This is a genomic window from Streptomyces sp. NPDC006655 (genome assembly GCF_040703965.1).
Classification (GTDB): domain Bacteria; phylum Actinomycetota; class Actinomycetes; order Streptomycetales; family Streptomycetaceae; genus Streptomyces.
The window spans coordinates 1-56,545 of the sequence record NZ_JBEYJU010000057.1 but is presented as its reverse complement, the minus strand read 5'-3'; the positions used below and the strand labels follow the sequence as shown (position 1 = coordinate 56,545).

The following is a 56,545-nucleotide window of genomic DNA, read 5'->3' as shown; positions in this document are numbered from 1 at the left end:
TCACCGTGAGCTGAGCGAGGGGGACGGTTCCGGCGCGCCCGCCGGAACCGTCCGCTCCACCGCGTTCCAACCGGAGACCCGCACCTGGGGGGCCGAGCCGTGCAGATCGGCGGTCCGGTAGGTGGCCGTCAGGGTCGCCGTCTCGCCCGGCCACAGGCTGACCTCGTTGTCCGACCACCGGACCGGCAGCACGGGCTTGCCGTTCGCGTCGACCAGATGGACGTCCGTCAGCAGGGACGGGGTGCTGCCCGTGCCCGCGTCGCGGATCGTGACCGTGGTGGTGGACGTGCCGTCCGCCTCGGTCGTCGACGCCGTCGCCGTGACCGGCACCTGGGGCATCGAGGACAGTCCGGTCAGGTCGGCGTCACCGGTCGTCGGCGTGTGCCACCAGTCGGTCTTCGCCCAGTCGAGGGTGTCGGGCTTGGTGGAGAGCCAGTAGACGTTGCGGCTGACCTCCTTGCCGTCGGCGTCCGTGAGGACCAGCCGTGCCAGATAGGTGGCGGACCGTCCGCTCACCGACGCCGGCAGGGTGAGCGCGGTGCTGTGCGCGCCGTCGCCCTGGACCGTGACACCGGTGACGGTCCGGTCGTACCTCTGGGTCCCGTCCGGATCGAACAGGGTCGCCCGTGCGGTGAGGCCCGACGCCGACGCGTGCCGGTTGTTCACCACGACCACCGAGCGGTCGTCGTAGGAGTACTGCACGTGCAGGGGTTCGTTGGCCTTCTTCGCACCGAAGTAGGCGCCGCCCTGGTCGAGGTAACGGTCCATCAGCTGCCAGTGCAGGGACGTCCAGCCGCTGTTGAACATCCAGTAGATCACGCCGGTCGACGGCTTGGAGGCGTCGGTCTGGTTGCGCTCGTAGGCCTCGTACTGGGCGCGGACGTTCTCGTACTGGGCTAGCTGGGCCTTGCGCACGTAGTCGGCGAGGCTCTTCGGGGCGCCGTAACGGCCGGTGAGGGCCGTGTCGTAGACCTTGAGGGTGCCGAAGGTCGCGGACGGCGAGCGGTGGTACTGCTTGGCGTCCGGGTTCTTCCAGAGGGTGTCGAGTTCGGCCGGGGTCATCATGCGGCGCAGCGTGTCCAGGGTCGGGATGTCCGGACCGGCGCTGGTCTCGGAGTTGAAGCCGGTGGCGCCGCCCTCCCGCTTGGCGTACCAGTAGGACGGCGGGACCCAGTCGTAGGGGCCGGTCATCTTCATGCCCGAACCGCCCAGCTGCGGTGCGGATTTGGCGGAGGCGGCGGGGACCACCGGGACGGGCCAGTCGGCGGCGGCCAAGGCGTCCAGATAGTTCTTCTCGATCTTCGCGTCGGGCGCGGCGTCGCTGCCGATCAGGAAGGAGATCACGCTCGGGTGGTCACGCAGCCGGGCGGCCTCGGCGGCCATCGAGGCCTGGGCGACCTGGTAGTCGGCGGCGGTCCACTTCTCGCCGCTCTCGCCGGGGTTGGTCTGCCCCTCCCACTTGTCGCAGCACTCCCAGCCGGGCAGGGTGAGGACGCCGAGGCGGTCGGCGAGGTCGAAGAACTCGTCGGGTTCGATGTGGCCCTCCAGCCGGATGGCGTTGAGGCCCAGGTCGAGGGCGTACCTGAGGCGGTCCTCGGTGTAGGTGTCGTCCCAGCGCAGGAACTCGTCCGGTGACCAGCCGCCGCCCTTGATCAGCAGCCGGCGGCCGTTGATCGAGTACTGGCGGGCGCCGTCGGGGTTCAGCGGGGCCCGCACGTCCCGGATGCCGAAGGTCTCGTGGGTGCTGTCCGAGACCGTGCCGGCGACCGAGGCGGTGAGAGCGAGGGCGTACAGCGGCTGGCCGCCCATCCCCGCGGGCCACCACACCTTGGGGGAGGCCAGGTGCAGTTCCGGGGTGTCCGCGGGGGTGAAGGTGACGGTCCTGGTCTCGTGCGCGGCGAGCGTGACCGACCTGGTGAGGGCCACACCGGCGACCGTGCCGGAGAGCTCGGCGGTGACCGGTGCGGCGGAGTCGTTGCGGGCCTGCGCCTGTACCGTCAGGTCGGCCGTCGCGAGGGACGGCACCGCAAGTTTCGTCACCACGTGGGCGTCCCGCAGCGCGACCGGGCCGCCGCGCCGGACCAGCACGTCACGGACGATGCCCATGTTCTGGTCGGGCGGCGGCTGGAGCCAGTCGAGCCAGCCCATGGTGAGGTTCTTGTTCGGGTCGTTGGGCTGGACGCGGAAGGCGACCGTGTTCGTGCCCGCCGTCACCAGGGAGGTGACGTCCAGTTCGTGGCGGGTGTAGGCACCGGTGACCTCGTCGGTCGTGGCGACCCGGTGGCCGTTGACGTACACGTCGGCCGCCGAGATCACTCCGCTGAAGTCCAGGTAGGTGCGGCGCGAGGGGTCCGTCACCGTGAAGTCGCTCCGGAACCACCAGGGGACCTGGAAGGGCGCCTTGGGGATCTTCTGGAGACGGGTGGAGACGAACGGGTCGTCGTAGACGCCGTCGGCGAGCAGCGCGGCCAGGACCGTGGAGCGCGGGCCCGCCGGGTACCAGCCCGTCGCCGGGTAGCCGGGGGAGGAGACCGCCGCCGCGGAGTCGCCCACGTCGGCCGTCGACCGGATCGCGTAGCCGGACAGCGGGGTCTCGGACCCGGCGGCGGACGGCACCCGGGTGATCCGCGGGTGGCCGTACGTGGGGGAGTGGGCGGTGGCACCGGCCGGGTTCCTGGCGCCGGCCCACGCGCTCGTGTTGAGTGAGCAGAGCAGACCCAGGGCCACGGCGGCGGTGGCGAGGCGATGGGTGGCGAGGCGGTGTCCGGGGGCGGGGCGAGGGAACACGGCGGTCTCCAGGCTCGTAAAGTTAGGAAACTTTACTAACCCGGCTCAAGCTAAGGTCCCGAGGAGGGGGTGTCAATCATCGGCGCCACCGCGCGCGTTGCCGCCGTCGGATTCAGGACGCCGCCGACCGGCGCTCGAAGACCAGGTCACGGGCGGTGCCCAGCGCGGTGGCCACGGCCCCGAGCAGCACCGCGTCCTCGCCGAGCCGGCCGGGCGCGAGCTTCGGGCGCAGCGGGGTGAGCGCGCGCAGGTGCTCGCGCACCGGACGCAGCAGCAGGTCGACGCTGTGTCCGACGCCGCCGCCCAGCACCACCAGATCGGGATCGAGCACGGCCGCGGCCGCCGCCACCGTGTGCGCGATCCGCTCGCCTTCGAGCCGTACCGCCCGCACGGCGGCCGGGTCGCCCTGCCGCGCCGCCTCGAACACGGACTTCGCGGTGAGCTGCCCGCTCATCCCGAACCGCCGCGCCGCGCCGACCACGGCCTCCCCCGACACCGCGTCCTCCAGCCGCTCCGGCTCGGGCCGGCCGGGCCAGGGCAGGAACCCTATCTCCCCGGCGAGCCCGTGCGCCCCGGTGAACAGCCGTCCCTCGCTGACCACCCCCATGCCCAGACCGGTGCCGATCATGATGTACGCGAACAGCCGGCTGCCCGCCCCGACGCCGTACGTGTACTCGCCGAGCGCCGCCAGGTTGGCGTCGTTGTGCACCTCCAGCGGGACGCCCAGCTCCTCGCGCATCCGGTCGAACAGCCCCACGCGGCCCCACCCGGGCAGATGCATCGCGTACCGCACCCGCCGCTGCCGCTCGTCGTACACGCCCGGGGTGCCCACCACCCCGTGCACCACCTCGGCCGGGTCGACCCCCGAGTCGGCCACGGCCCGTCGTGCCGCGGTGACCAGCAGGTCGGCCATGGCGGCCGAGCCGCGGGCCCGGTTGCGCACGTCCGAGCGGGCGACCAGGGTGCCGTCGAGGTCGGCGACCGCCACCCGCAGCCAGCCCCGGCCCACGTCTACGCCGAGGACGTGCCCCGCCGCCGGGTCGGGCGCGTACAGCACGGCGGTGCGGCCCCGCTCCGGGGCGTGGGTGCCGACCTCCCGGACCAGGCCCGCCGCCGCGAGGGCGGCCAGCGCGCTGGACACGGTCGGCTTCGACAGGCCGGTCTCGCGGGCGAGTTGGGCGCGGGAGGCGGACCCGAGCGTGCGCAGCCGGGCCAGCAGCAGCCGCTCGTTGGTGCTGCGCAGTCGCTGCCGGCTCCAGGGCTGGTCCTGCTGCTCTACGACGTCACGGACGGCCATCGCATCATTCTCACCGATTCCCGGCACATACTTGACGCATCTAGTAAGGCTCCTTAACTTTATCGGCCATCCCGCCTCCTCGGCCGACGTTCCCTCCTCCTCGTGTCAGGAGCCCCGCCATGTCCGGTAGTCCCGGCCGTCCCGCCCGTCCCGACGACCTCCCGAGCGCACCACCCGAAGGCGGCTTCGTGCGCCGCGTGGGCCTGTTCCAGGCCACCGCCATCAACATGAGCCAGATGTGCGGCATCGGCCCGTTCGTGACCATCCCGCTGATGGTCGCCGCGTTCGGCGGCCCGCAGGCCGTGATCGGCTTCGTCGCCGGCGCGCTGCTCGCGCTCTGCGACGGCCTGGTCTGGGCCGAGCTGGGCGCCGCGATGCCCGGCTCCGGCGGCAGCTACGTCTATCTGCGCCAGGCCTTCCAGTACCGCACCGGACGTCTCATGCCGTTCCTGTTCGTGTGGACGGCGATGCTCTTCATCCCGCTGATCATGTCCACCGGCGTGGTCGGCTTCGTCCAGTACCTGGGGTACCTCGCCCCCGGCCTGGGCCAGACCTCCGGCGACCTGATCGGGCTCGGTGTCATCGCCCTGGTGGTGCTCCTGCTCTGGCGGGGCATCGAGCACATCGCCCGGATCACGGCCGTGATGTGGACGGTGATGATCGCCTCGGTGCTGCTGGTGATCGTCGCCGCGGCCTCCGATTTCAGCCCGCACCTGGCCTTCACCTACCCGGCAGGCGCCTTCGACCTGACGAGCGACCACTTCTGGCTCGGCTTCGCCGCGGGCCTGACCATCGGCATCTACGACTACCTGGGCTACAACACCACCGCCTACATGGGCGCCGAGATCAAGGACCCCGGCCGGGTCCTGCCGCGCTCCATCCTCCTCTCGATCCTCGGCATCATGGCGATCTACCTGCTGCTCCAGATCGGCACCCTCGGCGTCATCGACTGGCGCCGCATGACGAACCCGGCCGACATCGCGTCGACCTCCGTGGCCTCGGCGGTCCTGGAGAAGACCTGGGGCAAGGGGGCCGCCGACACCGTGACCGTGCTGATCCTGGTCACGGCCTTCGCCTCGGTCTTCACCGGCCTGCTCGGCGGCTCCCGGGTGCCCTACGACGCGGCCCGCGACCGCGTCTTCTTCCGGCCGTACGAGAAGCTGCACCCCAGGCACCGCTTCCCGACGCTGGGCCTCGCGACCATGGGCGTGATCACCGCGATCGGCTTCCTGATCGGCCGCCACACCGACCTCGCCACGCTCATCCAGCTGCTCACCACGGTGATGGTGATCGTCCAGGCGCTGGCGCAGATCGTGGCGCTCTCGGTACTGCGCCGCAGGCAGCCGGCCCTGAAGCGGCCGTACCGCATGTGGCTCTATCCCGTGCCCGGCGTCGTCGCCTTCGCCGGCTGGTGCGTGATCTACGGCTACGCCGACAAGAACTCCCCGGGCCGCCACCCCATCGAGTGGTCCCTGGCCTGGCTCGCCCTCGGCTGTGTGGCGTTCGTGCTGTGGGCGCGCTTCGAGAAGGTGTGGCCCTTCGGCCCGCGGGAGGTGAGCGAGGAGTACCTGACACCCGAGGAACCGGCCGTGGTGTAGTCTCCGTCGTACGACGTCAGCCTCGCCCTGCGGTAGCAACTCCCGCCGGGTGAGGCTTTTTTCATGTCTGACACCGAGAACACCGAGAACACCGAGAGGGCGGACCTCGTCGTCCGCGACGCCCGCACCGAGGACCGCCCCGTCGTCGAGCGGCTGTGGCTGATGTTCCGCCACGACCTGTCCGAGTTCCGCGGGATCCTGCCCCGTCCCGACGGCACCTTCCGCAGCGAGCGCGTCGAGGACGCCTTCACCGCGCCCGGCTGGGCGCCCTACCTGTTCGTCCTGGACGGCCACCCCGTCGGCTTCGCGTTCGTCCGGGGAGCCGACGCGCTTCTGCGGGTGCTCAACAGCTTCTTCGTGGCGCGCGGCGTGCGCCGGTCGGGTATCGGGTCGCGTGCCGTCCGGGAGGTCCTCGCCCGGCACCCGGGCCGCTGGGAGATCGCGTTCCAGTACGAGAACCCCGGCGCGGTCGCCTTCTGGCGGCGGGTCGCGGCCGAGGCCGCGGGCGACGCCTGGACGGAGGAACGCCGCCCGGTGCCGGGGCGCCCGGAGCTGCCGCCGGACGTGTGGATCTCCTTCGCCACGACGGACCGGGCGGACACCGTGGGTACGTCACCCGCATAGCCGGGTGACGGGGCCGGTCCGAAGCGCCGGGCCGGCCCCGTGTCCTCCCTTCGGGGGGAGGCGCTCGGTGTGCTCAGGGCCTAGGTCATGGGCGTTCGCCTGGCCGTCGTCATGGCGCACAGCAGTCCGAGGCAGAGGGCGAGCCCGCCGATGACGATGTTGTTGATGATGACGCCCGTGTCCGGGCCGCTGCCGACGATCCAGGGCGCGATGATCATCCAGACGCCCATGGCGCACATGGCCCAACTGAGGCCGTACATGCGTTCCGGGGCCCGGGTGAAGCCGAGGGCCAGCAGGCCGATCGCTATGCCCATGATCAGGTTGTGGGTCATGAGCGCGGGCTGACTGGCCGCGTAGTGGACTATCCACGGGGACGCCGCGCAGTACAGACCGAGCAGGAACACCGGTCCGTCCACGAGCGCCACATCACGACCGCCGAGCATGCGGGCGTAGCGTTCCCGCATTTCGGAGACATCGGGGTGGCTGGTTATGTCACTTCTGCCGTGCGAGACGTTGGCCATGACTCGTCTCCTTTGACTTGCAGGCCTGACCGCGCCCGGTGCGCGCGGTATGCGCCGCTTAGGAGCATTCTGCTCTTATTTCTTCCTTATGTGTACCTCTGGGGATGCGCAGCTCTGGGGCGATGCGCGCGGCAGACGGCCCGCTCCGGCGGGTGTGTCGGCGCGGCGGTGAACGGTGTCCGGCGTTTTCGGGCATGTCCGCGTTGATGCGGGGCAGCCGAACGGTACGGCGGACAACGACTCAGGAGGTGACGGGCCGTCATGGGCGCGATGGTTTTGGAGCGATTTCCCGCGGGGTCTCCCCGGGGTTCGTGGCCGGCCGAGGAGTACGCGGCGAAGCGCCGGGCCGAGGGCGAACCGGCGACGGTGGTGATGGACCTGAAGACGGACGCGTTCCTGGTGGTGGTCCGCGCCCCGGACGAGGACTGACCGCCCGGCGAACGCCCGGCACGACTGCCGCCGGGTCACCGGCCCGGCCACCACGGCCGGGCCGGTGACCCGGCGGCAGTCGTTCTCGGGTCCGGGTGTCGCGACGGATTCTTGACCGGCGCCTCGGGCTCCGCGATGCTGTGTTGCAAATCGCGAGATGTGTGCCGTGATAGGCAACATGCGTCCGGTGGCGTCCCGCCAGCTCTGTGAGCCGAGGAGTGGCCATGTCCCAGCAGGTCCGTGGTGTCGTCGCGCGGGGCAAGGGCGCCCCTGTCAGCCTGGAGACCGTCGTCGTGCCCGACCCCGGCCCGGGGGAGGCGCTGGTCAGGGTCGAGGCGTGCGGCGTCTGTCATACCGATCTGCACTACCGCGAGGGCGGAATCGGCGACGACTTCCCGTTCCTGCTGGGACACGAGGCCGCGGGGGTCGTGGAGGCGGTCGGCGACGGCGTCACCGACGTCGCGCCCGGTGACTTCGTCATCCTCAACTGGCGCGCGGTGTGCGGCCAGTGCCGGGCCTGTCTGCGCGGGCGGCCGTGGTACTGCTTCGACACCCACAACGCGAAGCAGAAGATGACGCTCGCCGACGGCACCGAACTGGCGCCCGCCCTCGGCATCGGTGCCTTCGCCGAGAAGACGCTGGTGGCGGCCGGACAGTGCACCAAGGTCGACCGCGCCGCCTCCCCGGCGGTCGCCGGGCTGCTGGGCTGCGGGGTGATGGCGGGCATCGGCGCCGCCCTCAACACCGGCCGCGTCGGACGCGGGGACAGCGTCGCGGTGATCGGCTGCGGCGGAGTGGGCGCGGCAGCGGTGCTCGGCTCGCACCTGGCCGGCGCGGCGAGGGTGATCGCGGTGGACGTCGACGACCGCAAGCTGGAGACGGCGCGGGGACTCGGCGCGACCCACACGGTCAACTCCAAGGAGGCCGACGCGGTCGCGGCGGTGCGCGAACTGACCGGCGGCTTCGGCGCGGACGTCGTGATCGAGGCGGTGGGCCGACCGGAGACCTATCGGCAGGCCTTCTACGCCCGCGACCTCGCCGGAACCGTGGTGCTCGTCGGTGTGCCCACCCCGGAGATGAAGCTGGAGCTGCCCCTGCTGGACGTCTTCGGCCGGGGTGGCGCGCTGAAGTCGTCCTGGTACGGGGACTGCCTGCCCTCCCGTGACTTCCCGATGCTCATCGACCTCCATCTCCAGGGCCGTCTCGATCTGGACGCCTTCGTCACCGAGACCATCGCCCTGGACGAGGTGGAGAAGGCCTTCGCGCGCATGCGCCACGGTGACGTCCTGCGCTCGGTGGTCCTCCTGTGACGGACGGCGCCGGCTGACCGCTCCCGTCACACCACGGCCCTGCCCCGGCGACGGTCCCCTCGGACGGCACCGGGCGGGGCCGTCGCCGTATCCGAGGTGCCCTCGTCTGCCCAGCTCAGCACCGGTTTTCGGGCACTTCCGCATACCCTGGGGAACGTCCTGGCGGCCCGCAGGGACCGGCGCGTGAACTCCTTGACAACGCTTCCGGGCCGCCCCCACACTGGCGTTGCGCTCATCGCAATCCGTTTCGCTATACGCACCGAGGTGTCATGATGATTCCCGCGTGCCGTCTCGAGGATCTGCCGCGAGGCGAGGCCCACCGGCTCGACATCGACCCGCCCGTGTCGGTGTTCCACACCGACGACGGCGAGCTCTTCGCCATCGACGACACCTGCACCCACCAGGACGCCTCGCTCGCCGACGGCTGGCTGGAGGGCTGCGAGGTGGAATGCCCCCTGCACGCCTCGACGTTCGACCTGCGCACCGGTGCCGTGGACGCGCCCCCGGCCAAACTCCCGGTCCGCACCCACCAGATCGTGGTCGAGGACGGAATGATCCACGTCCGGCTGTCCACCGACGCGCCCAACCTGCCGCCCTGCGTCAGCGCCCGCCTGGCCGGAGGAGCCGCGTGAGGACCGTGGCCGTGGTCGGCGCCTCGCTGGCCGGACTGTCGGCCGCGCGCTCGCTGCGGCAGCGGGGGTACGACGGCCGGCTGGTCATGATCGGCGACGAACCCCACCGCCCTTACGACCGGCCGCCGTTGTCCAAGGAGTTCCTGGCCGGCACCGTCGGCGAGGCGGACCTGGCGCTGGAGCGGGACGACGAGGAACTGCACGCCGAGTGGCTGCTCGGGGCCCGCGCCACCGGACTCGACCGCACCACCCGGACGATCGGGCTCGCCGACGGCCGGGAGGTCCGCGCCGACGGCGTGGTCGTCGCGACCGGAGCGAGCGCCCGCACCCTGCCGGGCACCGACGGCCTCGCCGGGGTCCATGCGCTGCGTACCCTCGACGACGCCCGCGCCCTGCGGGCCGACCTCGCCCGGGGCGGCCGGCTCGTGGTGATCGGCGGCGGCTTCGTCGGCGCCGAGGTCGCCTCCACCGCGTACGCCCTCGGCCTCGACGTCACCGTGGTCGAGGCGGCACCGACCGCGCTGGCCGGACCGCTCGGCCCGGCCATGGGCGCCGTCGTCTCCGCCCTGCACGCGGACCACGGCGTGCGGCTGCTGTGCGGGGTGGGCGTCAAAGGGCTCGGCGGCGAGCACCGGGTGGAGTCCGTCCTGCTGGAGGACGGGCGCAGCGTGCCCGCCGACACCGTCGTCGTCGGAGTGGGCGCACGCCCCTGCGTCGACTGGCTCGAAGGCTCCGGCATCACCCTCGACAACGGCGTGAAGTGCGGCGCCGACGGGCGCACCAGCCTGGCCGGGGTGGTCGCGGTCGGCGACTGCGCCAACTGGTACGACCCGGGCGCCGGCGGCCACCGCAGGGTCGAGCACTGGACCGGCGCACTCGAACGGCCGGCCGCCGCCGTCGCCGCGCTGCTGACCCACGGCGCGACGGAACCGGGCGTGCCCAGGCCCCCGTACTTCTGGTCCGACCAGTACGGCGTGAAGATCCAGTTCGTCGGACACGCCGCCGGAGCCGACAGCGTGACGGTGGAGGAGGGCTCCACCGACGACCGCAGCTTCCTCGCCGTCTACCGGCGGGCGGGCCGCCCGGTCGCCGTGCTCGGCATGAACCAGCCGCGACTCTTCACCCGCGCCCGCAAGCAGTTCGGCACCGCCGCGTCCTGACCCGGCGACCGCGCCACCCCATCGATCCGCGACGTTCTCCGAGGAGTGCACCGTGACCTCGACCAGCCTGCCGGACAGCCTGATCGCCACCCTCCCCGGTTCCGCCTACACGGATCCCGGGATCTTCGCCCAGGAGCAGGAGCGCATCTTCGAGGCGATGTGGTTCTGCGTCGCCCGCGCCGCCGACCTGCCGAAGCCCGGCGCCTTCCGCACCGTCGACGTGGGCCGCGAGTCCATCCTCGTCACCCGCGCCCGGGACCGGTCGATCCGCGCGTACTTCAACGTCTGCCGGCACCGCGGGGCCAGACTCTGCACCGAGGAGACCGGCGAGGTCAGGCGTGCCTTCCAGTGCCCCTACCACGCCTGGACCTACGACCTGGACGGCAAGCTGGTCGCCGCCCCCAACCTCACCAAGATGCCCGACGTCGGCCGCACCGAGTACGGCCTGGCCCCGGTGGCGGTGCGGGAATGGCTCGGCTACGTGTGGGTGTGCCTCGCGGAGGATCCGCCCGCCTTCGAGGAGGACGTGATCGGGGCCGTCGTCGAGCGCCTCGGTGACGTCGCGTCGATCGAGCGCTACGACATCGACAACCTGTCGGTGGGCCGGCGGATCGTCTACGACGTGCGGGCCAACTGGAAGCTCATCATCGAGAACTTCATGGAGTGCTACCACTGCGCCACCATCCACCCCGAACTCACCGAGGTGCTGCCCGAGTTCGCCGACGGCTACGCGGCGCAGTACTACGTCGGCCACGGCGCCGAGTTCGGCACGGACGTCCAGGGGTTCACCGTGGACGGCTCCGAGGGACTGGACCGCATCCCCGGCGTCTCCGAGGACCAGGACCGGCGCTACTACGCGATCACCGTCAAACCGCAGGTGTTCATCAACCTGGTGCCGGACCACGTGATCTTCCACCGGATGTACCCGGTCGCCGTCGACCGGACGGTCGTGGAGTGCGACTGGCTCTATCTCCCGCACGTGGTGGCGAGCGGCAAGGACGTCAGCCGGTCGGTGGAGCTCTTCGACCGGGTGAACCGCCAGGACTTCGAGGCCTGCGAACGGACCCAGCCCGGGATGGGTTCACGGCTGTACGCCAAGGGAGGTGTGCTGGTCCCCAGCGAGCACCACATCGGCGCGTTCCACGACTGGGTGCACGAGCGGCTCGGCACGGCGCCGCGGTGACGTCCGCGGCCCGCGCGAGGAGCTGAACGCGGGCCCTTCGGCGGTCGTCCTGCGGCGGTCGTCCCGCGGGCGTTCAGCCCAGGTACCCCATGCGGTGGCTGATCTCCTCCGCGCCCTTGACCAGCACCGGAGCCAGCTCGTGCATCCGCTCCTCGGTGAACCGGTAGGACGGCCCGGAGGCGCTGATGGACGCGATGACCCGGCCTTCACGGTCCCGGATCGGTGCGGCCATGGCGTGCAGCCCGATCTCCAGCTCCTCCAGCGTCCAGGCGTAACCGCGTTCCCGGGCGTCGGCGAGGTTCTTCTCCAGCTTCGCCTTCGAGGAGATGGTGTGCGGGGTCACCTTCTTCAGTCCGGCGTCCGAGACCAGCGCGGCCCGCTCCTTGGCGGGCAGGTGGGCCAGCATGATCTTGCCGCTGGAGGTGGCGTGCAGCGGGGTGAGCTGACCGACCCAGTTGTGCGCGCTGACCGCGGCCGTACCGCGCACCTGGTACAGGTTGATCGCGTAGTGCTCCTGCATCACCGCGAGGTTGACCGTCTCGCCGATCTCCTCGGCCAGCCGCTCACACACCTGCCGGCCCTGCTGGGTGACGTCGATACGGCCCGTGACGGCCCCCGCCAGGCGTACGATGCCGAAGCCGAGCGCGTACTTGCCGCGCTCGCCCGCCTGCTCCACCAGGCCGCGCGCCTCCAGGGCGCCGAGCAGACGGAACGCGGTCGACTTGTGAACATCGATCTCGGCGGCCACCTCGCTCACGCCCGCCTCGCCACGCTGAGCCAGGATCTCCAGGACGCTGATGGCGCGGTCCACGGACTGCACGCCGCCAGAAGATGAGCCGTTCGTTTCGGTATCCGGACTGTAGTTGCTCATGGCGAAACTATACGCGCAGTAAACAACACGCTCCAAGTAACGCGATGTGAACAAAGATCTTACAAGTTGCGTTGTTCGCAACCTAGTGCGTATAGCGCTACCCGTACTAGCATGCCGCGCACATCGACGGCGCGAGCGAGACGAGGCACCATGGCTCCCTTGCAGTACGACTTCGTCATCGTCGGCGGCGGCTCGGCCGGCAGCGCGCTGGCCAACCGGCTCTCGGCCGACCCCGGCAACCGGGTGCTCGTCCTCGAGGCGGGCCGCCCCGACTACCCGTGGGACGTGTTCATCCACATGCCCGCCGCGCTGACCTACCCCATCGGCAGTCGCTTCTACGACTGGAAGTACGAGTCCGAGCCCGAGCCCCACATGGGCGGCCGCCGGATCTACCACGCCCGCGGCAAGGTGCTGGGCGGCTCCAGCAGCATCAACGGCATGATCTTCCAGCGCGGCAACCCCATGGACTACGAGCGCTGGGCCGCCGACCCCGGCATGGAGACCTGGGACTACGCCCACTGCCTGCCGTACTTCCGCCGGATGGAGAACTGCCTGGCCGCCGACCCGGACGACGAGTTCCGCGGCCACGACGGCCCCCTGGTGCTGGAGCGCGGTCCGGCCACCAACCCGCTCTTCACCGCCTTCCTCGAGGCGACCGAGGAGGCGGGGTACGCGCCCACCGACGATGTCAACGGCTACCGGCAGGAGGGCTTCGCCAAGTTCGACCGCAACGTCCACCGCGGCCGGCGCCTGTCGGCGTCCAAGGCGTACCTCAAGCCCGCCAGGAAGCGCCCCAACCTCACCGTGAAAACACGCGCCCTGGTCACCCGCGTCCTCTTCGAGGGCAAGAAGGCCGTCGGCGTCGAGTACCGGCGCGGCAGGGGCGCCCTCCAGCAGGTCCACGCCAAGGAGGTGGTCCTGTGCGGCGGCGCGATCAACTCCCCGCAGCTGCTCCAGCTCTCCGGCATCGGCGACGCGCGGGAGCTGCGCGCCCTCGGCATCGACGTCGTGCACGACCTGCCGGGCGTCGGCGAGAACCTCCAGGACCACCTGGAGGTGTACATCCAGTACGCCTGCAAGCAGCCCGTCTCCGTCCAGCCGTACCTGGCGAAGTGGCGCGCCCCCCTCATCGGCCTGCAGTGGCTCTTCCGCAAGGGGCCGGCCGCGACCAACCACTTCGAGGCCGGCGGCTTCTGCCGCAGCAACGACGACGTGGACTACCCCAACCTGATGTTCCACTTCCTGCCCATCGCGGTCCGCTACGACGGCTCGGTGCCGGCCGGCGGCCACGGCTACCAGGTCCATGTCGGACCCATGTACTCCGACGCCCGCGGCTCGGTGAAGATCAGGAGCAGGGACCCGCGCGAACACCCGGCCCTGCGCTTCAACTACCTCTCCACGGAGCAGGACCGCCGCGAGTGGGTCGAGGCGGTCCGGGTCGCCCGCCACCTCCTCGACCAGCCCGCCCTCGCCCCCTACAACGACGGCGAGATCTCACCCGGCCCGTCCGTGGCGACCGACGAGGAGATCCTCGCCTGGGTCGCCGAGGACGGCGAGACTGCGCTGCATCCGTCCTGCACCTGCAAGATGGGCACCGACGAGATGTCCGTCGTCGACCCGACGAGCATGCGGGTGCACGGCGTGGACGGACTGCGGGTGGTGGACGCCTCGGTGATGCCGTACGTCACCAACGGCAACATCTACGCCCCGGTGATGATGATCGCCGAGAAGGCGGCCGACCTGATCCTCGGCAAGGAGCCGCTCGCGCCGTCGAAGGCCGCGTACTACCGGCTTCGCGACGCCCAGAAGCAGCAGGCCGGGTAGCCGCCGGGCGCCGCCGTGCGGCCGTGCGGCGGCGCGCTCTTTCCGCGGCCGAATCGGGATACGCGGACCCCTTGACGTTCGTCAGCCTGTTCGGCCAGGGTGTTCCACCACAAGCAATCCAATGCGCAATACGCAACGCGAAGTTCGGGCTCGAAGGGCGCGGCCGTGGCAGATCTGTACGTGGACGGTGAATGGCGCGACGCGGTGGCCGGCGGCCTCCGGGAGATCCGCTGCCCGGCGGACGGCACTCTCGTCGCCACGGTCTCGGAGGCCACCCGCACCGACACCGAGGCCGCGATCACCGCCGCCCGGCGCGCGTTCGACGAGGGACCCTGGCCGCGCACCGCCGAGCGGGACCGCGGCGCCCTGCTGCTGCGCGCCGCGGGCATCATCGAGCGCGACGCGAAGGAGTTCGCCCGCGCCGAGTCCCTGGACACCGGCAAGCGCCTGGTGGAGAGCGAGTACGACATCGCCGACGTCGTCTCCTGCTTCCGCTACTACGGCGGCATCGCCGGGACGGACGCGGGCCGGGTGGTCGACACCGGCCGGGACGACGCGCTCAGCCGGGTCACCTACGAACCCGTCGGCGTCTGCGCACTGATCACCCCTTGGAACTACCCGCTGTTGCAGGCCTCCTGGAAGGTCGCCCCGGCCCTGCTCGCGGGCAACACGGTCGTCCTCAAGCCGAGCGAGCTCACCCCCTCCACCTCGATCCTGCTGATGAAGGCACTGGCGGAGGCGGGCCTGCCGGCCGGCGCCGCCAATCTCGTCCTGGGCGCCGGGCCCGAGGCCGGCGCACCCCTGGCCGAACACCCCGGCGTCGACATGGTGTCCTTCACCGGCGGACTGGACACCGGCCGGCACCTCATGGCCACCGCCGCCGCCACCGTGAAGAAGGTCGCCCTCGAACTCGGCGGCAAGAACCCCAACGTGGTCTTCGCCGACGCCGACTTCGACACCGCCGTGGACTTCGCGCTCACCGCCGTCTTCCTGCACTCCGGGCAGGTCTGCTCGGCCGGCGCCCGGCTGGTCGTTGAGGACTCGATCCACGACGTCTTCGTCGACGAGGTCGTGCGCAGGGCCCGGCTGATCCGCCTCGGCGGCCCCTTCGATCCCGAGGCCGAGACCGGGGCGCTGATCTCCGCGCAGCACCGCGAGAAGGTCGAGGCGTACGTGGCCGCCGGTCTCGCCGAGGGCGCCGTACTGCGCTGCGGGGGTGCCCGGCCCGACGACCCCGCGCTCGCGGGCGGCCACTACTACCCGCCCACCGTCCTCGACGAGTGCCGGCAGGACATGCGGGTGGTGCACGAGGAGTCCTTCGGGCCGGTGCTCACGGTCGAGCGCTTCCGCGACGAGGACGACGCCGTCCGCATCGCCAACGACACGGAGTACGGCCTCGCCGGAGCCGTCTGGACCCAGGACGCGGGCAAGGCCCAGCGGGTCGCCCGGCGACTGCGCCACGGCACCGTGTGGATCAACGACTACCACCCCTACGTGCCGCAGGCGGAATGGGGTGGGTTCGGGCATTCGGGCGTGGGCCGTGAGCTGGGACCGACCGGCCTGGACGAGTACCGGGAGCCCAAGCACGTCTGGCAGAACATCCAACCCCGGCCGCAGCACTGGTTCCGCGGCTGACGCCGAAAAGAGGCCGATCATGACCCCAGCCCAGACCGAGGTGTCGCAGCGGCGCGGCACGTCCCAGGACCCCCGGGATCGTACCCCGGTCATCTCCGTGCGCCGGCTGTGGAAGGTGTTCGGTCCGAAGGCCGACGAGGTACCGGGCTCCGAGGAGTTGTGCGGCCTCACCCGTCGCGAACTCATGGACCGCACCGGCTGCACCGCCGCCGTCCGGGACGTGAACTTCGAGGTGTCGAACGGCGAGGTCTTCGTCGTGATGGGCCTGTCCGGGTCCGGCAAGTCCACCCTCGTGCGATGTCTGACCCGGCTGATCGAACCCACCGCGGGCGAGGTCGTCTTCGAGGGCGAGGACATCCGGGGCGCCGACGCCCGGCGCCTGCGCGAGCTGCGGCGCAGCAAGTTCTCCATGGTCTTCCAGCACTTCGGCCTGCTGCCGCACCGCAAGGTCGTGGACAACGTGGCCTTCGGCCTGGAGATCCGGGGCATGGGCAGGGCAGAACGGATGAAGCGGGCCCTGGAGACGGTCGAACTCGTGGGCCTGGCGGGTTATGAGAACTCCTACCCCGATCAGCTCTCCGGCGGTATGCAGCAGCGCGTCGGCCTCGCCCGCGCCCTGGCCGGCGACCCGGACGTGCTCTTCTTCGACGAGCCGTTCTCCGCGCTCGACCCGCTCATCCGCCGTGACATGCAGAGCGAGGTCATCCGCCTGCACCACGAGGTCGGCAAGACCATGGTGTTCATCACCCACGACCTCGCCGAGGCCCTCAAGCTGGGCGACCGCATCCTGATCATGCGGGACGGCAAGATGGTCCAGTGCGGCACCGGTGACGAACTGGTGGGTGCACCGGCCGACGACTACGTGCGGGACTTCGTGAAGGACGTGCCGCGCGGTGACGTCCTCACCCTGCGCTGGATCATGCGGCCCGCCGAGCCCGGCGACGCGCTGGACGGCCCCGAGCTGGGACCGGACGTCGTGGTGCGCGAGGCCACCCGGGCGGTGCTCGCCGCCGAGAAACCGGTCAAGGTCGTCGAGCACGGCAAGCTGCTCGGCATCGTCGGCGACGAGGAGATCCTGTCCGTCGTCGCCGGACAGGACGGCGGCGCCTGATGGCCGCCGTCGCCGACGCGACCGCACCGGTCGCCCCGATGCGGCGGAAGGCCGGCCGCCCCCTGGTGGTGGCGGCGATCCTCGTGGTGTGGCTGCTGCTCTTCGCCGTGTTCCGCGGCCGGGGGACCCTGACCCTGGCCGCCGCGGACCTCACCGGTCTGCACCGCTGGCTCAACGACGTCAACGACAGCATCGGCGCCAACCGCAACTCCAGCCCGGTCTTCCTCTACTTCTTCAACGAGATCCGCCTGGTCATCGACAACCTGGTCACCTTCGTCCAGTCCCTGATCTCCCAGCCCACCGGCTCCCGTCCGGTCCCGCAGGTCGGCTGGCTCGGGGTGGTCGGACTCGTCGGTTACGTCTCCTGGGCCGTCGGGAACTGGCGGGTCGCGCTGCTGGCCGTGGCCGGGTTCACCTTCTTCGGGCTGCAGGGCCTGTGGCAGGAGAGCATGGACACCCTGGCGCTGACCCTGTCCGCGGTGCTCGTCGCCCTGCTCATCGGCATCCCGCTGGGCGTCTGGGCCGGGCTCTCCGACCGGTTCAACCGGGTCATGACGCCGTTCCTGGACTTCATGCAGACGATGCCGACCTTCGTCTACCTCGCCCCGCTGACCCTGATCTTCCTCATCGGCGGGGCGTCCGCCGTGATCACCACCGTGATCTACGCGGCACCGCCCGCCATCCGCATCACCGCACACGCCATCCGGTCCGTCCCCGAGACCACCGTCGAGGCGGCCGACTCGCTCGGCACCACCCGCACCCAGCAACTGGTGAAGGTGCTGCTGCCGATGTCGAAGCGCACCGTGGTGATGGGCGTCAACCAGACCATCATGGCCGCCCTGGCCATGGTGACCATCGCGGCCCTGATCGACGCGCCCGGCCTCGGCAAGACCGTCGTCCAGGCCCTGCAGTCACTCGACGTCGGCACCGCCTTCAACGCCGGGCTCGCCATCGTCGTCATGGCGATCGTGCTGGACCGGGTCACCACGGCCGCCGCCGCGCGTACCGAGGCCCGGCGCACCGGAGGCGACCGCTTCCTCAGGTGGCGCCGCCCGCTGCTGGGGGCGGGCGGGATCGCGGCCCTCGTCCTGGTCTACCTCTCCCACACATACGTCTGGGCGGCCGAGTTCCCCGGTGACGGCACCGTGGGCAGCCACATCGCGAGCGCCGCCGACACCACGACCGGCTGGCTCCAGGACCATGTCTCCGGCCTGACCAACGCGCTGCGCGACACCCTCACCAACGGTCTGCTCAACCCGTTCCAGACGCTGCTCACCGACTCCCCGTGGTGGCTGGTCGGTGCCGTCCTCGTCGCACTGGGGGCGCTGCTCGGCGGCCGGTGGGCGGCGGTGACGGCCGCGGTGTGCGTGGGGCTGCTGGTCGGCACGGGGCTGTGGTCGGACAGCATGACCACCCTCGCCTCGACCGCCGTGGCCACCGCCTTGGTGATGCTGCTCGGCGCGGTCTTCGGCGTGTGGATGGGACGCAGCGAACTGGTCGACCGGCTGATCCGGCCCACCCTGGACGCCGCCCAGGTCATGCCGCCGTTCGTCTACCTGGTGCCGTTCCTGGCGCTCTTCGGCGCCACCCGCTTCACGGCGATCGTCGCGGCCGTCGTCTACGCGGCACCCGTCGCCATCAAGATCATCGCGGACGGCGTGCGGAACGTCCCGGAGTCCACGGTGGAGGCGGCCACCTCGGCCGGGTGCAGCACCTGGCAGATCATCACCAAGGTCCAGCTGCCGATGGCACGCGGCGCCCTGACCCTCGCGACCAACCAGGGCCTCATCTACGTGCTGTCGATGGTTGTGGTGGGCGGCCTGGTGGGGGCGGGCGCCCTCGGCTACGACGTCGTGGCCGGTTTCTCGCAGGGTGAGCTGTACGGCAAGGGGCTGGCGGCAGGGCTCGCCATCGTACTGCTCGGAGTCATGTTCGACCGGATCACTCAGGCTGCGGCACGACGCACCCGGGCATAAGGAGCACTACACCATGGCACAACACTGGCGAGCCGGCGCGGCCGGCCTGGCCGTCCTCGGACTCACCCTCACGGCCTGCGGCGGCGCGAAGGTCGGCGACAGCGGCTCGGCCGGCTCGACGTCCTCGGGCGGCAAGTGCGGCACCTTCAACCTCGCCGTCAACCCCTGGGTCGGCTACGAGGCGGACGCGGCGGTCGTCGCCTACGTCGCGCGGCACGACCTCGGCTGCACCGTCAACAAGAAGGACCTCAAGGAGGAGATCGCCTGGCAGGGCTTCGGGACCGGTGAGGTCGACGCGGTCCTGGAGAACTGGGGCCACGACGACCTGAAGAAGAAGTACATCACCGGGCAGAAGACGGCCGTGGAGGCCGGCTCCACCGGCAACAAGGGCATCATCGGCTGGTACGTCCCGCCGTGGCTGGCCAAGGCGCACCCCGACATCACCGACTGGAAGAACCTGAACAAGTACGCCGCGAACTTCAAGACGTCGGAGTCGGGCGGCAAGGGCCAGCTCCTCGACGGCGACCCGTCGTACGTGACCAACGACGCCGCCCTGGTGACGAATCTGAAGCTGGACTTCAAGGTGGTGTACGCGGGCAGCGAGACCGCGCTCATCCAGGCCTACCGCACGGCCGAGAAGAACAAGCAGTGGCTGATCGGCTACTTCTACGAACCGCAGTGGTTCCTGTCCGAGGTGCCGCTGGTGAAGGTGAACCTGCCGAAGTACACGACGGGTTGCGACGCCGACGCGGCGAAGGTCGCCTGCGACTACCCCGTCTACGACCTGGACAAGATCGTCAGCGCCGGCTTCGCCAAGTCGGGCAGCCCTGCCTACAAGCTCGTGAAGAACTTCCACTGGACCAACGAAGACCAGAACACCGTGGCCAAGTACATCGCCGTGGACAAGCTGTCGGACGACGCGGCGGCGAAGAAGTGGGTCGACGCCAACCCCGACAAGGTCAAGGCCTGGCTGAAGTAGCCCCGGTCGCGAAGGAGCTGGTCCCGAGACGCCCGGCGGGCGGTGCGCGGCTGTGCGCGCCGCCCGCCGGGCGTTCCCTTTTCCGGCCGGCACCGGGGCCGTGGCCGGGGCCGTCGCCGGGCGTCACCGCCCCCTTGACACCCCTCCTCGGCGACGGGCACATTGAGTTGCGCAGCCTGAATCATGTTGCGTAAAGAGCAACTGCACCGGTCTCAAGTTCGGAGGTTGGGCGATGGCGGGACCCCGAGTGGTCATCATCGGAGCGGGCGTCGTGGGGGCGGCCCTCGCGGACGAGATCTCCGCACGCGGCTGGACCGAGGTGACCGTGGTCGACCAGGGCCCCCTGCCGGCGACCGGGGGTTCCTCCTCGCACGCCCCGGGCCTGGTCTTCCAGACGAACCCCTCGAAGACCATGACGGAACTGGCGCGCTACACCGTCGAGAAGTTCTGCTCTCTCGACGTCGACGGCGAGCCCTGCTTCCTCCAGGTCGGCGGCCTCGAAGTGGCCACCACCCCCGAGCGCCTCGCCGAACTCCACCGCCGGCACGGCTGGATCACCGCCTGGGGCATCGAGGCCCGCCTGCTCGACCCGGACGAGTGCGTGGCACGGCACCCGCTCGTCGACCGCGACCGGGTCCTCGGCGGCCTCCTCGTCCCCACCGACGGCCTCGCCAAGGCCGTCCTCGCCGTCGAGGCCCAGATCCGCCGGGCCGCCGGACGCGGGGTGCGCTTCCTGGCCCACCACGAGGTCCTCGACGTCCGGCAGAGCGACGGCGCCGTCACCGCCGTGGTGACCGACCGGGGCGAGCTCCCCGCCGACGTCGTCGTCTGCTGCGCCGGCATCTGGGGCCCCCGGATCGCCCGCATGGTCGGCATGAACCTGCCGCTCACGCCGCTCGCCCACCAGCTCGCCTGGACCGGCCCGGTCCCCGCCCTCGCCGGCCAGACCGAGGAGGCCGTCCGCCCCATCCTGCGCCACCAGGACGCCGACCTCTACTACCGCGACCGCTTCGACCGCATCGGCATCGGCTTCTACGGCCACCGCCCCATGCCCATCTCCGCCGACGACATCCGCCCCGTCGACGAGGCCGGACCGATGCCCTCGGTCCTGAAGTTCACCGAGGACGACTTCGAGGACGCCTGGACCGAGACGCAGTCCCTCCTGCCCGCCACCCGCGAGGCCAAGGTCGAGGAGGGCATCAACGGCCTGTTCTCCTTCACCACCGACGGCTACCCCCTGCTCGGCGAGTCCCCGGACGTCAAGGGCTTCTGGGTCGCCGAGGCCGTCTGGGTCACCCACTCCGCGGGCGTCGGACGCGCGGTCGCCGAATGGCTGGTCGACGGCCACTGCTCCTCGTTCGACCTGCACGAGTGCGACGTCAACCGCTTCGAGCCGCACCAACTGGCCCCCGAGTACGTCCTGGCCCGCGACTGCCAGAACTTCGCCGAGGTGTACGACATCCTCCACCCCCTCCAGCCGAGCGGGAAGCCGCGCCCGATCCGCACCAGCCCCTTCCACGCCCGCCAGCAGGAACACGGCGCGTTCTTCCTGGAGGCGAACGGCTGGGAGCGCCCCCAGTGGTACGAGGCCAATGCGCCGCTCCTCGACGGCCGCGAGATCCCCACCCCGAACGACTGGGCCGCCCGCTACTGGTCACCGATCGTCGGCGCCGAGGCCCAGGTCACCCGCGAGACCGTCGCGATGTACGACATGACGGCCCTCAAACGCCTGGAGGTCACCGGTCCGGGCGCCGCCGACTTCCTGGAGGGCCTGGTCACCGGCAAGGTCGCCAAGTCCGTCGGCTCGGTCACGTACACCCTGCTGCTCGACCACGACGGCGGCATCCGCAGCGACATCACCGTGGCCCGCCTCGGCCGCGACCTCTTCCAGGTGGGCGCCAACGGCAACCTCGACCTCGACTGGTTCACCCGCCACCTCCCCGGCTGGGGGCACCTCCCAGCGGTAGCTGGGGGAGGCCGGGTCCAGGTCCGCGACATCACCCCCGGCACCTGCTGCATCGGCCTGTGGGGCCCGCTCGCCCGCGAGGTCCTCCAGCCCCTCACCGACGAGGACTTCTCGGGCGACGGCCTCAAGTACTTCCGCGCCAAGCGCGCCTACATCGGCTCGGTGCCGGTCACCGCGATGCGCCTGTCGTACGTCGGCGAACTCGGCTGGGAGCTGTACACCACCGCCGACCAGGGACGGAAACTCTGGGACACCCTGTGGGCCGCCGCCCAGCCGCTCGGCGGGATCATCGCCGGGCGCGGCGCCTTCAACAGCCTCCGCCTGGAGAAGGGTTACCGCTCCTTCGGCACCGACATGACCTTCGAGCACGACCCCTACGAGGCCGGCGTCGGTTTCGCCGTCCGGCTCGACAAGGGCGACTTCGTCGGCAAGGCCGCGCTGGAGCGGCGCGCGGCGGACGTACGGCGGCGGCTGACCTGCCTCACCGTCGACGACCCGCGGGCCGTGGTCATGGGCAAGGAACCGGTGTACGACGGGGATCGCGCCGTCGGCTACGTGACCAGCGCCGCCTACGGCTACACGGTCGGCAAGGGGATCGCCTACGCGTGGCTGCCGGCGGAGCTGGCGGTACCCGGGACGGCGGTGCGGATCGGCTACTTCGACCAGCGCGTGGCGGCGGTGGTGGCCGAGGAGCCGTTGTTCGACCCGGCGATGTCCCGGCTCCGGGGCTGAGGGAGGAACCGCACGCAGGCGCGGGCGGACGACCGCGGTGCCGGAGGTCAGCCGGGTTGCTCCGCCAGCTTCCCCAGGTGGGCCGCGCGCGACTCTGCCGTCTGGCCCTGGACCAGCAGGAACAGCGCCTCCCGCGCCAGCCGTTGGGCGCGGCTGTCCAGGGCCGTCGCCCGGCCGCCGCCCGCCACCACGGCCGCCGCCGTCGCCGCGCGCATCAGCGTGAACGCCTCCGCCCGCAGGGCGAGACGTTCGCCGGTGTGCTCCCGCGGCACCGGATGGTCGGCGAGCGCGTAGGCCCGGCGGCGAACCTCGTCGAGGCGGACCCGCAAGGGAGCGGCGTACGCGTCCTCGACCAGCGCGAGGGCCGCCCGAGTGATCCCGAAGACCGCCGGGTTGGCGTTGCGGGTCTTCGGGCGGTCCGCCGCCGCCCAGTCCCCGTACGGCGTCCGCAGCGCCACCGCCTCCTCCGGCACCCACAGGCCGTCCAGCTCCAGGGACACCGTCCGGGCCGCGGTGAGCGCCGCCAGCCGCATCGGCTCCGACGCCCGCAGCCCCGGCTGCTCCCGCGCCTCGACGAACGCGAACAACGCCTCGTCGTCCTCGGTCACGCCGGCGAGCAGCAGCACGTCGTTCAGGCCCCAGCCGGTGTACCAGGGCACGGTGCCGTGGAAGCGCCGGCCGCCCGCCTCCGCCCGGACCCGCACCGGGACCCGCGGGTACGAGCGAAGGTGCGCGTACGCCACCCCGGACAGCAGCTCACCGCGCGCCAGCGGACCCAACAGCCGCTCCCGCACCGGAAGTCGGGACGTGACCAGGGTCTGCACCGGCGTGTGGTGCTGCGTCTGCACGAACCAGGTCGAGCAGCACGCCCCGGCCAGGATCTCGGCCGTCTCGCGTACGACCGCCGCGGGCGCCGCCGCGCCGCCGTAGGCCACCGGCGCGCCCACTCCGAGCAGCCCCGAGCGCTTGATCGCCTCGATGTGGCCGAGGGGGACACCCTCCTGGTCGACCCGCTCGGCGGCGGGCGCCAGGAGGCCGTCGGCGAGTTCGCGGGCGCGGGCGACGAGCGGATGCACGGCAACGGTCATGACCAGCATTCTTCCGCTTCCGCGCTCGCCGCTCCCGGCACCGGCAACCCGGACCGCCTGGCCGAGAACGTCGCGGCGGGCGCCGTCCGGCTCACCGACGAGGAGCCGGCCCGCATGGACGCCCTGCACACCCGGCCCGTGACGACGGCCCCCCGCGACGAATCGTGGGCGTGACCGGGCCCGGCTGACTACACTGGCGTAGACGATCTGCCGGACCGAGGACGAAGAGCCGGACCGAGCACGAAGAAGGGGTGAGGAGCCTTCCATGGCCGACGGGAAGGACGAACGCCGGCCCGCCGGCGAACTCGAGGCGAGCGTCATGGCGGCCCTGTGGGCGGCCGGTGCCCCCCAGACCCCCGGCGAGGTGCAGCGCAGCCTCGGCACGGACCTGGCCCGCACCACCGTGACGACCATCCTCACCCGGCTGCACGACAAGGGCGTGGTCGACCGGCACCGCCGGGGCCGCGGCTACGCCTACGTCCCCGTCCAGGACGCCCAGGGTCTCACCGCGCGACGGATGCACAGCGAACTCGACCGCGACGGCGACCGCAAGACCGTGCTCGCCCGCTTCGTCGCCCAGCTCAGCCCCGACGACGAGCGCGTCCTGCGCACGCTCCTCGAAGCCGACGAGCAGTCCGGTGCGACGTGATCGGCCTGCTGATCCTCCCCCTGCTGGTGCCGTTCGCCCTGCCGGCGCTGTCCCGGCGGGCCCTCGAAAGGCTGGCGCCCGCCGCAGCGCTGTGGGCGGTCGCCGTCTCGGCCGTCGCCGCCGCGGGCTGCGCGCTCGCCGCGCTCGGCGCATTCGTCCTCACCGGGCTGCTCAGACTGCCGTTCTTCGCCTCGCTGGGCGAGCTGATCCGGCCGCTGCACACCGCCTCCGACCGCTTCGTCCTGCCGCTGGCCGCGCTGTCGGTCGGCGGTCTCGCCGTCTCCGCCTGGACCCTCGTGCGGTCGGCGCTCCGGCAGACGCGTGCCTTCCGCGCGGCCCGCACCGAGGCGGGGGCGGGACCGGCCGCGGGTGACCTGTGCGTGGTGGACTCGCCGTGTCCCGACGCGTACGCGCTGCCCGGCCGGCCGCACCGGATCGTCGTCACCACGGGGATGCTGCGCACCCTCGACGGGGGCGAGCGGGAGGCGCTGTTCGCGCACGAGCGGGCGCACAACGCGGGCGGGCACCACTACTTCCTCGCCGCGGCCGAGTTCGCCGCGCACTGTCACCCCGCGCTGCGCCGGGTCCGGGACGTCATCCGGCTGGCCGTGGAGCGGGTGGCCGACGAGGCCGCGGCCCGTGCGGTGGGGGACCGGCGGCTGACGGCGCGCGCGATCGCCCGGGCCGCGCTGGCGGGGCAGGGCGAGGGCGGCGTCGAGCGGCCGGCGTTCGTCCCCGGGGCCGCCTCGGGGCCGGTGCCGCGCCGGGTGCACGCGCTGCTGGCGGCGCCGCGCCGGGAGCGCCGGGCCGGGGCATGGATCGCGCTGCTTCTGGCGGCCAGTGCCGGCCTGTCGTGCGTGGCGTCGGTGACCGGGATGGCCGACTTCCACCATCGCGTCGAGGTCGCGCAGGGAGAAGCGGGCAAGTAGTCCGTCGGGAAGCGGGCCCGCAGAGGCGGCGGCTGGCGTCCCTGACGTTTTACGTATAACCTCTCCCGCTAACCGCCCCACCCGAAAGGCCCCCATGCGACGCGTCGCCCTGGTCACCCTCGTCGTCGGCGACTACGACGAGGCGATCAGCTTCTACACCGAGGCCCTGGGATTCCGGCTCGTCGAGGACGCGCCCCGCCCGGACGGCTCCCGCTGGGTCGTCGTCGAACCCGGTGCGGAGGGCGGGGGCACCGGACTGCTGCTCGCCCGCGCCAAGGGCGACGGCCAGCGGGCCCGGGTCGGCGACCAGACCGGCGGGCGCGTCGGGTTCTTCCTGCACACCGACGACTTCGCCCGCGACCACGCCCGGATGGCCGCCGCCGGTGTGACCTTCCTGGAGCAGCCGCGGCACGAGCCGTACGGCACCGTCGCCGTCTTCCAGGACCTCTACGGAAACCGCTGGGACCTGCTCCAGCCCGCTGCCTGACCGATCACTTCGAACCACCTGCCGAGGACAGCCCACCATGACCGCTACGCGCGTAGACGCAGATGTGATCCGCCGCCTCCCGAAGGCCGTCCTGCACGACCACCTCGACGGCGGCCTGCGCCCCGCCACCCTCGTCGAGCTCGCCGCCGAGGTCGGCCACACCCTGCCCACCACCGACCCGGACGAGCTGGCGGCCTGGTACGTCGAGGCCGCCGACTCCGGTGACCTGGTCCGCTACATAGCCACCTTCGAGCACACCCTCGCCGTGCTGCAGACCCGAGAGGGGCTGCGGCGCGTCGCCGAGGAGTACGTCCTCGACCTCGCCGCCGACGGCGTCGTGTACGGCGAGGTGCGCTACGCCCCCGAGCTGAACGTCCGGGGCGGTCTCGCGATGGGCGAGGTGGTGGCGGCCGTGCAGGAGGGGCTCGCCGCGGGCATGGCCAAGGCGGCCGCCGCCGGCACGCCGGTGCGCGTCGGCACCCTGCTCTGCGGCATGCGGATGTTCGACCGGGTCCGGGAGGCGGCCGAGCTGGCCGTCGCCTACCGGGACGCCGGTGTCGTCGGCTTCGACATCGCCGGTGCCGAGGACGGCTTCCCGGCCGCCGACCACCTGGATGCCTTCGAACTGCTGCGCGACGAGAGCGTGCCGTTCACCATCCACGCCGGTGAGGCCTTCGGACTGCCCAGCATCCACCAGGCGGTCCAGGCCTGCGGTGCCCAGCGCATCGGGCACGGGGTGCGGATCACCGAGGACATCGTGGACGGCAAGCTCGGCCGCCTCGCGAGCTGGGTGCGCGACCGCCGGATCGCCCTGGAGATGTGCCCCACCTCCAACCTCCAGACCGGCTGCGCCACCTCCATCGCCGAGCACCCGATCAGCGCGCTGAAGGAGCTGGGCTTCCGGGTCACCCTCAACACCGACAACCGGCTGGTCTCGGGGACGACGATGACCCGCGAGATGACCCTGCTGGTCGAGCAGGCCGGCTGGACCGTCGAGGACCTGCGCGCGGTCACCCTGAACGCCGTGAAGAGCGCGTTCATCCCGTTCGACGAGCGCAGGGCCCTCATCGAGGACGTCGTGCTGCCGGGTTACGCCTCCGCGCTCTGAAGCAGTCCCCGCAGGTAGGCGGCCTGCCCGACGTGCTGAAGGTCGTCGGCCAGGACGCTCACCAGCCGGACGCCCAGCGTGACCGGCGGATCCCAGCGCTCGTCCACGACGCGTTCGAGATCCTTCGCGGCAAGCCCGCGCAGGGCCCCGAGGGTCTGCTCGTGCACCGCGTCGTAGTAGCCGGTCAGCAGGTCGCCGGAGTCCACGGTGACCTTCGCGACCTGCGCGGCGGTGTGGCCGTAGCCGTGGTCCCGGACCGGCAGGTCGAGGCCGAAGCGCTTCGCCCAGCCCTGGGCCGGCCACACCTGCTCCAGTCCGAAGGCGTCGGCCACATGGTCGTCCTGCACCCGCGTGAGGTGCCAGACCAGCCAGGTGACGGAGTTGGCGCCGGCGGCCGGGCGCCTGTTGAGCAGGTCGGGATCGAGGCCGTCGAGGGCGGCATGGACTTCTTCCTGGATGCGGCCGAAGCCGTCGATGAGGATGTCCCTTGCATGCATACGACCACGATCGCGCATCGCCGGTCGTCGTGCGTCCGGAATCGGTCAACCGGTTTCGAGGAGGGTGATCAGGGCCCGGGCCGCCGGACTGGTGGCGGTCCGCGGCGGCAGCAGGGCGACCGTCTCGTACGCCGTCTCGTCCGTGTCCTTGAGCGCGAGCGCGGTGAGCGCCGGCCGCTTGTGCCGGAAGTGGCGGGGTACGACGGCGATACCGAGGTTCTCGTCGACCAGGTCGAGCAGGCTGTGCACGTCGTTGACCTCCAGGGCGACCGTGCGCCGCACGCCCGCCGCGGCGAAGGCGGCGTCGGTGGTGCGGCGCGGGCCCCAGTCGGGGTGGAAGTCGACGAACACCTCCCCGTCGAGGTCCTGAGGGGCCACCGCGACGCCCGCGGTGGCCAGCCGGTGGCTGGGATGGCACAGCACGGTCATCGGCTCGCCGGTGAGGGACACCGAGCGCAACTGGTCGGTGTCGTCCTGGGTGCGGTAGGCGAAGGCCAGGTCGAGCCGGCCGGCCGCCACCTCCTCGGTCAGCGCGCCGGAGCCCGCCTGCCGCAGCCGGATCTCGACGTCCGGGTGCCGGCGCCGGAACGCGGCGAGCAGCCCCGCCACGTGCACGCCGGCGATGCACTGCTCGGTGCCCAGTGCCAGCGTCCCGCGCAGCACGCCCTGGACGGCCGCCACCGCCTCGCGCGCGGACCGCACCTGGGCGAGGACGCGCTCCGCCTCGCCCAGCAGCGCACGTCCCGCCTCCGTCAGGGTCACCCGGCGGGTCGTCCGCACGAAGAGCGGCGCCCGCAGTTCCCGCTCCAGGGCCCGGATGGACGCGGACAGTCCCGACTGCGACACCATCAGCCGCTCCGCGGCCCGGGTGAAGTGCTGGTCCTCGGCGACCGCGACGAAGTGCTGGAGGTGGCGCAGTTCCATGATTGAGAAGCCTAACCGCACAATTCCATCGGATTCTTCTGTTGGACCACTGCCCGCGGCTCGGGAAAGAGTGGGATCGGTAGATCGTGTGCCAACCCCCTGGAGTCGCGTTGTACACCCCGCACCCCGACCGCTACGCCGACATGCCGTACCGCCGCAGCGGCCGCAGCGGCCTCAAGCTTCCCGCGCTGTCGCTCGGCCTGTGGCACAACTTCGGGCCCGACCGGCCCGTGACGACCCAGCGCGCCATCCTGCGCCGTGCCTTCGACCTCGGTGTCACCCACTTCGACCTGGCCAACAACTACGGTCCGCCGCCCGGCGCCGCCGAGGCGGCCTTCGGCGAGGCGCTCCGGGCGGACTTCGCCGGGTACCGCGACGAGCTGGTCATCTCCACCAAGGCCGGCTACCTGATGTGGCCGGGACCGTACGGCGAGTGGGGTTCGCGCAAGTACCTGCTCTCCTCGCTGGACCAGTCGCTGACCCGGATGGGCCTGGACTACGTCGACATCTTCTACTCGCACCGCCCGGACCCGGAGACTCCCCTGGAGGAGACGATGGGCGCGCTGCACTCGGCGGTCCAGCAGGGCAAGGCGCTGTACGTCGGCATCTCCAACTACTCGGCGGAGCAGACCCGGGAGGCCGCCCGGATCCTCGGCGAGCTCGGCACCCCGCTCCTCATCCACCAGCCGCGCTACTCGATGCTCGACCGGCGCCCGGAGACCGAGGGCGTCCTCGACGCGCTCGACGAGCTCCAGGTCGGCTCCATCGTCTTCTCCCCGCTGGAGCAGGGGCTGCTCACCGGCCGCTACCTGGACGGCATCCCGGAGGGCTCCCGGGCCGCGAGCGACAGCCCGTTCCTGAACTCGGACGCGGTCACCGAGGACCTGGTGGGCCGGCTGCGCGCCCTCGACGAGCTCGCCAAGGGCCGCGGCCAGACCCTGGCCCAGCTCGCCCTGTCCTGGGTGCTGCGCGGCGGCCGGGTCACCTCGGCGCTGATCGGTGCGAGCAGCCCGCGGCAGGTCGAGGACTGCGTCGGAGCCATCGGCAACCTCGACTTCGACACGGAGGAACTGGCCCGGATCGACGCGATCGTCAACCGGTGACGGACGTGGCCGCCGGCCGGTGAGAAGTCGCCGAGGGGGACGCGCCCGCGTCGCCCTCGGCTTTCGGGCGCGGACACGTCAGAACCGGCCACGCAGGCGGAACCTTTCCCCTCCAGGGCCGCCATCCTTCAGGTCTCGCAGGCGACGTGGTACAGCACGTGCATTTCGGCCAATTCGCAGGGCGAATATGCCAAGAGACTGGCCAAAAAGGCATGGTGACAGTGTTTCGAAAGTGAACATACTCGAATCTCAGGAGCACTTCACCGCACAGGAGCCGCACGGAACCGGCCCGCGACGGCACACCGGGCGAGCTACGGGGGAGTGATCGTGCACGACGAATTCCTGTGCCATGTCACGGCATACGGCGTCTGCGGCGGGCAGCGCATCGGCGTTCCCCTCGGCACCTACCGTGCGCCGACCCTGGCCCTGGCGCTGTGGTGGTTACGGGACCGGGCCTCCTGGATCGCGGAGCGGCTGGATCCGTTACCCGAGAACCCCCGGTACCCGCACGGTTCGCTGGTCCCGGTCGCCGGGACCGTCCCCGACGTGCCCGGCCTGCTCCGGGCCTGGTGCGCCGACGTCGTCCGGCAGGAACTCGTCGCCGACGAACTGGCCGACGGCCGGCTGGTGCGGATCGCCGTCCAGGACGAGACCACCGAGTACGAACTGCTCGCCGAATCCGTCGACGCCCTCCGTATGCAGCGCACCATCCCCGCACTCGTCGTCCCCGTCGCCTGACGCCCGAAAGCCCCCGCCCGGCGGCCACGAGCGGGCGTGCACGGGGCCGGATCGGTAGAATTCTGGCCATGGCGGAGTGGCCGGTCGCCTCGACCGCGCCCGAACTCGTGCTGGAGACCGACGCGGGCTCCACGGTGATGAGCCCGAGCCGTGACTACCACGTCGGGCGCGACCCGTTGAGCGACATCTGCATCGACGACACCCGGGTCTCCTGGCACCACGCGGTGCTGCGACCCGCGGACGGCCACTGGACGCTGGCGGACGAGAACAGCACGAACGGCACCTACGCCGACGGCCGCCGCATCCGGGAATGGGAGGTCGGCCCCGGCACGGTCATCGGCTTCGGCAGCCCCGCCGACGGCCCGGGCGGCGTCCTCGTCGGCCGCGCCCCGCCCGCACCGGACCGCCCCTTCGCCGTCTCGATGCCCAGCCGTACCGGCACCTTCCGGCAGCCCTCCTCGGTACGGCCGCTGCGCGCCCGCACCGTCCGAATCGGCCGCGCCCCCGACAACGACGTCGTCGTGGACGACCTCGTCGTCTCCCGCCACCACGCCGAACTGCGCGCCCACCCGGACGGCAGCTACGAGATCGTCGATCTCGACAGCCACAACGGCACCTACCTCAACGGCCGCTCGGTCACCCGCGCGCCGCTCGGCCCCCGCGACGTCGTCGGCGTCGGCCACTCGGCCTTCTGCCTGGTCGACGGTCAGCTCCAGGAGTACGTCGACACCGGCGAGGTCTCCCTGGACGTCCAGGAACTCACCGTCGCCGTCGACCGCGGCCGCAAGGTCCTGCTGGACCACGTCTCCTTCCCGGTGGGGGAGAAGTGCCTGCTCGCCGTGGTCGGACCCAGCGGCGCCGGCAAGTCCACCCTGCTCGGCGCCCTCACCGGCCAGCGCCCCGCCGAACACGGCACCGTCCTCTACGACGGCCGCGACCTCTACCGCGACTACGCCGAGCTGCGCCAGCGCATCGGCCTGGTCCCGCAGGACGACATCCTGCACGTCCAGCTGACCGTGCGCGGTGCCCTCGGCTACGCCGCCGAACTGCGGTTCCCCGAGGACACCGCGAAGACCGAGCGCCGGCGCCGGGTCGACGAGGTCATCCGGGAACTCGGCCTCGAACAGCGCGCCGACCAGCCCGTGCACAGCCTCTCCGGCGGGCAGCGCAAGCGGGTCAGCGTAGCCCTGGAACTGCTCACGAAACCGTCCCTGCTCTTCCTCGACGAACCGACCTCCGGACTCGACCCCGGCATGGACCGCTCGGTGATGAACACGCTGCGCGGCCTCGCCGACGACGGCCGTACCGTCATCGTGGTCACCCACAGCGTGCTCAGCCTCGACGTCTGCGACCGGCTGCTGGTCCTCGCGCCGGGCGGCCGGACCGCCTACTTCGGGCCGCCGGGCGAGGCCCTTGGCTTCTTCGCGTTCGACGAGTGGCCCGAGGCCTTCGAGGCCTTCGAACACGACACCGGCCGGGACTGGGCGCAGGAGTACCGCGCCTCGTCGTACCACCGCAAGTACATCGTGAACTCCAGCGCCCAGCCGGTGGTGCCGCGCACCGGGCCGACGGTCACGGCCCCGCCGCCCCGGCCGCGCAGCTGGAGCGCCCAGTTCTCCACCCTGGTGCGGCGGTACACGGCCGCGCTCCTCGCCGACCGGACCTTCCTCGCCATCATGATCGGGCTGCCGTTCGTGATGGGCGCGATGGCCCGGGCCGTCGCCGGGAACAGGCTCACCTTCGACACCGCCACCAACGCGCTGCTCACCCTGTGCGTGGGCGGAGTGCTGACCGGCGCCGCCAACGCGGTGCGCGAGCTGGTCAAGGAGCGGGTCATCTACCAGCGGGAGAGAGCCGTCGGCCTGCCCAGGTCCGCGTACGTGATGTCGAAGGTCGTCGTCCTCGGCACGATCACCGTGCTCCAGGCGATCGTGCTCACCCAGGTGGGCCTGGCCGGCGTCGACCTGAACGCGCCCGGCGACGGCGTGCTGATGCCGCCCCTGCTGGAGCTCACCGTCGCCGTGGCGGTGCTCTCCTTCACGGCGATGATGCTCGGCCTGCTGGTCTCCGCCCTGGTCCGCAAGGAGGAGGTGACGATGCCGCTGCTGGTGCTGCTCACCGTCGTCCAGGTGGTCTTCTGCGGCACCCTGCTGAGACTCCACGGTGTGCCCGGCCTCGAACAGCTGGCCTGGCTGGTGCCCTCGCGGTGGGCGCTGGGCGCCATGGCCGGCACCGTCGAACTGCACCGCATCATGCCGGGCACCCTCACCGCCGATCCGTACTTCCGGCACTCGGCGCACGTCTGGCTGCGCAACATGGTCATGCTGCTGGTGCTGTCGGCCGTCTTCGGCTGGGTGCTGTCCCGGCTGCTGCGCCGGCACGAACCCGCCGTGATGCGGAAGTAGGCGACGCGATGACCACCGCTCCGGCGTTCCGGCCCACCCACGTGGTGCCGGCCGACGGCATGGCCGCCTGGGAGGCCCCCGACCCGGGCCGGCCGACCGTCCCCCTCGACCCGCTGCTACCGGTCCGGCTCGTGGAACGGCGCGGCGACTGGGCCCACATCAGCTGTGCCAACGGCTGGGCCGCCTGGGTCGACGGCCGCTACCTGGTCGCCGTGCCCCAGGACCCGCCGCTGCCCGGCGGCCCGCCCGACGCGGCCGCCGATCCGCGCCCCCTGCTGGACCGCGCGGCACGGGCCCTCGCCGACTACCGTGCCGCCGTCGAGGCGCTGGCCGACGGCCTCGACGGGGAGTCGTTCCGCGGCCGCACCCAGGGGGTGCGCATCGGGGTGGTGGTCGACGGCGAGTCCATGTGGCTGTACGACCCGGGGGAGGGGCGCTGGCTGTACGGCGACGGACGGCGGCTCGCCACGTACGTCACCGACCGGTCCGTGCCGGGCGAGGCCGTCCCACGGCACGACGCGACCCGGGTGGTCCGCCGCGACGGCGACCGCTGACCGCGGCCGACCCGCCTCAGGGCGGCCTCGGAGCCGCTGCCTCAGGGCCTGCGGGCCGCCACCTCGCCCCGCCGGGGCACCGCGCGGGCCGGCCAGGCGCCCAGGTAACCGGCGATCAGCCCCCACAGCGCGCCCAGGCCCACCGCCGACCACAGCCTCGGCCGCAGCAGCAGCTCGCCGGACAGATTGCCGCCCACGTCGCCGCTGCCGAGCAGGGAGAGACCGTAGTGGGCCCGCACCCGTCCGGCCAGGCAGAGCGCCGGCAACGTCAGGGCCAGGGCGACCGCCAGGTGCACGGCGTGCTGCCGGGCGCGGATCCGGGCGGGGGAGCGGGCCGCCATCAGGAAGGCCACCGCGAGCAGCAGCACTGCGGCGAGCCCGGCCAGCCACCACCAGCGGCCGTCGTGTGCGGCGATGCCACGCAGGTTGAGGGTCGAGACGTCCGGGGTACGCAGCACCTCCGCGAGCACCCGCGGCACCGGCAGCCCGAACGGGCCTTCGACCCTGCCGTCCCAGGTGACGCCGAGACCCAGGGTGAGGGCCGGCCAGGCCAGGTTGGGCAGCCCGAGCAGGATCACCGCGAACGTCCCCCTGGCGTGCCCGCGCGTGACCATCGCGACCACCGCGACCAGCAGAGCCAGCGCCACGTACGCCAGCACCAGCACGACCATGGCGTACGCGGCGGGGCGCACCGACGCCTGGAAGCGCAGCAGCCGTCCGGGCAGCGGCGCCCCGGGTGCGACCAGCAGCGCCAGCACGAGGATCCCGGCGAGCCACAGCAGTCCGTACCCGGCCGTCAGCGGCACGTCCGTCGTGAACCCCACCCTCGGTGCGGCGTCGAGCAGTCCGGTGAGGTCACTGAGCGTGCCGTCGCCCACGTCGACCGCGAAGGTGTGGCGGGCCCCGAGGGCGAGGCCGACGAGCCCGAGCAGCCACAGCACCCCGATCCGGGCCGCCCACCCGGCCAGCTCTCCGGCCGCGGCCACGGCGCGGTGCCGCAGCGGTCGCAGGAAACCCCCGGCGACGAACAGCGCCCCGACCAGCGTCACGGACAGCGGTACGACGGTCAGCCCGGCGTCGGCCCGGACCGGCGCGCCCGCGTTCCCGGTCAGCTCCACGGTGCCGCCGACGGCCGACACCACGGTCGCGCACACCACCGGCGCGAACGCGCCCCCGGGCAGCTCCGTCGCGCCGGCCGCCCACAGCCCCCCGGCGGCCACCACGGCCATGGCGAGCAGGGTGGCCAGCACCACGGCCAGGGCCGGCGGCCAGCCGTGCCGAACCGCGCCGCGGCGGGCCGGCGCGGCCACCGGCCGCTCGGGGGCGATGCGGGGGCTCACGCCGTCACGCTAGGCAACACGCGGTTGCCCCGCCCGCCGGGTGGGCCGTTCGCGTCGGCTTGCGGACGGCACGGGACCGGCGCACATTGGGCACGTTGCGCCTCGGATGAGGCATTTTTTGTGAATGCCGCGTGATGCGGTGCGCTTTGATTCGGTTCACTTCCACGGGAGATGAGCGCGTGAGTGTCGAACCGCCGTCGTCCGGCCGCCCCACAGGACCACCCTCCGGCCCGCTGTCCGGGCCCTCCAGGCCACCCGCCGGACCCCCGCCAGAGCCCCCGGGGGGCGACGCGGGCCACGGCGGCGGTCACGACGGTGGGTGGGGCGACAGCCATGGCGGCGGTCCCGGCGACAGTCGCGGCGGCGGTCCGGGCGACGGCCGGGGCGGTGGTCCGGGCGACGGCCGGGGCGGTGGTCCGGGCGACGGCCGGGGCGGCGAGCCGCACGAGGCGTGGTGGCGGTCCGCGCCCCGGATCGCGATGCTCACCACCGCCGTCGTGGTCGTCGCGGCCCTGGCCGTGGTCCTCACCCGCATGGGTGCGGGGTCCGGCAAGCCGGGTGAGGTGTTCCTGCAGTCCGCCAACAGCTCCGGCCAGGACCCGTTCACCAGGTCCACCGCCACGAAGACCGTCGCCGCCTCCGCGGCCCCGGCCACGTCGGCCCCGGCGACGGCCCCCGCGAACGAGGTGCGCGGGGTGGACGGCGGTGCCCCCGGCCTCTACAGCGGCACCAGGAACAGCAGCAGCTGCGACGTCGAGCAGCAGATCAGGTACCTCCAGGACTCGCCCCCGCGCAACAAGGCGTTCGCCGCGCAGGTCGGCGTCCAGCCGTCCGGCGTCCCGGCCTATCTGCGCTCCCTCACCCCCGTGCAACTGCGCGCGGACACCCGCGTCACCGGCCACGGTTACCGCGACGGCGGCGCGACCACCTACCAGGCCGTCCTGGAGGCGGGCACCGCGGTCCTGGTCGACGGGCACGGTGTGCCCCGGGTGCGCTGCGCCTGCGGCAACCCGCTGACCCCGCCGGTCGCGCAGCGGACCGCACCCCGGACCATCGGCGCCGCCTGGCCCGCGTACCGGCCGGGGAACGTGGTCGCCGTCGCTCCCGCCGCCCAGGTCATCGACGTCTTCGTGCTCTTCGACCACGAGCACCACGAGTGGTTCGACCGCCACCGGGGCGACCACACCGGACAGCACGACCGCCCGGCGAAGCCACCGGCGCACCCGAACCCCATGAACCCGCCGGCCTCCCCCGGTCCCTCGACCCCGGCCAGCCCGGGTGGCGGCTCCAGGCCGCCGGCGTCGAACCAGTCCTCGCCGAACGCCCCGTCGTCGAAGCCGCCCGGGTCGAAGCCGCCGTCCTCCTCGCACTCCGGCACGTCGGAGTCGCCGAAGACCGAGTCCCCCAAGAGCGAGTCGCCGTCGTCGAAGTCGCAGGAGCCGCAGTCCCCGCAGTCCGGACCGCCGTCACCGCAGTCCCCGCAGTCCGAGGCACCGGCCTCCGAGCCACCGGCCTCGCCGCCGTCCCCCGGCCCCGAGTCCGCGGTGTCCCCCGGGGCCCCGGCGTCCCCCGCGGCCCCGGCGTCCTGACTCGCCGGTGCCCGCCCGTGTGACCAGCGTGACGCCCTTTGTGCGCGGTCGGCGAACGTTCCGGGGGACTGCGGGGGCACACTCGGGGTACGAGCATGGTGGCACCAGCGACCGGCGGGGGCCGGCCTCCGAGAGAGAAACGCATGATCGAACACCTGGGCGGGGCAGTGATATCGACTGGCTTCGACGTACCCGTGGAACCGCTGCGGCGGTCCGCGCACTACACCGGTGAGCCTGGCTGCATCGCCGAGGCGCGGGACTTCGCGGCCCGTTTCCTGGAGCAGCTCAGGACGGAGTGGTGCGCGGCGATCGATCCCAGAGCCGACGGCGAGCTGCTCCTCGTGGTCAGCGAGCTGATCACCAACGCGGACCGGCACAGCAACGGCCCCTACATCCTGGAACTGGAGGGCACGGACAGCGCGGTCCAGGTCTGCGTCTACGACAGCAGCGACGCCCTGCCCCGGCGCTTCCCCAAGGATCCCGAGCGGATCGGCCGCCACGGCCTGGAGATCGTGCACGCCGTGGCCAGCGAGGTCACCGCCGAGCTGGTGCCGGTCGGCAAGCGAGTGCGTGCCGTGGTGCGTTTCCCTCGCTGACCGCCGCCCTTGCACGCCGTCGACCGGCCCGGACACCGCCGCCCGGTCACGCGTACCGCGGGCGCCGCCCCACACGCCGAGGCGGGGCAGCGTCCGCGAACCCCGCCCTCAGGCGCAGCCGAGTTCGCCCAGCATTCCCTGGCGCAGGCGGGTGATGATCCGCTTGATCAGGCGGGAGACATGCATCTGGGAGCAGCCGAGCCGCTCGCCGATCTCCGCCTGCGTGGCCTCCTCGACGAACCGCAGGTGGATGATCTCGCGGTCCCGGTCGCTCAGCTCGGCCATGAGCGGGGCCAGCGACTGGAAGTCCTCGACGAGCCGCAGCCCGTGCTCCTCGACACCGATGAAGTCGGCCAGCACCGCCTCGCCGTCCTCAGGCCCGTCCCCGGTGAGAGCCGCGTCCAGGGAGGAGGAGTTGTAGCCGTTGGAGGCCAGCTGGCCCTCGACCACCTCTTCCTCGGACAGGTTCATCAGCGTGGCCAGCTCGGCGACCGTCGGGTCCCGGTCCAGCCGGCTGGAGAGTTCCTCACGGGCCTTGGCCAGCTCCACGCGCAGTTCCTGGAGCCGCCGCGGTACGTGCACCGCCCAGGTGGTGTCACGGAAGAACCGCTTGATCTCGCCCACGATGTACGGCAGCGCGAAGGAGGTGAACTCGACCTCGCGCGCCAGCTCGAACCGGTCGATGGCCTTGATCAGGCCGATCATCCCGGTCTGGACGATGTCCTCCATGTCGTCGCCCCGGTTGCGGAACCGGCCGGCCGCGAACCTGACGAGCGACATGTTCATCTCGATGAGCGTGTTGCGGGCGTACTGGTACTCGGGAGTGCCCTCCTCCAGCTCACCGAGCCGCTGGAAGAACTGGCGGGAAAGCCCCCGCGCGTCGCGGGGCGCGACACTCTTCGGGTCCTCGATTCCCGGCAGGGCTGCGTCCGTCCACGCCTCGACGGGCTGAGCGGTGTCCACTGCGTCCGACCGGATCCCGGCGGTGTTCATTCCCTCTCCCACGTGAGTCAAGATGCCGCGGCTGCCGGTTCGACTGCGTCGCACCGGCCCTGACCTGGCTTGCGTCCTCGCCCGGATACCCGGAACCGGACGCGCCATGCGTCTCTCGGTGATCGGGTACCCGCGGTGACGCGACGCATGCACCCTGTTCCCACGGGTGGCGGAAAACAGCCGGTGACCCCCGGCGGGGAGGCTTCACCCCGCGACGCGCACCGCGGTGATCAGCTCGTGCCAGTAGCGCTTGGTGACGGCTCCGCCGTACCGCGACTCGATCAGCTCCCGGATGTCCGCCAGCAGTCCGTACCGGGCGGCCTCGGGAAGCGCGCGGTGGTTCGAGTAGGTGAGGAGCACGTCCAGGTACCGGTCGGCGGTGTACGTGATCTCCTGGGCGTGACCGTGCACGGTGACGTCGGTGAAGTACGGGGAGCCGGTGAACTCTTCCGTGTCGGTCGCGAGGTCGGACTCTCGGGGCTGGCGCAGCCCGGCCGGAGTGGCCGGATCCCAGCGTTCGTAACATTCCTGGACCTCGGCGAAGAAGTCCTCGGTGCCGCCCGCCACGTGGTGGGTGCCGATGACGGCGAGCAGTCCGCCAGGGCGCAGCACCCCGGCCGTCTTCGGCAGCCGTACGACCGGGTCGATCCAGTGGAAGGCGGTCGCGCAGACCACCGCGTCGAAGGGCTCCGCCGGCGGCTCCCACTGCTCGAAGGGGGCGACCACCACCTCCACGCACGCGAAGGCGGCCAGCCGCCGGCGGGCCACCGCTGCCATGCGCGGGCCGATCTCCACGGCGGTGATCGCACATCCGGAGCCGGCCAGATCGACGGTGAGCTGCCCGGTGCCCGGGGCGATCTCCAGCACCCGCACCCCCGGCGCGGCTCCCGTCACCCGGATCAGCCGCTCGGTCAAGGAGGCGGGGTAGCGGGGCCGCGCCCGGTCGTACCGCTCGGCGTCCTGGTCGAAGATGTTCCGCAACCGCGGGTCACCCGTGTGCGATTCCCGTGCGTCCACGCAGAGCAGAATGCCGATCCCTGCCTTCCACGCGCCACTGCTTCTAGGGTGAGGGGGTGACCAGCCCATCGCAGAACCACGCCCGTGTCATCCCGCTGCGCCCGCAGGAGCCGGAGCCGGCCCCCGAGCCCAGGGAGCCGCTCTGGCGCGACCTCCTCGGAGACGTGCTGCGCCAGGAGCGGCTGGCCCAGGAACGCACCCTCAAGGAGGTCGCCGAGACGGCCCGGATCTCCTTGCCGTACCTGTCCGAGATCGAGCGCGGCCGCAAGGAGGCCTCCTCGGAGGTGCTCGGGGCCGCCGCCCGGGCGCTCGGCCTCGGCCTGGGCGGTCTGCTCACCCGGGTCCAGACGGAGTACACCCGGCGGCAGGCCGCGCCGAACACCCACCGGGGCATGTGCCTGGCCGCCTGACGGTGGTTCGGCCTCCGCCCCGCGCGCGGACGGCGGCACGACCGATGAGTTTTCCGGCGTGCGACGGTCGGTACACATGACCGCGTTCCACGCTCGAGGAGGTGCCCATGACCACCGACGGATTCACCACGTGTCTCTGGTTCGACGGCCAGGCCGAGGAAGCCGCCCACTACTACGTGTCGATCTTCAAGAACTCCAGCATCGGCCGGGTCGGCCGCTACACCGAGGCCGGGCCGGGGCCCGCGGGCTCGGTGATCGCCGTCGACTTCACGGCCAACGGGCACCGGTTCGTCGCGCTCAACGGCGGCCCCCAGTTCACGTTCAACGAGGCGATCTCCTTCCAGATCTACTGCGACGGTCAGGAGGAGGTCGACCACTACTGGGCGAAGCTCACGGAGAACGGCGGCGAGCCCGGCCCGTGCGGCTGGCTCAAGGACAGGTACGGAGTGTCCTGGCAGGTCGTCCCGGAGGGGCTGATCGAGATGATCGGCGACCCGGACCCGGAGAAGGCGGCGCGCACCACCCGGGCCATGTACGCCATGGGCAAGCTCGACATCGCCGCGCTGCGGAAGGCGTACGCGGGGGAGTGACCCGCACGGGACGGGGCGGTGCCCGCGGACACCGCCCCCGTCGGCACTGCGGTCAGACCCGGTCGGCCGCGATCAGCAGGTACTGGAAGCTGCCGTTCTTGTACGCGTCGAGGAACGCGTCCTCGACGCCCGTCACCAGGTGATCGGCCTGCTTGCGCAGTTCCCAGTACGGGATCGTCGCCTGGGTGAGGTCCTCCACGTGGACGGGGACCAGCCGGTTCCTGGCCATCGCCCGGAAGTACTCCGACCTCGGGTGGATGTCGCAGATGTAGTGCGCGTTGATCAGGGACACCTCACGGGACGCCCGGCCGTAGGTGTCGTTGTAGCAGCCGGTGATCGTCACGTAGCGTCCGCCGCGGCGCAGCAACCGGGCGTGCTCGGCGAACAGCAGCTCCAGCTCGACGTACATCGTGGACTCGTTGTTCCACGACGCCGCGTACGCGCCCGTCTCGAAGCCGGTGTCCAGCATGTTCCGGTGGTGGTAGCGGACCTTGTCGGCGACCCCCCGCTTGCGGGCCATCGCGTTGGCGAAGTCCGCCTGCTTCGCGGAGATGGTGACGCCGTCGGAGTGGCAGCCGTAGCGGAGGTTCGCCACGATGCTGCCGCCGCCCCGGCCGCAGCCGGCGTCGAAGACCCGGTCGGCGGGGGTGAGGGCGCCGAGATGGCCGGCCAGCAGCTCGGCCTGGGCGTGCTCCAGGCGGTGCAGCTCGCTGGTGACACGCTCCTTGCGCAACTCGGGGTCGGGCTCGTCGAGCACCGACCAGTCGGCCTCACCGATGCCGTAGTGGTGGTGGTACAGGTCGTCGATCTTTCCGAGTTCGAGGTTGACCTGGTTCTCCTCGGCGTTCCAGTACTCCGCGACGCTGTTCTGGTACCTGGACTGCGTCGGCACCGGGGCTGACGTGGTGGTCTTCCGAGCGACAGGGGCGGTGGTCAACAGGTTCTCCTCGACGTGTCTCTGACGGTGCATCGGTTCTTCGCAGGTGGTTCGGTGCTACCAGTAGTCGGGCAGGTGGTAGCGGTTGGTGTTGGTGGCGTGCCACTCGTGGTTGCCGGAGACCCAGGCGGCCAGCCCTTCGGCGTACCGAGCGACCAGCGGCGATCCCGCGGACAGGGCGGCCGACTCCGCCTCGAAGGCCTCCATGATCCGGTTGTGGATGCCGACGGACTTCAGATAGGCCGCCTTCAGCCCGCACCGGTCGTTGGCCGCCACCACCTGGGGCAGATTGAGGTGGTCCGGGTCGCTCGCCAACTCCTTGGTGAAGGAGTACAGGTCGTTGACGATCGTGGTGGCGTTGCAGGCCAGCGCCGTGATCCGCTGGATCTCCGGGCGGGCGTAGAGCTGCTCGGGCAGTTCGTAGCCGTCCACCGCGTCGACGATCGACAGGCAGGGCCGGAAGTTGTTGAACTGCCGCATCACCAGGTACTCCCAGACCCGCGGCACGTACCCGGTCTCCATCCACGCGGCCTCACCGAGGTACCCGAGGTGCAGCCGGGCGATGTCGTGGACGAACCGGTCGGTCTGGCTCGGGGTGGCGAAGGCGGCGAAGTCCGCGAGGGCGAAGTGGTAGGAGCGCAGCGGGCCGTCGGCCGCGATGCCCGCGCGCCACTCCTCCTCCAGCTCGGGGACGCCGTGGTAGGGGTCGAGCGCCGACTGGGCGATGATCAGCGGACCGCCGAGCCCGCGCCTGGATCCGCCGCGCCCTTCGTCCTCCTCGCAGTAGCAGGAGTCCACGATGTTCTCGGCCAGCAGCAGCTTGCCGGCAGCGGTCAACCGGTCCAGGTCGAGACCGCCCGGATGCTGGAGGACGACGGCCCGTCCGAACTGGAAGCCGGTGAAGTCCCCTTTCCAGGCCTCGGGGAACAGGTCGAGTTCCCGGGCCCAGGCCTCCAGGCGCCGGTCCAGCTCGGCGGCCTTCTCCGGGTCGGCGGGCACGGCGGGCCGGTAGTGGAGTCCGGGGACCGCCCCGGTGCGCCGGCCCGGGCGCAGACTCTGTGCGAGGTTCGGCGGGCCGGGCAGGGCGTAGGACGTGGTGGCTGTGCTCATGGCTGTGCTCCGGGCCGTCAGTCGGCGGTGCGGCCGAGCTGGACGTTCTCCAGGATCCCGGCCGCGTCGGGGACGAGGATGGCCATCGAGTAGTAGGCGGTGACCAGGTAGTTGACGACGGCCTGCTCGTTGATGCCCATGAAGCGGACGTTCAGGCCTGGCTGGAACTCCTCGGGGATACCGGTCTGGTAGAGGCCGACGACCCCCTGGTCGGCCTCGCCGGTGCGCAGCGCGATGATGCTGCTGGTGTGGTCGTCGCTGATCGGGATCTTGCTGCACGGGTAGATCGGGACCCCGCGCCAGGCCGGGATCTCGTGCCCGTCGACGTTCACGCCGGCCGGTACCAGGCCGCGCCGGTTGCACTGCCGGAAGAAGGCCGCGATCGCCTTCGGATGCGCCAGGATCACCTTGGTCTTGCGGCGCATGGAGATCAGCTCGTCCATGTCGTCCGGGGTCGGCGGGCCGGTGAAGGAGCTGATCCGCTGTCCGTAGTCGATGTTGTGCAGCAGCCCGAACTCGCGGTTGTTGACCAGCTCCCACTCCTGGCGCTCGCGGATCTCCTCGACCGTCAGGCGCAGCTGCTGCTGGGTCTGGTCCATCGGGTGGTTGTAGAGGTCGGCCACTCGCGAGTGCACCCTCAGCACCGTCTGGGTCAGCGACAGTTCGTACTCGCGCGGCGTCAGGTCGTAGTCCACGAAGCCGCCGCGCAGGGTCTCCTCACCGACGTGGCCGGCCTGCACCGGCACCTCGGCCTCGCCCTTGCGGTTCATCGGCAGCCGCTGCCGGTCGACGAACGCCTGGAGGTGGGCGCCCAGCGACGGCTCCCGGGCCATGATCTCCTCGGCGACCGCCCAGGGCAGCGCCAGCACCACCCCCGCGGTCTCCGCGCGGACCGAGGTGAGCCAGAGCGGGTCCGTCTGGCCGACCGCCTCGTCGCCCATCTGGTCGCCGTCGGTGACGACCCCGACGACCTCCTCGTCACCGTACTTGCCGGCCGCGTACCTGGTGAACCGCCCGTGCACCACCAGGTAGGTCTCGGTGACCGGCTGTCCCGCCTCGAACAGCAGCTGCCCGGCGCGCACTTCGCGGGGCTGGAAGCGGGCGGCGAGCTCGGCCAGCACGTCGGGGTTGTCGTAGCCCCGCAGGATGGGCAGTTCGGTGAGGGTCCCCGGGATGACCCGGATGTCGTCCCCGCCGTTCTGCTCGAAGCTCACCCGGCCGCGCCCGGTGCGCAGTTGCAGGCGCCGGTTCACCCGGTAGGTGCCGCCCTTGACGTCCACCCACGGCAGTGTCTTCAGCAGCCACCGCGAGGTGATGGCCTGCATCTGCGGCTCTGACTTGGTGGTCGTGGCGAGCTGGCGTGCCGCCCGGGTGCTCAGACTGGTGAGCCGCCCGTCGGTGGTCGGATCCGGCTCGGGCTCGTCGACGGCGGAACCGATGACGCTGTCCGGTGTGGACACATTCCCTCCAGCAGAGAGCTGAACGACGGTGACCCGAAGGGTCGGTGGTGTGCGAGGTGGTGGTGCGCACGGCCTAGCCAAACAGCCGTGGTGATCTACGGGTACGGCGTGAAGGGGGCGGCTGCGGGCTGTGGTTGCGCAAACCTGGAGGTCGGGGCGGAAAAGGTTGCGTTCGCCGGTCACGCGCCGGGGGCTCGCTCTCGTGCCCTGGCCGGGCGGGGGTTGGAGTCAGGAAAGGTCGTCCACCAGCACCGCGGCCCCGTCGAAGCGTCCTGCCTTCAGGTCCCGTAGCGCCCGAGGAGCCTCGGACAGCGGGTAGGCGTGCGTGGTCGCGCGGATTCGGTGCCGCTCGGCGAGGGCCAGGAACTCCCGCCCGTCGGCACGGGTGTTGGAGGTGACGCTGCGCAGCTCCCGCTCGTAGAACAGCTCACGCTCGTAGTTCAGCGGCGGCACGTCGCTGAGGTGGATGCCCGCGACCGCCAGCACGCCGCCCCGGTCCAGGGCGCGCAGCGCGACCGGCACCAGATCGCCGACCGGGGCGAACAGGACGGCGCTGTCCAGCGGCTCGGGCGGCGGCTCGGCGAGGTCCCGGGCCGAGGCCGCGCCCAGCGCCAGGGCCAGTCGCCGGGCCTCGGCACCCCGGGTGACCACATGCACCCGCGCGCCCTGCGCCACCGCCAGCTGGGCGCACAGATGGGCGCTGCCGCCGAAGCCGTAGAGGCCGAGCCGGCCGCCCGGGGGGAGCGCGGCCCGGCGCAGCGCGCGGTAGCCGATGATCCCGGCGCACAGCAGCGGGGCGAGCGCCACGTCGTCCAGGGTCCCGGGCAGCCGGTACGCGAACCCCGCCGGTACCGTCGTGTACTGCGCGTACCCCCCGTCGGCGTCCCAGCCGGTGTACCGCGAGCGCGGGCACAGGTTCTCGGCGCCCCGCAGGCAGTACGCGCACTCCCCGTCCGTGCGCCGCAGCCAGGCCACCCCGACCCGGTCGCCGACGGTGAAGTCCGCCACCCCGGCGCCCAGGGCCGCCACCTCGCCCACCACCTCGTGCCCCGGCGTCACCCCGGGCCTGCGCACCGGCAGATCGCCCTCCGTGACGTGCAGGTCGGTGCGGCACACCCCGCAGGCCCGCACCCGGACCAGCAGCTCGTCCGGTCCGGGCACCGGCACCGGCCGTGCGACGAGCCGCAGCGGATCCGCCTCGACCGGCCCGGGCCGCACCACCGACCACGCCCGCATCATGTCCGTCATACCGCGCCCCGTCCGCCGAAGCCCGCCGCCCTTCCTGATCCGGCCCTTCTCCCTCCGCGCCGACCGTCCTTCCTGATCCGGCCCTTCTCCCTCCGCGCCGACCGTCCTTCCTGATCCGGCCCTTCTCCCTCCGCGCCGACCGTCCTTCCTGATCCGGCCCCTCTCCCTCCGCGCCGACCGTCCTTCCTGAGCCGGCCCCTCTCCCTCCGCGCCGACCCTCCTTCCCGCGCCGGCCCCTCTCCCTCCCTGTCCGCCCTCCCTCGTGCCCGCTGCCCTTCCCGTGCGGGCCGGGCTTCCCGTGCCCGCCCGCACCCGCCGTCCCTCCCAGTGTCCGCCGGAGCCCGCCGTTCGGCGCGCGGGCGGACTGCCGGATGGCTAGCGTGAGGAACCGGGACAATCCCGCGCGATCGGAAGGGCCGTGGCCATGGCGGTACAAGCGGAAGGCACCCCTTGTTGGGCCGACGCGATGTTCGGCGACCTGGAGGGGGCCAAGCGTTTCTACGGCGCCGTCCTCGGCTGGACCTTCGGCGAGTCGTCGTCGGAGTACGGCGGCTACACCCAGGCCTACGCGGACGGCAGGGCCGTCGCCGCCGTCGTACCGCCCATGCCCGGTCAGGAGGGGCAGCCGCAGTGGTGCCTGTACTTCGCCTCGCCCGACGCCGCGGCCGCCGCGGCGCGGATCCGGGAGCACGGCGGCGAGGTGCTGATGGAGCCGATGCGGGTCGGCGAGGCGGGCACGATGTGCCTGGCCCGAGAACCCGGCGGCGCGGTGTTCGGCATCTGGCAGGGCGGTGCCCACGAGGGCTTCGAGGCCACGGCCGTGCCCGGCGCCTACTGCTGGGCGGAGGTCTTCACCCGTGAGCCGGAGAGGACCGACCCCTTCCTCACCGGCGTCTTCCCTTACACGGCCAGGCGGATCGAGGACGAGAAGGTCGACTTCCGGATGTTCGACGTGGACGGGAACACCGTCCTCGGCCGGATGCGGATGGGCGACGAGTTCCCGCCCGAGGTGCCGTCGTACGTGAACGTGTACTTCACCGTCGCCGACTGCGACGCGGCCGTCGCCAGGGCCACCGAGCTCGGCGGGGTGCTCCGCTTCGGTCCGCTGAGCATGCCCTTCGGCCGGTTCGCGGCGCTCAGCGATCCGCAGGGCGCCGCCTTCTCGGTGATCGACATCAATACCACCGAGGGCGAACTGCCCTCGCTCAAGGACGACTGAGCAGCGCGTACCGGGCCACGGCCGACCGGTCCGGCGGCCCGTGGCATGATCGGGTCCATGCGTGAACGAGTGGTGGCCGCGTGCGACGGGGCTTCTAAGGGAAACCCAGGACCGGCCGGCTGGGCCTGGGTGGTGTCCGACGACGCGGCGACCCCGGCCCGCTGGGAGGCGGGACCGCTCGGCAGGGCCACCAACAACGTCGCCGAACTGACCGCCCTGGAACGGCTGCTCACGGCCGTCGAACCGGACGTGCCGCTGGAGGTCCGGATGGACTCGCAGTACGCCATGAAGGCGGTCACCACCTGGCTGCCCGGCTGGAAGCGCAACGGCTGGAAGACCTCCGCCGGCAAGCCGGTCGCCAACCAGGACCTGGTCGTCCGCATCGACGAACTCCTCGACGGCCGCACGGTCGACTTCCGCTACGTCCCCGCCCACCAGGTCGACGGCGACCCGCTCAACGACTTCGCCGACCGCGCGGCCAGCCAGGCGGCCACGGTCCAGGAGGCCGCGGGCAGCGCCCTCGGCTCCCCGGTGCCGCCGCCGTCCCCGACGCCCGCCGCCTCCGCCGCGGCACCTCGCCGCAAGGCGGCCCCGCGCAAGAAGACGGCCGGGTCCGCCGCCGGCGCCCGCACGATCAAGGCGAAGTTCCCCGGCCGCTGCCTGTGCGGGCGTTCCTACGCGGCCGGCGAGCCCATCGCCAAGAACGCGCAGGGCTGGGGCCACCCGGAGTGCCGTACCGCGGAGGCCTGACCGGAACGCCGGGTCAGGCCGCGGCGGTGTCGAACGTGTAGAACTTCGTGTGGTCGAGCAGATCGGCCGGCCGCACGTCGTTCCACGGCTTCATCGTCTCGTCCAGGTCCACCACGTCCGGTGTGCCGCCACCCGGCACGTACGCCGCCTGCGGATGCCGGCGCCGCCACTCGGCCCACAGCTTGTCGATGAAGGCGTGGTGCAGCCAGAACACCGGGTCGTTGGGGGAGACACCGGTGGCCATCTGGCCGCCGACCCAGACGTGGACCCGGTTGTGCAGGTTGACCCCGCGCCAGCCCTCCAGGTGGTTGCGGAAGCCGTCCGAGGCGCTGTTCCAGGGCGCCATGTCGTAGGTCGCGATGGACAGCACCGAGTCGACCTCGGCCCGGGTGGGCAGCTCACGCACGCCGGACCCGAGCGACCTGCGCAGATAAGTACGGCCGTCCACACGCACGTTGACCGGCCAGTTGCCGGTGGACGCGGCGAACGGGCCGTCCGTCACCCGCCCGTCCGAGGCGCGTCCGGTGCCGCCCAGGAAGTCCGGCGCCCACAGCGAGGAGCGGACGGTCCGGTCGGTGGTCCAGTCCCAGTAGGGGAGCGCCACCGAGGGGTCCACCGACTGGAGGGCCCGTTCGAAGTCGAGCAGGAATCTGCGGTGCCAGGGCAGGAACGACGGCGAACGGTGGCCCGTACGCTCGGAGTCGTCGGTGTCGGACATGATGAAGGCGTTGTGCGTGCGCACGAAGTCGTCGTAACGCCCGCTGCGCTTCAGTTCGATGACGGCGGCGACGAACCGCCGCTTCTCGTCGGCGGTCAGGGTGGCCTGGTCCTTGCGTACGGTCATGTGGCTCGGGGCTCCGGGATTCTCTGCGGGGGGCGGTCAGTTGGCGGGGAAGGGCAGCAGCGCGGCGCCCTGCAGCTCGTCGACCGCCGCGCGGGCGGCGGCGCGCGGGGTGGCGACCGGGTCGTAATGGCTGACCACGCTGATCCAGCTACCGTCGGCGTTCCGCATCACGTGCAGCTCCACCCCGTCCACGAACACCGCGTATCCGCCGCCGTGACCGTGGTGACGACCGGCCGTGCCGCCCATGCCGCCCATACCGCCCATGTCGTCGTCCGTGGTGCCCGGACGGCCTTGTATGCGGCGGCCCTTGTAGATCTCGTCGAAGGGTTCGAGGGGTCCCCCGTGCGGGTGGGATGCGGCCGGTGCGCCGGGTGCGAGGAGTGTCTGGGCACCGGCGGCGGTGGCCAGCACGGCCCCTGCGGTGAGTGCGCGACGGCGGGTGAGTCCGGGCATGCGGATGCCTCCTGTGGTGGGTGCGGGGGATGACTCCGTATGCCTATCCGCCGGTTTCCCGGTGGGGGAAATCGCCCGGATCGGGTTGGCTGTGATCAGGACAATTGACTACATGTCGTACAAGATTTAACGAAGATGATCTTGCCGGGTGGGGGGATCGCGTGGCCCCGGAACGGGTAATTCCTTGCTCGGGCGGGGCGGTTCCCGTCGATCTTTGGCGGCGGTCCGCCGTCCGGGTGGCGTGGCTCACGGCGTCGATCTGGCGCGATTCGCAAACCCGGCCCGACGCCGGGCGCGCTGCTACCCTGCGGTGCCAATTGGCCACGTTCGGTGAATCCCAGGGGTGTGTGCGTGAAGGTCGACTGCGTCGGAGGCGGGCCTGCGGGCCTGTATCTCGCGATCCTGCTCAAGCGGCAAAACCCGGCCCATGACGTCACCGTCCACGAACGGAACCCCGAGGGCTCGACCTACGGCTGGGGAGTCACGTACTGGCGCGCCCTGCTCGACCGGCTGCACGCGCACGACCCCGAGTCGGCGCGCGCGATCGAGGAGAGCTCGGTGCGCTGGAACCAGGGCGTCGCCCACGTCGGCGACCGGATCGCCCGGCAGCCCGGCGACCCGGGCCACGGCATCGGCCGCCACCGCATGCTGGAGATCCTCGCCGACCGCGCCCGCGCGCTCGGAGTGCGGCTGGAGTTCGAGGCGGAGATCACGCCCGAGAACCTCCCCGACGCCGACCTGGTGGTCGCCGCCGACGGCATCCACAGCGCCCTGCGCACCCGGCACGCCGACCACTTCGGCACCCGGGCCACCGAGGGCCGCAACCCCTACGTCTGGCTCGGCACCACCCGGGTCTTCGACTCCTTCACCTTCGCCTTCGCCGAGACCGCCCACGGCTGGATCTGGTGCTACGGCTACCCGTACGACGCCGAGCACAGCACCTGCGTCATCGAGTGCGCCCCCGAGACCCTGGCCGGCCTGGGACTGGACGCGATGGACGAGACCGGTCAACTGGCCCTCCTGGAGGAGCTGTTCGCCGACGTCCTGGACGGCCGTCCGCTGATCGGCGGCTCCGCCGCCGCCTGGCCCGCCTTCCGCACCGTCACCAACCGCAGCTGGTACCACGGCAACCTGGTCCTGCTCGGCGACGCCGCCCACACCACCCACTACTCCATCGGCGCCGGCACCACCCTCGCCCTGGAGGACGCCATGTGCCTCGCCGCCGCCCTGCGCGACCACGGCGCCGCACCACAGGCCCTCGCCGCCTACGAGCGGCAGCGCCGTTCCGACCTGCTCTCCGCCCAGAGCGCCGCCCGGCTGAGCGCCCAGTGGTACGAGAACCTGCCCCGCTACATCGGCCTGCCCCCGCACCGCATGTTCGCCCTGCTCGGCCAGCGCCACTCACCGCTGCTGCCCTACGTGCCCCCGCAGCTCTACTACGGCCTCGACAGGGCGGCCGGGCGGCTGGAGGTGCTGCGCCGGTTCAAGCGGTGGCTCGGACCTCGGGCCGCGCGCGCCCTGCACGCGCGGTCGTAGCAGCCGTACGGCCCGCGCCTGCGTTGGTGAAAAGCCATTCACCCGATAGGGTGAATTCATATTCACCCGTCACGTCGCATCGCCCGCAGGAGTGCCGATGGACCAGCCCGTCCCCCCAGCCGGTCCGTCGGAGTCGTCCGCCGCACCGCCCCCGGTGCGGCAGCGGCTGACGATCCCGGTCCTGGCCTTCGGCGGCATCCTCATGGCCGTCATGCAGACGGTGGTCGTCCCGCTCCTGCCGGACCTGCCCAGGCTCACCCACTCCTCGGCCGGCGCCGTCTCCTGGACGGTCACCGCGACATTGCTCTCCGGGGCCGTCCTCACCCCCGTGCTCGGCCGGGCCGGCGACATGTACGGCAAGCGGCGGGTCCTCACCGGAGCCCTCGCCCTGATGACCGTGGGCTCCGTGCTGTGCGCGCTGTCGTCGGACATCGCCGTGCTCATCGCCGCCCGCGCCCTGCAGGGTGCCGCCGCCTCCGTGGTACCGCTGTCGATCAGCATCCTGCGTGACGAACTGCCGCCCGAGCGCCGGGGATCGGCGGTCGCGCTGATGAGCTCGACCGTCGGCATCGGCGCCGCGCTGGGCCTGCCACTGGCCGCGCTGGTGGTGCAGTACTACGACTGGCACACCATGTTCTGGCTCACCAGCCTCCTCGGCGCGCTCGGCGTGGCCGCCGTGTGGTGGGCGGTCCGGGAGTCCCCGGTGCGCGAACCCGGCCGGTTCGACGTGCTCGGCGCGCTCGGGCTGGCCGTCGCCCTGACCTGTCTGCTGCTCGGCGTCTCCCAGGGCGGCCAGTGGGGCTGGGGCAGCCCGCGGGTGCTGGGCCTGTTCGCCGCCGCCGTGCTGGTGCTGGCCCTGTGGTGGTGGCAGCAGCTGCGCACCGAGCGGCCGCTGGTCGACCTGCACCTGGTGGCCCGGCCCCGGGTCGGTCTGTCCCATGTCGCCGCCCTGCTCACCGGGTTCGCCTTCTACGCCAACTCCCTGGTCACCGCCCAGCTGGTGCAGGCGCCCAAGGCCACCGGATACGGCCTCGGCCTGTCGATCGTGGCCACCGGTCTGTGTCTGCTCCCCGGCGGCGTCACCATGCTGCTGTTCTCCCCGGTCTCCGCCCGGATCTCCGCCGCCCGCGGCCCGCGCGTCACCCTCGCCCTCGGCGCCGCCGTCATCGCCTGTGGCTACGTGCTGCGCATCGCCGACAGCCGCGACCTCTGGATGATCATCCTGGGCGCCACCGTCGTCGCCACCGGCACCACCCTGGCCTACTCGGCACTGCCCACCCTGATCCTGCGGGCCGTCCCGGCGAGCCAGACCGCCTCCGCCAACGGAGTCAACGTCCTGATGCGCACCATCGGGCAGGCCACCTCCAGCGCCGCCGTGGCCGCCGTCCTCACCCATCACACCAGCCTCGTCGGCGGCGCACCGGTCCCCACCCTGCACGGTTACCTGCTGGCCTTCGCGATGGCCTGCGCCGTCGCCCTGGCGGCCAGCGCCGCGGCCCTGTCCATCCCCGGCGACAAGGCCCGGGACAGCGGCAGCGGCGCATCCGCCGCCGACCCGTCCGCCGTCCGCCGTGCCGAGGGCACCCGCGGCAGCGCGCTGGAGGGAGCGTGAACGCCGTGAGCGGCCGGCCCGGAGCCCCGGCCGCGCCCGCCCGCCGGGACGCGGCGGCCACCAAGGAGGCCATCCTCAAGGCCGCCCGCCACCTCCTCGCCCGGCACGCGCACGCCGACATCACCCTCAAGGACGTCGCCGAACGCGCCGGGGTCAGCGCGCCGCTGGTCCTCAAGTACTTCGGCAACAAGGAGAGCCTCTTCGCCCGCGTGATGTCCTTCGACACGGACGCGGACGCCCTTCTCGCCGCCCCCCTGGACGAACTCGGCCGGCACATGGTCCGGCACGTCCTGGAGAGCCAGCGCGACCGGGGCGCCGACCCCCTGCTGCGGATCGCCTTCGCCCCCCTGCACGGCGACCAGGGCGACGTGCTGCGCGCCAACTTCCGCGCCCACGTGGTCGACGCCCTCGCCGCCAGGCTGACCGGCCCCGACCCCGGCCTGCGCGCCGAACTGGCCGTCGCCCAGCTCATCGGCCTGGGCGTCATGTACGGCATCGCCCGCGGCCCACGCCTGCGCGAGAGCACGATCGCCGACACGGCCGACCGCTACGGCCCTGCGGTCCAGGCACAGCTGACTCCGTAGCCGTAGCCGTAGCCGTAGCCGTAACCGGTGCCGGTGCCGGTGCCGGTGGTCGGCCCGTGACACCGTTGTCGGCGGCGGATGACAGACTGTCGCCATGGACGAACGCGTAATCGACAGGTCGGGACAGTGGGCATCGGTCGTCGGCCTCGGCACATGGCAGCTCGGCGCCGACTGGGGCGAGGTGGACGACAAGGAGGCGCTGGCCGTCCTGGAGACGGCGGCCGAGTCCGGGGTGACCTTCTTCGACACCGCCGACGTGTACGGCGACGGCCGCAGCGAGCAGACCATCGCGACCTTCCTGCGCAGCAGGCAGGACCTGCACGTCCTGGTGGCCACCAAGATGGGCCGCCGGGTCGACCAGATCCCGCAGAACTACGTCCTGGACAACTTCCGCGCGTGGAACGACCGGTCGCGCCGCAACCTGGGCGTCGACCGGCTCGACCTCGTCCAGCTGCACTGCCCGCCCACCCCGGTCTACTCCACCGACGAGGTGTTCGACGCCCTCGACACCCTGGTCGAGGAGGAGCGCATCGCGGCCTACGGCGTCAGCGTCGAGACCTGCGCCGAGGCCCTCACCGCGATCGCCCGGCCCGGTGTGGCCAGCGTGCAGATCATCCTGAACCCGTTCCGCATGAAGCCCCTGCGCGAGGTGCTGCCGGCCGCCCGGGAAGCCGGCGTCGGCATCATCGCGCGGGTGCCGCTCGCCTCCGGTCTGCTGTCCGGCAAGTACACCAAGGACACCGTCTTCGCGGCCGACGACCACCGCACCTACAACCGGCACGGCGAGGCCTTCGACCAGGGTGAGACCTTCTCCGGCGTGGACTACGCGACGGGCGTGGAGGCCGCCGCCGAGTTCGCCGCCCTCGCCCCCGAGGGCTACACCCCGGCCCAGCTCGCCCTGCGCTGGATCATCGAGCAGCCCGGCGTGACCACGGTGATCCCCGGCGCCCGCAACCCGGAGCAGGCCCGCGCCAACGCGGCCGCCGCCAAACTCCCGCAGCTGCCCGCCGACACCGCCACCGCGATCCGCGAGCTGTACGACCGCCGGATCAAGGACCAGGTGGAGAGCCGCTGGTAGGGCCCGCGGGGCCGGGAGCGGCCGCCGCGCGGCTCCCGGCCCGAGCCGTTTGAACGAACCGGCGGAGGGTTACACGCTCTCCATGACGGACGAGGAGACCCGGAGAGGGCGCCACGAGACGGAGGACGAACGCGCCGACCGGATGTGGACCGACCTGATCCAGGAGGTACGGGTCGCCCAGACCGGGGTGCAGATCCTCTTCGGCTTCCTCCTCACCGTGGTCTTCCAGCAGAAGTACGCCCAGCTTTCCCACGTGGACAAGACGATCTACATCGTCACCGTCGTCCTCGGTGCCTCGGCCACCGGCGCCCTCATCGGACCGGTGTCCCTGCACCGGCTGGTCTCCGGTCGCAGGGTGAAGCCGGAGGCGGTCCGCCTCGCGTCCCGGCTGACGTCGATCGGCCTGTTCCTGCTGCTGGCCACCATGACCGCCTCCCTGGTGCTCATCCTCCGGGTGGCCACCCACGGTGGGTATGTGACCTGGGTGGTCGTCGCCGTGCTCGTCTGGTACCTGCTGTGCTGGTACGCCGTGCCGCTGTGGGCCCGGCGCCGTCACAGCGTCCGCTGAGCGGCCTCCAGGCTGCGCAGTTGCCGGTCGTGCACCCGGCTCAGCAGCAGCACCGACAGCGTGGCCCCGACCAGCGCGCAGAACATGTCCCACTGGGTGTCCCAGACATCGCCCTGGGTGGCGAGGAAGGCGTCCGCGCCGTGGCCGCCGATCTCGGCCGCCAGCCACTCCAGCAGCTCGAAGCAGGCGCTGAACGCGAGGCACGCGCACACCGTGAGCGGCGCCAGCCAGCGGCTGCCGCGCAGCGGGGAGGTACGGCTGAGCAGCTCCCGGACCAGCACCGCCGGCACGAAACCCTGCATGAGGTGGCCGAAACGGTCGTACGGGTTGCGGTCCAGGCCGAAGGTGTCCCGCACCCAGTCGCCGACCGGGACCCCGGCGTAGGTGTAGTGGCCGCCGACGGCGAGCACCAGGGCGTGCGCCGTGAGCAGCCCCGCCAGCAGACCCGTCAACGGAAAGCGGCGCCAGGTCAGCACCGCCAGAGGGAGGCCGACGAGCACCCACACCGTCTCCAGGAACCAGGTCGTACGATCCCGTGCGCCCCAGGCCGAGAGGGCCATGCCCGCCACCACGACCCCGGCGAACAGGACGGGCGGCACACGGCGTGGCACGTGCTGCGGAACGGGGCGCGGGGCGGGGTGCACTGCGGTCATGGCGGACTCCTCGTCGCGGGAGTCCCATCGTGGCCGCGGCTCCCCGGCGCCACATGAGTACGGCTACTCAGCCGGTGGCGAGGATCTCCGCGAGTACGTCGTCCACCCGTACCACCTCGCGGCCGGGCGGCACCGCCAGGTACGTGTCGCTCAGGAAGGCGGCCAGGGCGGGCGCCCACACGAACACCACCGCGTGGTGGCGCTCGCCGCCGGGCAGCGGATCGCCGAGGAACTCCATCCGCACTTCCCTCCAGCGCCCCTGCCGCTCGGGACGCAACCGGATGTCCCCGAGTCCGACCGGCTCCCTCAGGCCGTCGTTCAGCATCTCGCGGTCCAGCCGCCACCGGGCGAGCACCCGGCCGTCCAGGGTGAACACCGCGGTGACGGCGAACGGGTCACCGGCGTCGTAGGAGAGATGGGCGAGGACGGGACAGCGGCCCGTCCCGTCCGTCCGGAGCTGTACCACCAGGGTCCTGTGCACGATGGGGTTCACGCGAGAGGCCTCCGAGAACGATCGGCTTGGTGCCCTCTAGTACCCCTCTCACAGGAAAAACGCTCAATCCGAGGCGGAATTGCCCTTCGCGCCGCGCAGCGCGGCCAAGCAGGAACCGATGGCCTGCTGGAGTTCCTCCAGGCGCTGGAGCATGTCGTCCTCGTAGAAGTCCTGGGCGTCGTCGAAGGTCAGCTCCTCGAACGCCCTGGTCGCCTTCTGGAGGCTGCTGTAGAACTTGGTGCGCTGCTCCTGGACGCGCAGGTCGGGGTCGGCCTCGACCGCCTCCGCGATCAGGTTCTTCATGGTGTCGTAGGCCTCGGTCGCCCACTCGCCGGTGTCCTCGTCCTCGTCCAGTTCGTCGAGGAGGGACAGGTGGCGCTCGGCTTCCTGGCGCAGCTCGGCCGGCGCGTCGAGGGTCTGCCCGGCAGGGGTCCTGATCCGGCCGGACTCGGCGATCTGCCGGACGTAGCCGATACGGTCGGCGGAGCGGCTCTCGGTGGCGACGGCCTTCTTCAGGTCGTCGGTGCGGACGACGTCCCGGGCCAGCACGGTTCCGAGGTCCGGGTCCTCCTTGATGCGGTCCAGGAGCGCGGAACGGGCGGCGCGCGCGGTGGAGGGGTCGGCGAGGATCGCGGCGCGCAGCGCGGTGGGGTTCTCGGCCACCTCCAGGGCCTTGGTGGGCCGGATGCCCTGCGCCTCGGCGGCCGCGGCGATGGCGGTGCCGCGCTCCGAGGCGGCGCCGTTGCGGGAGACGTAGTAGTCCAGCCACACGTCGGAGTCGGGGAGTTCGACCTCCTGGCCCGGGACGAGTGCCTCGAAGTGCGGCACCAGACCGTCGTCGGCGGCCCGGTCCCAGGCCTTGTAGTAGCGCATGACGCGTTCCGGGGAGCAGCCGGCCAGCTCGGCGAACTCCTTCGCCGAGACCTTCGGCGTCCCCTCCGCGCCCTGTCCGCCCGGTCGCACACTGCGGGCCACCATCAGCCCGAACGTCCAGCCTCCGGTGCGCACGTAGGCGCCGAACTCCCGCGCGTCCCGGGCCACGAGGTCGGAGAGGGGGGCCGGGGACGCGCCGGACGTCGCGGACGGGTCGATCGCCAGGGTCACGGAGGACGCTCCTGAAGGTTGCCGGACTGCACACGTACAGTCCGGCAGCCTATCGACCCGTCGGCCGTGGTCCGGCGACCGGCCGGGATCAGCCGAGCGCGTCGCGCAGGGCGGGCAGCAGCGTCTTGCGGGACCAGTCCAGGAACTCCGGCTGCGACTCGCCGCCGATCTGCACGAGGGCGATCTCCCCGAACCCGGCCTCCGCGTACGGCCGTACGGCCTCGACGAAGTCGTCCGGGTCGTCCCCGCACGGGATGGAGGCGGCCACGTCGTCCTGGGTGACGAACTGGGTCGCGGACTCGAAGGAGTCGGGGTGCGGCAGTTCGGAGTTGACCTTCCAGCCGCTGCCGAACCAGCGGAACTGGGCATGGGCCCGCTTCACCGCCGTGTCGCGGTCGGGGTCCCAGCACACCGGCAGCTGGCCGACGCGTGGCTTGCCCGCTCCGCCGTGCCGGTCGAAGGCGTCCAGGAGCGAGGCCTTCGGTTCGGTCGCGATGGCGAGGTCGGCCAGTTTCCCGGCGAGCGCGCAGGACTGCTCGCCGGAGACCGCGATGCCGATCGGCGGCGGTTCGTCCGGGAGGTCCCACAGGCGGGCGGACTCCACGTCGTAGTGGGTGCCGTGGTGGTTGACGTGGCCGCCCGCGAACAGCGCCCTGATGATCTCCACGGCCTCTTCCAGCATCTCGTGACGGACGTCCACCGAGGGCCAGCCGCCGCCCACGACGTGCTCGTTGAGGTTCTCGCCCGAGCCGAGCCCGAGCCGGAACCGGCCCTCGGACAGCAGCTGCACGGTCGCCGCCTTCTGGGCCACGATCGCGGGGTGGTAGCGGATCGTGGGGCAGGTGACGTAGGTCATCAGCGGGATCCGCGAGGTGGCCTGGGCTGCGGCGCCCAGGACGCTCCACACATAGGGGGCGTGCCCCTGGGAGCGCAGCCACGGGAAGTAGTGGTCCGACGCCACCGAGAAGTCGAAGCCCGCCTCCTCGGCCCGCACCACGTGATCCACGAGATCACGCGGACCGGCCTGTTCCGTCATCATCGTGTATCCGATGTGCACCATATGGTCCGGGTCCCCAGCAGGCCGCGGGGGAAACGGGCCGTCCTGGGAGACGGAGGCTCTAGGGCCTGTCTGACAATTCCCGCCTGCCACGCGACGCCATGCACGCTCCCCCAGCCTCCGGCCGGGGGGACCCCCACTCGCCGCACCGGGCCCTGACCCAAGTACGTCCAGTACGTGGATCAGG

General features: G+C 72.0%; 53 protein-coding genes and 1 pseudogene (1 of these 54 cut by a window edge). 34 read left to right on the top strand and 20 right to left on the bottom strand.

All coding sequences use genetic code 11. The features are described 5' to 3' along the window. Positions 1–14, top strand: a pseudogene (locus AB0958_RS28695) (hydrolase); its annotated part reaches 811 nt to the left of the window's first position; the annotation flags it as partial. Here AB0958_RS28695 and AB0958_RS28690 read toward each other — a convergent pair. Then, the gene (locus AB0958_RS28690) at positions 1–2,787 is read right to left on the bottom strand and encodes an exo-beta-D-glucosaminidase (RefSeq protein WP_366893377.1); all 2,787 of its coding nucleotides are present in this window, start codon (positions 2,785–2,787) and stop codon (positions 1–3) included. The pseudogene AB0958_RS28695 and the gene AB0958_RS28690 sit on opposite strands and share 14 nt — an antisense overlap. A gap of 112 nt (positions 2,788–2,899) precedes the next feature. Beyond that, a complete protein-coding gene (locus tag AB0958_RS28685; protein ID WP_366893376.1) occupies positions 2,900–4,084 on the bottom strand; it encodes an ROK family protein in 1,185 nt (394 codons plus the stop codon). 119 nt (positions 4,085–4,203) lie between these two features. Here AB0958_RS28685 and AB0958_RS28680 point away from each other — a divergent pair, with 119 nt between their 5' ends. Together AB0958_RS28680 and AB0958_RS28675 are read left to right on the top strand one after the other, a co-directional pair. Then, complete coding sequence (locus AB0958_RS28680; RefSeq protein WP_366893375.1) at positions 4,204–5,682, top strand: APC family permease; 1,479 nt, start codon at positions 4,204–4,206, stop codon at positions 5,680–5,682. 63 nt (positions 5,683–5,745) lie between these two features. Then, complete coding sequence (locus AB0958_RS28675; RefSeq protein ID WP_366893374.1) at positions 5,746–6,306, top strand: GNAT family N-acetyltransferase; 561 nt, start codon at positions 5,746–5,748, stop codon at positions 6,304–6,306. 80 nt (positions 6,307–6,386) lie between these two features. Here AB0958_RS28675 and AB0958_RS28670 read toward each other — a convergent pair whose 3' ends face one another. Next, positions 6,387–6,827: an SPW repeat protein gene (locus AB0958_RS28670; RefSeq protein ID WP_366893373.1), complete on the bottom strand. Its 441-nt coding sequence runs from the start codon at positions 6,825–6,827 to the stop codon at positions 6,387–6,389. Between the two features lie 261 nt (positions 6,828–7,088). Here AB0958_RS28670 and AB0958_RS28665 point away from each other — a divergent pair, with 261 nt between their 5' ends. The 5 genes from AB0958_RS28665 to AB0958_RS28645 all read left to right on the top strand — a co-directional run bounded on the left by AB0958_RS28665 (position 7,089) and on the right by AB0958_RS28645 (position 11,541). After that, the gene (locus AB0958_RS28665; protein ID WP_358982135.1) at positions 7,089–7,256 is read left to right on the top strand and encodes a hypothetical protein; all 168 of its coding nucleotides are present in this window, start codon (positions 7,089–7,091) and stop codon (positions 7,254–7,256) included. Positions 7,257–7,480: 224 nt separating this feature from the next. After that, entirely contained in the window at positions 7,481–8,566 is a 1,086-nt protein-coding gene (locus AB0958_RS28660; RefSeq protein ID WP_366893372.1) for an S-(hydroxymethyl)mycothiol dehydrogenase, read from the top strand. A gap of 269 nt (positions 8,567–8,835) precedes the next feature. Continuing rightward, positions 8,836–9,198, top strand: coding sequence for a bifunctional 3-phenylpropionate/cinnamic acid dioxygenase ferredoxin subunit (locus tag AB0958_RS28655; protein WP_366893371.1), 363 nt, complete (start codon positions 8,836–8,838; stop codon positions 9,196–9,198). Then, a complete protein-coding gene (locus tag AB0958_RS28650; RefSeq protein WP_366893370.1) occupies positions 9,195–10,358 on the top strand; it encodes an FAD-dependent oxidoreductase in 1,164 nt (387 codons plus the stop codon). Before AB0958_RS28655 ends, AB0958_RS28650 begins: the two co-directional genes overlap by 4 nt. A gap of 52 nt (positions 10,359–10,410) precedes the next feature. Next, a complete protein-coding gene (locus AB0958_RS28645; protein WP_366893369.1) occupies positions 10,411–11,541 on the top strand; it encodes an aromatic ring-hydroxylating dioxygenase subunit alpha in 1,131 nt (376 codons plus the stop codon). A gap of 73 nt (positions 11,542–11,614) precedes the next feature. Here the strand turns inward: AB0958_RS28645 and AB0958_RS28640 are convergent, their stop codons facing one another. Beyond that, on the bottom strand, positions 11,615–12,412 hold the full coding sequence (locus AB0958_RS28640; protein ID WP_366893368.1) for an IclR family transcriptional regulator: 798 nt from the start codon (positions 12,410–12,412) through the stop codon (positions 11,615–11,617). Between the two features lie 150 nt (positions 12,413–12,562). On the opposite strand from AB0958_RS28640, the gene betA reads away from it, so the two are divergent. From betA to AB0958_RS28610, 6 genes are all read left to right on the top strand, one after another. Beyond that, positions 12,563–14,236 carry a choline dehydrogenase gene (gene betA / locus AB0958_RS28635; protein WP_366893367.1) on the top strand — a complete coding sequence of 558 codons (1,674 nt, stop codon included), beginning with the start codon at positions 12,563–12,565 and terminating at the stop codon, positions 14,234–14,236. A 165-nt stretch (positions 14,237–14,401) separates the two neighbouring features. Then, entirely contained in the window at positions 14,402–15,871 is a 1,470-nt protein-coding gene (locus AB0958_RS28630; RefSeq protein ID WP_366893366.1) for an aldehyde dehydrogenase family protein, read from the top strand. Between the two features lie 19 nt (positions 15,872–15,890). After that, positions 15,891–16,982, top strand: coding sequence for a glycine betaine/L-proline ABC transporter ATP-binding protein (locus AB0958_RS28625; RefSeq protein WP_366893365.1), 1,092 nt, complete (start codon positions 15,891–15,893; stop codon positions 16,980–16,982). Continuing rightward, positions 16,982–18,958 (top strand): ABC transporter permease subunit, encoded by a 1,977-nt coding sequence (locus AB0958_RS28620; RefSeq protein WP_366893364.1) that lies wholly within the window; start codon positions 16,982–16,984, stop codon positions 18,956–18,958. The genes AB0958_RS28625 and AB0958_RS28620 overlap by 1 nt, the downstream gene beginning before the upstream one ends. 13 nt (positions 18,959–18,971) lie before the next feature. After that, positions 18,972–19,937 (top strand): ABC transporter substrate-binding protein, encoded by a 966-nt coding sequence (locus tag AB0958_RS28615; RefSeq protein ID WP_366893363.1) that lies wholly within the window; start codon positions 18,972–18,974, stop codon positions 19,935–19,937. Positions 19,938–20,169: 232 nt separating this feature from the next. After that, positions 20,170–22,635, top strand: a complete 2,466-nt coding sequence (locus tag AB0958_RS28610; RefSeq protein WP_366893362.1) for an FAD-dependent oxidoreductase — start codon at positions 20,170–20,172, stop codon at positions 22,633–22,635. A gap of 47 nt (positions 22,636–22,682) precedes the next feature. On the opposite strand, the gene AB0958_RS28605 is transcribed toward AB0958_RS28610, so the two are convergent. Next, positions 22,683–23,723 (bottom strand): acyl-CoA dehydrogenase family protein, encoded by a 1,041-nt coding sequence (locus AB0958_RS28605; protein WP_366893361.1) that lies wholly within the window; start codon positions 23,721–23,723, stop codon positions 22,683–22,685. Between AB0958_RS28605 and AB0958_RS28600 the strand changes: the two genes are divergently transcribed. The 5 genes from AB0958_RS28600 (at position 23,706) to AB0958_RS28580 (ending at position 26,896) form a co-directional block, all read left to right on the top strand. Continuing rightward, a complete protein-coding gene (locus AB0958_RS28600) occupies positions 23,706–23,897 on the top strand; it encodes a hypothetical protein (RefSeq protein ID WP_366893360.1) in 192 nt (63 codons plus the stop codon). The genes AB0958_RS28605 and AB0958_RS28600 overlap by 18 nt on opposite strands. Before the next feature lie 91 nt (positions 23,898–23,988). Continuing rightward, entirely contained in the window at positions 23,989–24,372 is a 384-nt protein-coding gene (locus AB0958_RS28595) for a BlaI/MecI/CopY family transcriptional regulator (protein WP_366893359.1), read from the top strand. After that, positions 24,369–25,301 carry a M56 family metallopeptidase gene (locus AB0958_RS28590; RefSeq protein ID WP_366893358.1) on the top strand — a complete coding sequence of 311 codons (933 nt, stop codon included), beginning with the start codon at positions 24,369–24,371 and terminating at the stop codon, positions 25,299–25,301. Before AB0958_RS28595 ends, AB0958_RS28590 begins: the two co-directional genes overlap by 4 nt. Before the next feature lie 94 nt (positions 25,302–25,395). Continuing rightward, the gene (locus AB0958_RS28585; RefSeq protein WP_366893357.1) at positions 25,396–25,788 is read left to right on the top strand and encodes a VOC family protein; all 393 of its coding nucleotides are present in this window, start codon (positions 25,396–25,398) and stop codon (positions 25,786–25,788) included. A gap of 37 nt (positions 25,789–25,825) precedes the next feature. Beyond that, on the top strand, positions 25,826–26,896 hold the full coding sequence (locus AB0958_RS28580; RefSeq protein WP_366893356.1) for an adenosine deaminase: 1,071 nt from the start codon (positions 25,826–25,828) through the stop codon (positions 26,894–26,896). Here the strand turns inward: AB0958_RS28580 and AB0958_RS28575 are convergent. After that, on the bottom strand, positions 26,878–27,393 hold the full coding sequence (locus tag AB0958_RS28575) for a DUF664 domain-containing protein (RefSeq protein WP_366893355.1): 516 nt from the start codon (positions 27,391–27,393) through the stop codon (positions 26,878–26,880). The two genes, AB0958_RS28580 and AB0958_RS28575, sit on opposite strands and share 19 nt — an antisense overlap. Before the next feature lie 45 nt (positions 27,394–27,438). Continuing rightward, the gene (locus tag AB0958_RS28570) at positions 27,439–28,317 is read right to left on the bottom strand and encodes a LysR substrate-binding domain-containing protein (protein WP_366893354.1); all 879 of its coding nucleotides are present in this window, start codon (positions 28,315–28,317) and stop codon (positions 27,439–27,441) included. Between the two features lie 110 nt (positions 28,318–28,427). Between AB0958_RS28570 and mgrA the strand changes: the two genes are divergently transcribed. From mgrA to AB0958_RS28550, 4 genes are all read left to right on the top strand, one after another. Then, positions 28,428–29,420, top strand: a complete 993-nt coding sequence (mgrA, locus tag AB0958_RS28565; RefSeq protein ID WP_366893353.1) for an L-glyceraldehyde 3-phosphate reductase — start codon at positions 28,428–28,430, stop codon at positions 29,418–29,420. Between the two features lie 327 nt (positions 29,421–29,747). After that, positions 29,748–30,158, top strand: a complete 411-nt coding sequence (locus AB0958_RS28560) for a hypothetical protein (RefSeq protein WP_132894060.1) — start codon at positions 29,748–29,750, stop codon at positions 30,156–30,158. 68 nt (positions 30,159–30,226) lie between these two features. Beyond that, complete coding sequence (locus AB0958_RS28555) at positions 30,227–32,563, top strand: FHA domain-containing protein (protein ID WP_366893352.1); 2,337 nt, start codon at positions 30,227–30,229, stop codon at positions 32,561–32,563. Between the two features lie 8 nt (positions 32,564–32,571). Next, positions 32,572–33,117, top strand: coding sequence for a hypothetical protein (locus AB0958_RS28550; protein WP_366893351.1), 546 nt, complete (start codon positions 32,572–32,574; stop codon positions 33,115–33,117). A gap of 41 nt (positions 33,118–33,158) precedes the next feature. On the opposite strand, the gene AB0958_RS28545 is transcribed toward AB0958_RS28550, so the two are convergent. Then, on the bottom strand, positions 33,159–34,346 hold the full coding sequence (locus AB0958_RS28545; RefSeq protein ID WP_366893380.1) for a streptophobe family protein: 1,188 nt from the start codon (positions 34,344–34,346) through the stop codon (positions 33,159–33,161). Between the two features lie 290 nt (positions 34,347–34,636). Between AB0958_RS28545 and AB0958_RS28540 the strand changes: the two genes are divergently transcribed. Then, positions 34,637–36,046: a DUF6777 domain-containing protein gene (locus tag AB0958_RS28540; protein WP_366893350.1), complete on the top strand. Its 1,410-nt coding sequence runs from the start codon at positions 34,637–34,639 to the stop codon at positions 36,044–36,046. 143 nt (positions 36,047–36,189) lie between these two features. Further along, on the top strand, positions 36,190–36,642 hold the full coding sequence (locus AB0958_RS28535; RefSeq protein WP_366893349.1) for an ATP-binding protein: 453 nt from the start codon (positions 36,190–36,192) through the stop codon (positions 36,640–36,642). 108 nt (positions 36,643–36,750) lie between these two features. Here the strand turns inward: AB0958_RS28535 and AB0958_RS28530 are convergent, their stop codons facing one another. Together AB0958_RS28530 and AB0958_RS28525 are read right to left on the bottom strand one after the other, a co-directional pair. After that, positions 36,751–37,635 (bottom strand): RNA polymerase sigma factor SigF, encoded by an 885-nt coding sequence (locus tag AB0958_RS28530; RefSeq protein WP_366893348.1) that lies wholly within the window; start codon positions 37,633–37,635, stop codon positions 36,751–36,753. Positions 37,636–37,839: 204 nt separating this feature from the next. Then, the gene (locus AB0958_RS28525) at positions 37,840–38,652 is read right to left on the bottom strand and encodes a class I SAM-dependent methyltransferase (RefSeq protein WP_366893347.1); all 813 of its coding nucleotides are present in this window, start codon (positions 38,650–38,652) and stop codon (positions 37,840–37,842) included. Between the two features lie 56 nt (positions 38,653–38,708). On the opposite strand from AB0958_RS28525, the gene AB0958_RS28520 reads away from it, so the two are divergent. Together AB0958_RS28520 and AB0958_RS28515 are read left to right on the top strand one after the other, a co-directional pair. Next, positions 38,709–39,062 carry a helix-turn-helix transcriptional regulator gene (locus tag AB0958_RS28520; protein WP_366893346.1) on the top strand — a complete coding sequence of 118 codons (354 nt, stop codon included), beginning with the start codon at positions 38,709–38,711 and terminating at the stop codon, positions 39,060–39,062. 107 nt (positions 39,063–39,169) lie between these two features. Further along, entirely contained in the window at positions 39,170–39,652 is a 483-nt protein-coding gene (locus tag AB0958_RS28515; RefSeq protein WP_132894046.1) for a VOC family protein, read from the top strand. A gap of 52 nt (positions 39,653–39,704) precedes the next feature. Here AB0958_RS28515 and AB0958_RS28510 read toward each other — a convergent pair whose 3' ends face one another. The 4 genes from AB0958_RS28510 to AB0958_RS28495 form a co-directional block, all read right to left on the bottom strand. After that, entirely contained in the window at positions 39,705–40,589 is an 885-nt protein-coding gene (locus AB0958_RS28510) for a geranyl diphosphate 2-C-methyltransferase (RefSeq protein WP_366893345.1), read from the bottom strand. A 57-nt stretch (positions 40,590–40,646) separates the two neighbouring features. Next, a complete protein-coding gene (locus tag AB0958_RS28505; RefSeq protein ID WP_366893344.1) occupies positions 40,647–41,699 on the bottom strand; it encodes a family 2 encapsulin nanocompartment cargo protein terpene cyclase in 1,053 nt (350 codons plus the stop codon). A 17-nt stretch (positions 41,700–41,716) separates the two neighbouring features. After that, positions 41,717–43,159: a family 2B encapsulin nanocompartment shell protein gene (locus AB0958_RS28500; protein WP_366893343.1), complete on the bottom strand. Its 1,443-nt coding sequence runs from the start codon at positions 43,157–43,159 to the stop codon at positions 41,717–41,719. Positions 43,160–43,387: 228 nt separating this feature from the next. Next, positions 43,388–44,395, bottom strand: a complete 1,008-nt coding sequence (locus AB0958_RS28495; RefSeq protein WP_366893379.1) for a zinc-binding alcohol dehydrogenase family protein — start codon at positions 44,393–44,395, stop codon at positions 43,388–43,390. Positions 44,396–44,831: 436 nt separating this feature from the next. Here AB0958_RS28495 and AB0958_RS28490 point away from each other — a divergent pair, with 436 nt between their 5' ends. Together AB0958_RS28490 and AB0958_RS28485 are read left to right on the top strand one after the other, a co-directional pair. Further along, positions 44,832–45,626, top strand: a complete 795-nt coding sequence (locus AB0958_RS28490) for a VOC family protein (protein ID WP_366893342.1) — start codon at positions 44,832–44,834, stop codon at positions 45,624–45,626. Positions 45,627–45,671: 45 nt separating this feature from the next. Next, positions 45,672–46,376, top strand: coding sequence for a ribonuclease H (locus tag AB0958_RS28485; protein ID WP_366893341.1), 705 nt, complete (start codon positions 45,672–45,674; stop codon positions 46,374–46,376). Positions 46,377–46,389: 13 nt separating this feature from the next. Here the strand turns inward: AB0958_RS28485 and AB0958_RS28480 are convergent, their stop codons facing one another. Both AB0958_RS28480 and AB0958_RS28475 read right to left on the bottom strand, forming a co-directional pair. After that, positions 46,390–47,220, bottom strand: coding sequence for a tyrosinase family protein (locus AB0958_RS28480; protein ID WP_366893340.1), 831 nt, complete (start codon positions 47,218–47,220; stop codon positions 46,390–46,392). Between the two features lie 36 nt (positions 47,221–47,256). Next, entirely contained in the window at positions 47,257–47,673 is a 417-nt protein-coding gene (locus AB0958_RS28475) for a tyrosinase cofactor (protein ID WP_366893338.1), read from the bottom strand. A 345-nt stretch (positions 47,674–48,018) separates the two neighbouring features. Between AB0958_RS28475 and AB0958_RS28470 the strand changes: the two genes are divergently transcribed. The 5 genes from AB0958_RS28470 to AB0958_RS28450 all read left to right on the top strand — a co-directional run bounded on the left by AB0958_RS28470 (position 48,019) and on the right by AB0958_RS28450 (position 53,051). After that, entirely contained in the window at positions 48,019–49,209 is a 1,191-nt protein-coding gene (locus tag AB0958_RS28470; protein ID WP_366893378.1) for an FAD-dependent monooxygenase, read from the top strand. 97 nt (positions 49,210–49,306) lie between these two features. Then, positions 49,307–50,821 carry an MFS transporter gene (locus AB0958_RS28465; RefSeq protein WP_366893337.1) on the top strand — a complete coding sequence of 505 codons (1,515 nt, stop codon included), beginning with the start codon at positions 49,307–49,309 and terminating at the stop codon, positions 50,819–50,821. Further along, positions 50,818–51,405 carry a TetR family transcriptional regulator gene (locus AB0958_RS28460; protein ID WP_366893336.1) on the top strand — a complete coding sequence of 196 codons (588 nt, stop codon included), beginning with the start codon at positions 50,818–50,820 and terminating at the stop codon, positions 51,403–51,405. Before AB0958_RS28465 ends, AB0958_RS28460 begins: the two co-directional genes overlap by 4 nt. A gap of 94 nt (positions 51,406–51,499) precedes the next feature. After that, positions 51,500–52,483, top strand: coding sequence for an aldo/keto reductase (locus AB0958_RS28455; RefSeq protein ID WP_366893335.1), 984 nt, complete (start codon positions 51,500–51,502; stop codon positions 52,481–52,483). Positions 52,484–52,565: 82 nt separating this feature from the next. Continuing rightward, entirely contained in the window at positions 52,566–53,051 is a 486-nt protein-coding gene (locus AB0958_RS28450; protein ID WP_366893334.1) for a DUF6328 family protein, read from the top strand. Here the strand turns inward: AB0958_RS28450 and AB0958_RS28445 are convergent. The 4 genes from AB0958_RS28445 to AB0958_RS28430 form a co-directional block, all read right to left on the bottom strand. Next, positions 53,036–53,704, bottom strand: coding sequence for a DUF2238 domain-containing protein (locus tag AB0958_RS28445; RefSeq protein WP_366893333.1), 669 nt, complete (start codon positions 53,702–53,704; stop codon positions 53,036–53,038). The two genes, AB0958_RS28450 and AB0958_RS28445, sit on opposite strands and share 16 nt — an antisense overlap. A 67-nt stretch (positions 53,705–53,771) precedes the next feature. Beyond that, positions 53,772–54,197 (bottom strand): SsgA family sporulation/cell division regulator, encoded by a 426-nt coding sequence (locus AB0958_RS28440; protein ID WP_366893332.1) that lies wholly within the window; start codon positions 54,195–54,197, stop codon positions 53,772–53,774. Between the two features lie 63 nt (positions 54,198–54,260). After that, complete coding sequence (locus tag AB0958_RS28435; RefSeq protein WP_366893331.1) at positions 54,261–55,301, bottom strand: hypothetical protein; 1,041 nt, start codon at positions 55,299–55,301, stop codon at positions 54,261–54,263. 88 nt (positions 55,302–55,389) lie between these two features. Continuing rightward, on the bottom strand, positions 55,390–56,361 hold the full coding sequence (locus AB0958_RS28430) for an LLM class F420-dependent oxidoreductase (RefSeq protein WP_366893330.1): 972 nt from the start codon (positions 56,359–56,361) through the stop codon (positions 55,390–55,392). Between the last annotated feature and the right edge of the window lie 184 nt (positions 56,362–56,545).

Excerpts from the sequence above, each read along its gene's own strand:
- AB0958_RS28605 (WP_366893361.1), bottom strand. The coding sequence starts at position 23,723 with ATGACCGTTGCCGTGCATCCGCTCGTCGCCCGCGCCCGCGAACTCGCC.
- AB0958_RS28485 (WP_366893341.1), top strand. The coding sequence starts at position 45,672 with ATGATCGGGTCCATGCGTGAACGAGTGGTGGCCGCGTGCGACGGGGCT.
- AB0958_RS28640 (WP_366893368.1), bottom strand. The coding sequence starts at position 12,412 with ATGAGCAACTACAGTCCGGATACCGAAACGAACGGCTCATCTTCTGGC.
- AB0958_RS28580 (WP_366893356.1), top strand. The coding sequence starts at position 25,826 with ATGACCGCTACGCGCGTAGACGCAGATGTGATCCGCCGCCTCCCGAAG.
- AB0958_RS28585 (WP_366893357.1), top strand. The coding sequence starts at position 25,396 with ATGCGACGCGTCGCCCTGGTCACCCTCGTCGTCGGCGACTACGACGAG.
- AB0958_RS28595 (WP_366893359.1), top strand. The coding sequence starts at position 23,989 with ATGGCCGACGGGAAGGACGAACGCCGGCCCGCCGGCGAACTCGAGGCG.
- AB0958_RS28515 (WP_132894046.1), top strand. The coding sequence starts at position 39,170 with ATGACCACCGACGGATTCACCACGTGTCTCTGGTTCGACGGCCAGGCC.
- AB0958_RS28480 (WP_366893340.1), bottom strand. The coding sequence starts at position 47,220 with ATGACCGTACGCAAGGACCAGGCCACCCTGACCGCCGACGAGAAGCGG.
- AB0958_RS28545 (WP_366893380.1), bottom strand. The coding sequence starts at position 34,346 with ATGGCCGTGGTGGCCGCCGGGGGGCTGTGGGCGGCCGGCGCGACGGAG.
- AB0958_RS28665 (WP_358982135.1), top strand. The coding sequence starts at position 7,089 with ATGGGCGCGATGGTTTTGGAGCGATTTCCCGCGGGGTCTCCCCGGGGT.
- AB0958_RS28600 (WP_366893360.1), top strand. The coding sequence starts at position 23,706 with ATGCACGGCAACGGTCATGACCAGCATTCTTCCGCTTCCGCGCTCGCC.
- AB0958_RS28430 (WP_366893330.1), bottom strand. The coding sequence starts at position 56,361 with ATGGTGCACATCGGATACACGATGATGACGGAACAGGCCGGTCCGCGT.
- AB0958_RS28615 (WP_366893363.1), top strand. The coding sequence starts at position 18,972 with ATGGCACAACACTGGCGAGCCGGCGCGGCCGGCCTGGCCGTCCTCGGA.
- AB0958_RS28505 (WP_366893344.1), bottom strand. The coding sequence starts at position 41,699 with ATGAGCACAGCCACCACGTCCTACGCCCTGCCCGGCCCGCCGAACCTC.
- AB0958_RS28610 (WP_366893362.1), top strand. The coding sequence starts at position 20,170 with ATGGCGGGACCCCGAGTGGTCATCATCGGAGCGGGCGTCGTGGGGGCG.
- AB0958_RS28535 (WP_366893349.1), top strand. The coding sequence starts at position 36,190 with ATGATCGAACACCTGGGCGGGGCAGTGATATCGACTGGCTTCGACGTA.
- AB0958_RS28465 (WP_366893337.1), top strand. The coding sequence starts at position 49,307 with ATGGACCAGCCCGTCCCCCCAGCCGGTCCGTCGGAGTCGTCCGCCGCA.
- AB0958_RS28660 (WP_366893372.1), top strand. The coding sequence starts at position 7,481 with ATGTCCCAGCAGGTCCGTGGTGTCGTCGCGCGGGGCAAGGGCGCCCCT.
- AB0958_RS28445 (WP_366893333.1), bottom strand. The coding sequence starts at position 53,704 with ATGACCGCAGTGCACCCCGCCCCGCGCCCCGTTCCGCAGCACGTGCCA.
- AB0958_RS28675 (WP_366893374.1), top strand. The coding sequence starts at position 5,746 with ATGTCTGACACCGAGAACACCGAGAACACCGAGAGGGCGGACCTCGTC.
- AB0958_RS28455 (WP_366893335.1), top strand. The coding sequence starts at position 51,500 with ATGGACGAACGCGTAATCGACAGGTCGGGACAGTGGGCATCGGTCGTC.
- AB0958_RS28550 (WP_366893351.1), top strand. The coding sequence starts at position 32,572 with ATGACCACCGCTCCGGCGTTCCGGCCCACCCACGTGGTGCCGGCCGAC.
- AB0958_RS28450 (WP_366893334.1), top strand. The coding sequence starts at position 52,566 with ATGACGGACGAGGAGACCCGGAGAGGGCGCCACGAGACGGAGGACGAA.
- AB0958_RS28685 (WP_366893376.1), bottom strand. The coding sequence starts at position 4,084 with ATGGCCGTCCGTGACGTCGTAGAGCAGCAGGACCAGCCCTGGAGCCGG.
- AB0958_RS28495 (WP_366893379.1), bottom strand. The coding sequence starts at position 44,395 with ATGCGGGCGTGGTCGGTGGTGCGGCCCGGGCCGGTCGAGGCGGATCCG.
- AB0958_RS28555 (WP_366893352.1), top strand. The coding sequence starts at position 30,227 with ATGGCGGAGTGGCCGGTCGCCTCGACCGCGCCCGAACTCGTGCTGGAG.
- AB0958_RS28655 (WP_366893371.1), top strand. The coding sequence starts at position 8,836 with ATGATGATTCCCGCGTGCCGTCTCGAGGATCTGCCGCGAGGCGAGGCC.
- AB0958_RS28670 (WP_366893373.1), bottom strand. The coding sequence starts at position 6,827 with ATGGCCAACGTCTCGCACGGCAGAAGTGACATAACCAGCCACCCCGAT.
- betA (WP_366893367.1), top strand. The coding sequence starts at position 12,563 with ATGGCTCCCTTGCAGTACGACTTCGTCATCGTCGGCGGCGGCTCGGCC.
- AB0958_RS28475 (WP_366893338.1), bottom strand. The coding sequence starts at position 47,673 with ATGCCCGGACTCACCCGCCGTCGCGCACTCACCGCAGGGGCCGTGCTG.
- AB0958_RS28625 (WP_366893365.1), top strand. The coding sequence starts at position 15,891 with ATGACCCCAGCCCAGACCGAGGTGTCGCAGCGGCGCGGCACGTCCCAG.
- AB0958_RS28575 (WP_366893355.1), bottom strand. The coding sequence starts at position 27,393 with ATGCATGCAAGGGACATCCTCATCGACGGCTTCGGCCGCATCCAGGAA.
- AB0958_RS28680 (WP_366893375.1), top strand. The coding sequence starts at position 4,204 with ATGTCCGGTAGTCCCGGCCGTCCCGCCCGTCCCGACGACCTCCCGAGC.
- AB0958_RS28490 (WP_366893342.1), top strand. The coding sequence starts at position 44,832 with ATGGCGGTACAAGCGGAAGGCACCCCTTGTTGGGCCGACGCGATGTTC.
- AB0958_RS28530 (WP_366893348.1), bottom strand. The coding sequence starts at position 37,635 with ATGAACACCGCCGGGATCCGGTCGGACGCAGTGGACACCGCTCAGCCC.
- AB0958_RS28620 (WP_366893364.1), top strand. The coding sequence starts at position 16,982 with ATGGCCGCCGTCGCCGACGCGACCGCACCGGTCGCCCCGATGCGGCGG.
- AB0958_RS28570 (WP_366893354.1), bottom strand. The coding sequence starts at position 28,317 with ATGGAACTGCGCCACCTCCAGCACTTCGTCGCGGTCGCCGAGGACCAG.